46 protein-coding genes, 11 tRNA genes, 1 rRNA gene and 3 pseudogenes (1 of these 61 only partly in view) are annotated in these 57,671 nt (G+C 50.8%); 48 read left to right on the top strand and 13 right to left on the bottom strand.

Going from position 1 to position 57,671, the window contains the following annotated elements:
* Positions 1-44 precede the first annotated feature (44 nt).
* From ET464_RS17355 to ET464_RS17425, 15 genes are all read left to right on the top strand, one after another.
* Positions 45-3,002: ribosomal RNA gene (locus ET464_RS17355) — 23S ribosomal RNA — on the top strand.
* 72 nt (positions 3,003-3,074) lie between these two features.
* A tRNA-Asn gene (locus ET464_RS17360) sits at positions 3,075-3,150 on the top strand.
* Between the two features lie 3 nt (positions 3,151-3,153).
* A tRNA-Thr gene (locus tag ET464_RS17365) sits at positions 3,154-3,229 on the top strand.
* A gap of 65 nt (positions 3,230-3,294) precedes the next feature.
* Positions 3,295-3,369: transfer RNA gene (locus ET464_RS17370), tRNA-Glu, on the top strand.
* Between the two features lie 18 nt (positions 3,370-3,387).
* Positions 3,388-3,463 (top strand) — tRNA-Val (locus tag ET464_RS17375).
* 12 nt (positions 3,464-3,475) lie between these two features.
* Positions 3,476-3,550 (top strand) — tRNA-Gln (locus tag ET464_RS17380).
* Between the two features lie 5 nt (positions 3,551-3,555).
* Positions 3,556-3,631: transfer RNA gene (locus ET464_RS17385), tRNA-Lys, on the top strand.
* An 8-nt stretch (positions 3,632-3,639) separates the two neighbouring features.
* Positions 3,640-3,719 (top strand) — tRNA-Leu (locus tag ET464_RS17390).
* A gap of 103 nt (positions 3,720-3,822) precedes the next feature.
* The gene (locus ET464_RS17395; RefSeq protein WP_129444537.1) at positions 3,823-5,007 is read left to right on the top strand and encodes an MFS transporter; all 1,185 of its coding nucleotides are present in this window, start codon (positions 3,823-3,825) and stop codon (positions 5,005-5,007) included.
* A gap of 179 nt (positions 5,008-5,186) precedes the next feature.
* Positions 5,187-5,927: an oxygen-insensitive NADPH nitroreductase gene (nfsA, locus tag ET464_RS17400; RefSeq protein WP_129443140.1), complete on the top strand. Its 741-nt coding sequence runs from the start codon at positions 5,187-5,189 to the stop codon at positions 5,925-5,927.
* 267 nt (positions 5,928-6,194) lie between these two features.
* Positions 6,195-7,040, top strand: coding sequence for an ABC transporter ATP-binding protein (locus ET464_RS17405; protein ID WP_129443142.1), 846 nt, complete (start codon positions 6,195-6,197; stop codon positions 7,038-7,040).
* A 274-nt stretch (positions 7,041-7,314) separates the two neighbouring features.
* Positions 7,315-7,389 (top strand) — tRNA-Gly (locus tag ET464_RS17410).
* 1 nt (position 7,390) lies between these two features.
* Positions 7,391-7,467: transfer RNA gene (locus ET464_RS17415), tRNA-Arg, on the top strand.
* A 22-nt stretch (positions 7,468-7,489) separates the two neighbouring features.
* Positions 7,490-7,566, top strand: a tRNA-Pro gene (locus tag ET464_RS17420).
* 6 nt (positions 7,567-7,572) lie between these two features.
* A tRNA-Gly gene (locus ET464_RS17425) sits at positions 7,573-7,646 on the top strand.
* A 291-nt stretch (positions 7,647-7,937) separates the two neighbouring features.
* Here ET464_RS17425 and ET464_RS17430 read toward each other — a convergent pair.
* From ET464_RS17430 to ET464_RS17440, 4 genes are all read right to left on the bottom strand, one after another.
* Positions 7,938-9,278 carry an MFS transporter gene (locus ET464_RS17430; RefSeq protein ID WP_129443144.1) on the bottom strand — a complete coding sequence of 447 codons (1,341 nt, stop codon included), beginning with the start codon at positions 9,276-9,278 and terminating at the stop codon, positions 7,938-7,940.
* A 113-nt stretch (positions 9,279-9,391) separates the two neighbouring features.
* The gene (locus ET464_RS19915) at positions 9,392-9,559 is read right to left on the bottom strand and encodes a hypothetical protein (RefSeq protein ID WP_165280042.1); all 168 of its coding nucleotides are present in this window, start codon (positions 9,557-9,559) and stop codon (positions 9,392-9,394) included.
* A 6-nt stretch (positions 9,560-9,565) separates the two neighbouring features.
* The gene (locus tag ET464_RS17435) at positions 9,566-10,093 is read right to left on the bottom strand and encodes a hypothetical protein (protein WP_129443146.1); all 528 of its coding nucleotides are present in this window, start codon (positions 10,091-10,093) and stop codon (positions 9,566-9,568) included.
* 3 nt (positions 10,094-10,096) lie between these two features.
* On the bottom strand, positions 10,097-10,645 hold the full coding sequence (locus tag ET464_RS17440; RefSeq protein WP_129443148.1) for an NAD(P)H-dependent oxidoreductase: 549 nt from the start codon (positions 10,643-10,645) through the stop codon (positions 10,097-10,099).
* Between the two features lie 151 nt (positions 10,646-10,796).
* On the opposite strand from ET464_RS17440, the gene ET464_RS17445 reads away from it, so the two are divergent.
* The 10 genes from ET464_RS17445 to glmS all read left to right on the top strand — a co-directional run bounded on the left by ET464_RS17445 (position 10,797) and on the right by glmS (position 25,511).
* Positions 10,797-11,432 (top strand): efflux RND transporter periplasmic adaptor subunit, encoded by a 636-nt coding sequence (locus ET464_RS17445; protein ID WP_129443150.1) that lies wholly within the window; start codon positions 10,797-10,799, stop codon positions 11,430-11,432.
* Positions 11,433-11,445: 13 nt separating this feature from the next.
* The gene (locus ET464_RS17450) at positions 11,446-12,960 is read left to right on the top strand and encodes a DHA2 family efflux MFS transporter permease subunit (RefSeq protein ID WP_129443152.1); all 1,515 of its coding nucleotides are present in this window, start codon (positions 11,446-11,448) and stop codon (positions 12,958-12,960) included.
* 214 nt (positions 12,961-13,174) lie between these two features.
* Positions 13,175-15,979, top strand: a complete 2,805-nt coding sequence (gene ppc, locus ET464_RS17455; RefSeq protein ID WP_129443154.1) for a phosphoenolpyruvate carboxylase — start codon at positions 13,175-13,177, stop codon at positions 15,977-15,979.
* Positions 15,980-16,186: 207 nt separating this feature from the next.
* On the top strand, positions 16,187-17,299 hold the full coding sequence (locus tag ET464_RS17460; RefSeq protein ID WP_129443156.1) for a S1C family serine protease: 1,113 nt from the start codon (positions 16,187-16,189) through the stop codon (positions 17,297-17,299).
* A 220-nt stretch (positions 17,300-17,519) separates the two neighbouring features.
* On the top strand, positions 17,520-18,077 hold the full coding sequence (sigW, locus tag ET464_RS17465; protein WP_425271778.1) for an RNA polymerase sigma factor SigW: 558 nt from the start codon (positions 17,520-17,522) through the stop codon (positions 18,075-18,077).
* 113 nt (positions 18,078-18,190) lie between these two features.
* A complete protein-coding gene (locus ET464_RS17470) occupies positions 18,191-18,829 on the top strand; it encodes a zf-HC2 domain-containing protein (protein WP_129443160.1) in 639 nt (212 codons plus the stop codon).
* 226 nt (positions 18,830-19,055) lie between these two features.
* Positions 19,056-19,895, top strand: coding sequence for a diadenylate cyclase CdaA (cdaA, locus tag ET464_RS17475; protein ID WP_129443162.1), 840 nt, complete (start codon positions 19,056-19,058; stop codon positions 19,893-19,895).
* On the top strand, positions 19,888-21,330 hold the full coding sequence (locus tag ET464_RS17480) for a CdaR family protein (RefSeq protein ID WP_129443164.1): 1,443 nt from the start codon (positions 19,888-19,890) through the stop codon (positions 21,328-21,330). The genes cdaA and ET464_RS17480 overlap by 8 nt, the downstream gene beginning before the upstream one ends.
* Positions 21,331-21,525: 195 nt before the next feature.
* Positions 21,526-22,866 carry a phosphoglucosamine mutase gene (gene glmM / locus ET464_RS17485; protein ID WP_129443166.1) on the top strand — a complete coding sequence of 447 codons (1,341 nt, stop codon included), beginning with the start codon at positions 21,526-21,528 and terminating at the stop codon, positions 22,864-22,866.
* An 812-nt stretch (positions 22,867-23,678) separates the two neighbouring features.
* The gene (gene glmS, locus ET464_RS17490) at positions 23,679-25,511 is read left to right on the top strand and encodes a glutamine--fructose-6-phosphate transaminase (isomerizing) (RefSeq protein WP_129443168.1); all 1,833 of its coding nucleotides are present in this window, start codon (positions 23,679-23,681) and stop codon (positions 25,509-25,511) included.
* Positions 25,512-25,743: 232 nt separating this feature from the next.
* On the opposite strand, the pseudogene ET464_RS20925 reads toward glmS, so the two are convergent.
* The 3 genes and pseudogenes from ET464_RS20925 to ET464_RS20795 all read right to left on the bottom strand — a co-directional run.
* Positions 25,744-25,863: pseudogene (locus ET464_RS20925) on the bottom strand (carboxymuconolactone decarboxylase family protein); the annotation flags it as partial.
* Positions 25,815-26,492, bottom strand: a complete 678-nt coding sequence (locus ET464_RS20045) for a carboxymuconolactone decarboxylase family protein (protein ID WP_208543865.1) — start codon at positions 26,490-26,492, stop codon at positions 25,815-25,817. The pseudogene ET464_RS20925 and the gene ET464_RS20045, both read right to left, overlap by 49 nt.
* A gap of 23 nt (positions 26,493-26,515) precedes the next feature.
* The gene (locus ET464_RS20795; RefSeq protein WP_129443170.1) at positions 26,516-26,893 is read right to left on the bottom strand and encodes an MFS transporter; all 378 of its coding nucleotides are present in this window, start codon (positions 26,891-26,893) and stop codon (positions 26,516-26,518) included.
* On the opposite strand from ET464_RS20795, the pseudogene ET464_RS17505 reads away from it, so the two are divergent.
* From ET464_RS17505 to ET464_RS17575, 15 genes and pseudogenes are all read left to right on the top strand, one after another.
* Positions 26,778-27,260, top strand: a pseudogene (locus ET464_RS17505) (ArsB/NhaD family transporter); the annotation flags it as partial. The gene ET464_RS20795 and the pseudogene ET464_RS17505 overlap by 116 nt on opposite strands.
* Positions 27,257-27,672, top strand: a pseudogene (gene arsC / locus ET464_RS17510) (arsenate reductase (thioredoxin)). The pseudogenes ET464_RS17505 and arsC, both read left to right, overlap by 4 nt.
* Before the next feature lie 139 nt (positions 27,673-27,811).
* Positions 27,812-28,255, top strand: a complete 444-nt coding sequence (locus ET464_RS17515; protein WP_129443172.1) for a MarR family winged helix-turn-helix transcriptional regulator — start codon at positions 27,812-27,814, stop codon at positions 28,253-28,255.
* 22 nt (positions 28,256-28,277) lie between these two features.
* A complete protein-coding gene (locus ET464_RS17520; protein WP_129443174.1) occupies positions 28,278-28,631 on the top strand; it encodes a DoxX family protein in 354 nt (117 codons plus the stop codon).
* Between the two features lie 244 nt (positions 28,632-28,875).
* On the top strand, positions 28,876-30,276 hold the full coding sequence (locus ET464_RS17525) for a glycoside-pentoside-hexuronide (GPH):cation symporter (protein ID WP_129443176.1): 1,401 nt from the start codon (positions 28,876-28,878) through the stop codon (positions 30,274-30,276).
* A gap of 133 nt (positions 30,277-30,409) precedes the next feature.
* On the top strand, positions 30,410-31,579 hold the full coding sequence (locus ET464_RS17530) for an ROK family transcriptional regulator (protein ID WP_129443178.1): 1,170 nt from the start codon (positions 30,410-30,412) through the stop codon (positions 31,577-31,579).
* Positions 31,580-32,034: 455 nt separating this feature from the next.
* Positions 32,035-33,231 carry a type 2 periplasmic-binding domain-containing protein gene (locus ET464_RS17535; protein ID WP_244226583.1) on the top strand — a complete coding sequence of 399 codons (1,197 nt, stop codon included), beginning with the start codon at positions 32,035-32,037 and terminating at the stop codon, positions 33,229-33,231.
* A 59-nt stretch (positions 33,232-33,290) separates the two neighbouring features.
* Positions 33,291-34,265, top strand: a complete 975-nt coding sequence (locus tag ET464_RS17540; RefSeq protein WP_129443182.1) for a carbohydrate ABC transporter permease — start codon at positions 33,291-33,293, stop codon at positions 34,263-34,265.
* A 2-nt stretch (positions 34,266-34,267) separates the two neighbouring features.
* Positions 34,268-35,116, top strand: coding sequence for a carbohydrate ABC transporter permease (locus ET464_RS17545; protein ID WP_129443185.1), 849 nt, complete (start codon positions 34,268-34,270; stop codon positions 35,114-35,116).
* A gap of 220 nt (positions 35,117-35,336) precedes the next feature.
* The gene (locus ET464_RS17550) at positions 35,337-35,969 is read left to right on the top strand and encodes a DUF1349 domain-containing protein (protein ID WP_129443187.1); all 633 of its coding nucleotides are present in this window, start codon (positions 35,337-35,339) and stop codon (positions 35,967-35,969) included.
* 175 nt (positions 35,970-36,144) lie between these two features.
* Positions 36,145-36,570 carry a MaoC family dehydratase gene (locus ET464_RS17555; protein WP_129444539.1) on the top strand — a complete coding sequence of 142 codons (426 nt, stop codon included), beginning with the start codon at positions 36,145-36,147 and terminating at the stop codon, positions 36,568-36,570.
* 443 nt (positions 36,571-37,013) lie between these two features.
* Positions 37,014-38,888 carry a rhamnogalacturonan lyase gene (locus tag ET464_RS17560; RefSeq protein ID WP_482811943.1) on the top strand — a complete coding sequence of 625 codons (1,875 nt, stop codon included), beginning with the start codon at positions 37,014-37,016 and terminating at the stop codon, positions 38,886-38,888.
* 249 nt (positions 38,889-39,137) lie between these two features.
* Positions 39,138-39,938, top strand: a complete 801-nt coding sequence (locus tag ET464_RS17565) for a class I SAM-dependent methyltransferase (protein WP_165280044.1) — start codon at positions 39,138-39,140, stop codon at positions 39,936-39,938.
* A complete protein-coding gene (locus ET464_RS17570) occupies positions 39,935-40,486 on the top strand; it encodes an ATP-binding protein (RefSeq protein ID WP_129443191.1) in 552 nt (183 codons plus the stop codon). Before ET464_RS17565 ends, ET464_RS17570 begins: the two co-directional genes overlap by 4 nt.
* A gap of 58 nt (positions 40,487-40,544) precedes the next feature.
* Positions 40,545-41,351, top strand: coding sequence for a polysaccharide deacetylase family protein (locus tag ET464_RS17575; protein WP_129443193.1), 807 nt, complete (start codon positions 40,545-40,547; stop codon positions 41,349-41,351).
* A gap of 77 nt (positions 41,352-41,428) precedes the next feature.
* Here ET464_RS17575 and ET464_RS17580 read toward each other — a convergent pair whose 3' ends face one another.
* From ET464_RS17580 to ET464_RS17590, 3 genes are all read right to left on the bottom strand, one after another.
* A complete protein-coding gene (locus ET464_RS17580; RefSeq protein WP_129443195.1) occupies positions 41,429-41,860 on the bottom strand; it encodes a hypothetical protein in 432 nt (143 codons plus the stop codon).
* Complete coding sequence (locus ET464_RS17585) at positions 41,857-42,060, bottom strand: hypothetical protein (RefSeq protein ID WP_129443197.1); 204 nt, start codon at positions 42,058-42,060, stop codon at positions 41,857-41,859. The genes ET464_RS17580 and ET464_RS17585 overlap by 4 nt, the downstream gene beginning before the upstream one ends.
* Positions 42,061-42,244: 184 nt before the next feature.
* Entirely contained in the window at positions 42,245-43,282 is a 1,038-nt protein-coding gene (locus ET464_RS17590) for a Gfo/Idh/MocA family protein (RefSeq protein WP_129443199.1), read from the bottom strand.
* 183 nt (positions 43,283-43,465) lie between these two features.
* Between ET464_RS17590 and ET464_RS17595 the strand changes: the two genes are divergently transcribed.
* Positions 43,466-44,359: an AraC family transcriptional regulator gene (locus tag ET464_RS17595; protein WP_129443201.1), complete on the top strand. Its 894-nt coding sequence runs from the start codon at positions 43,466-43,468 to the stop codon at positions 44,357-44,359.
* A gap of 76 nt (positions 44,360-44,435) precedes the next feature.
* Here the strand turns inward: ET464_RS17595 and ET464_RS17600 are convergent, their stop codons facing one another.
* Positions 44,436-45,449, bottom strand: coding sequence for an ABC transporter substrate-binding protein (locus tag ET464_RS17600; protein ID WP_341869712.1), 1,014 nt, complete (start codon positions 45,447-45,449; stop codon positions 44,436-44,438).
* A 174-nt stretch (positions 45,450-45,623) separates the two neighbouring features.
* Between ET464_RS17600 and ET464_RS17605 the strand changes: the two genes are divergently transcribed.
* Positions 45,624-46,592 carry a diaminopimelate dehydrogenase gene (locus ET464_RS17605; RefSeq protein ID WP_129443203.1) on the top strand — a complete coding sequence of 323 codons (969 nt, stop codon included), beginning with the start codon at positions 45,624-45,626 and terminating at the stop codon, positions 46,590-46,592.
* Between the two features lie 126 nt (positions 46,593-46,718).
* Here ET464_RS17605 and ET464_RS17610 read toward each other — a convergent pair whose 3' ends face one another.
* Positions 46,719-47,543, bottom strand: a complete 825-nt coding sequence (locus tag ET464_RS17610; RefSeq protein WP_129443205.1) for a helix-turn-helix transcriptional regulator — start codon at positions 47,541-47,543, stop codon at positions 46,719-46,721.
* Positions 47,544-47,699: 156 nt separating this feature from the next.
* Between ET464_RS17610 and ET464_RS17615 the strand changes: the two genes are divergently transcribed.
* The 6 genes from ET464_RS17615 (at position 47,700) to ET464_RS17640 (ending at position 55,890) form a co-directional block, all read left to right on the top strand.
* Positions 47,700-48,455, top strand: a complete 756-nt coding sequence (locus tag ET464_RS17615; RefSeq protein WP_129443207.1) for a sugar phosphate isomerase/epimerase family protein — start codon at positions 47,700-47,702, stop codon at positions 48,453-48,455.
* An 18-nt stretch (positions 48,456-48,473) separates the two neighbouring features.
* On the top strand, positions 48,474-49,634 hold the full coding sequence (locus tag ET464_RS17620) for a Gfo/Idh/MocA family protein (protein WP_129443209.1): 1,161 nt from the start codon (positions 48,474-48,476) through the stop codon (positions 49,632-49,634).
* 223 nt (positions 49,635-49,857) lie between these two features.
* Positions 49,858-52,197 carry an AraC family transcriptional regulator gene (locus ET464_RS17625; RefSeq protein WP_165280045.1) on the top strand — a complete coding sequence of 780 codons (2,340 nt, stop codon included), beginning with the start codon at positions 49,858-49,860 and terminating at the stop codon, positions 52,195-52,197.
* Between the two features lie 144 nt (positions 52,198-52,341).
* Complete coding sequence (locus ET464_RS17630) at positions 52,342-53,985, top strand: type 2 periplasmic-binding domain-containing protein (RefSeq protein WP_129443213.1); 1,644 nt, start codon at positions 52,342-52,344, stop codon at positions 53,983-53,985.
* A gap of 143 nt (positions 53,986-54,128) precedes the next feature.
* A complete protein-coding gene (locus tag ET464_RS17635) occupies positions 54,129-54,986 on the top strand; it encodes an ABC transporter permease (protein WP_129444545.1) in 858 nt (285 codons plus the stop codon).
* 79 nt (positions 54,987-55,065) lie between these two features.
* Positions 55,066-55,890 carry a carbohydrate ABC transporter permease gene (locus tag ET464_RS17640; protein ID WP_129444547.1) on the top strand — a complete coding sequence of 275 codons (825 nt, stop codon included), beginning with the start codon at positions 55,066-55,068 and terminating at the stop codon, positions 55,888-55,890.
* A 183-nt stretch (positions 55,891-56,073) separates the two neighbouring features.
* Here ET464_RS17640 and ET464_RS17645 read toward each other — a convergent pair whose 3' ends face one another.
* Positions 56,074-57,671, bottom strand: partial view of a response regulator transcription factor gene (locus ET464_RS17645; protein WP_129443215.1) — the 3' portion only. It continues 4 nt past the right edge of the window; the window shows 1,598 of its 1,602 coding nt (coding positions 5-1,602); the start codon falls outside the window, past its right edge; it ends in the stop codon at positions 56,074-56,076.

Here is a 57,671-nt window from a genome sequence, read left to right on the forward strand (position 1 = left end):
TTGGAGAAACGCAAACGATGCACTTTTCCACTGGAAAAATGCAAGGTTAAGCTAATAAGAGCGCACGGAGGATGCCTAGGCACTAGGAGCCGAAGAAGGACGTGGCGAACAACGAAACTGCCTCGGGGAGCTGTAAGCAAGCTTTGATCCGGGGGTGTCCGAATGGGGAAACCCGGCTGTCGTAATGGGCAGTCACCACTGACTGAATACATAGGTCAGAGGGAGGCATACCAGGGGAACTGAAACATCTAAGTACCCTGAGGAAGAGAAAACAAAAGTGATTCCGTCAGTAGCGGCGAGCGAAAGCGGAACAGCCCAAACCAAGGAGCTTGCTTCTTGGGGTTGTAGGACGTCTCACATGGAGTTACAAAGGTGTTGGGTAGGCGAAGAGGTCTGGAAAGGCCCGCAAGATGAGGTAAAAGCCCTGTAACCGAAAGTCAGCACCCTCCGAGACGGATCCTGAGTACCGCGGGACACGAGGAACCCCGTGGGAATCCGGCAGGACCATCTGCCAAGGCTAAATACTCCCTAGTGACCGATAGTGAAGCAGTACCGTGAGGGAAAGGTGAAAAGCACCGCGGGAGCGGAGTGAAAAAGAACCTGAAACCGTGCGCTTACAAGAAGTCAGAGCCCATGTGCGTCTTTTCCTTTGGAAAAACGCCGGGTGATGGCGTGCCTTTTGTAGAATGAACCGGCGAGTTACGATCCCATGCGAGGTTAAGCCGAAGAGGTGGAGCCGCAGCGAAAGCGAGTCTGAATAGGGCGAATGAGTATGTGGTCGTAGACCCGAAACCGTGTGATCTACCCCTGTCCAGGGTGAAGGTGCGGTAACACGCACTGGAGGCCCGAACCCACGAATGTTGAAAAATTCGGGGATGAGGTGGGGGTAGCGGAGAAATTCCAATCGAACTCGGAGATAGCTGGTTCTCCCCGAAATAGCTTTAGGGCTAGCCTCGGTATAGAGTATCATGGAGGTAGAGCACTGATTGGATGCGGGGCCCGCCAAGGGTTACCAAGTCTAGTCAAACTCCGAATGCCATAGATATGTTTACCGGGAGTCAGACAGTGAGTGCTAAGATCCATTGTCAAAAGGGAAACAGCCCAGATCATCAGCTAAGGTCCCCAAGTGTGTGTTAAGTGGGAAAGGATGTGGAGTTGCAAAGACAACCAGGATGTTGGCTTAGAAGCAGCCACCATTTAAAGAGTGCGTAATAGCTCACTGGTCGAGTGACTCTGCGCCGAAAATGTAACGGGGCTAAACACACCACCGAAGCTATGGCTTACACTTTAAGAAGTGTTAGGGGTAGGGGAGCGTTGTATATAGGTTGAAGTCAGACCGTAAGGACTGGTGGACAGTATACAAGTGAGAATGCCGGTATGAGTAACGAAAAGACAAGTGAGAATCTTGTCCGCCGAAAGCCTAAGGTTTCCTGAGGAAGGCTCGTCCGCTCAGGGTAAGTCGGGACCTAACGCGAGGCCGAAAGGCGTAGTGGAAGGACAACAGGTTGAAATTCCTGTACCACCGTAAACCGTTATGAGCAATGGGGTGACGCAGAAGGGTAGTGACGCGGACTGATGGAATAGTCCGTCCAAGCAGTGAGGCTGATGTGTAGGCAAATCCGCACATCATAAGGCTGGGCTGTGATGGGGAGGGAAATTTAGAGTACCGAAGGTCATGATCTCCGGCTGCCGAGAAAAGCCTCTAGCCAGGTGAAGGTGCCCGTACCGCAAACCGACACAGGTAGGCGAGCAGAGCATGCTAAGGCGCGCGGAGTAACTCTCGTTAAGGAACTCGGCAAAATGACCCCGTAACTTCGGGAGAAGGGGTGCCTCGGTAGGGTGAATAGCCCGAGGGGGCCGCAGTGAAAAGGCCCAAGCGACTGTTTAGCAAAAACACAGGTCTGTGCGAAGCCGCAAGGCGAAGTATACGGGCTGACGCCTGCCCGGTGCTGGAAGGTTAAGGGGAGCGGTTAGGGAGCAATCCCGAAGCTGTGAACCGAAGCCCCAGTAAACGGCGGCCGTAACTATAACGGTCCTAAGGTAGCGAAATTCCTTGTCAGGTAAATTCTGACCCGCACGAATGGCGTAACGACTTGGGCGCTGTCTCAACGAGAGATCCGGTGAAATTTTAATACCTGTGAAGATGCAGGTTACCCGCGACAAGACGGAAAGACCCCATGGAGCTTTACTGCAGCTTGATATTGGACTTTGGTACGATCTGTACAGGATAGGTGGGAGCCTGGGAAGCATGAGCGCCAGCTTGTGTGGAGGCGACGTTGGGATACCACCCTGATCGTATCGGAGTTCTAACCCGCTACCGTGAATCCGGTAGGGGGACCGTGTCAGGCGGGCAGTTTGACTGGGGCGGTCGCCTCCTAAAAAGTAACGGAGGCGCCCAAAGGTTCCCTCAGAATGGTTGGAAATCATTCGGAGAGTGCAAAGGCATAAGGGAGCTTGACTGCGAGACCAACAAGTCGAGCAGGGACGAAAGTCGGGCTTAGTGATCCGGTGGTACCGCATGGAAGGGCCATCGCTCAACGGATAAAAGCTACCCTGGGGATAACAGGCTTATCTCCCCCAAGAGTCCACATCGACGGGGAGGTTTGGCACCTCGATGTCGGCTCATCGCATCCTGGGGCTGAAGTAGGTCCCAAGGGTTGGGCTGTTCGCCCATTAAAGCGGTACGCGAGCTGGGTTCAGAACGTCGTGAGACAGTTCGGTCCCTATCTGTCGTGGGCGTAGGAAATTTGAGAGGAGCTGTCCTTAGTACGAGAGGACCGGGATGGACGTACCGCTGGTGTACCAGTTGTTCCGCCAGGAGCACCGCTGGGTAGCTATGTACGGACGGGATAAGCGCTGAAAGCATCTAAGCGTGAAGCCCCCTCAAGATGAGATTTCCCAGTATGTAAGACCCCTTGTAGACGACGAGGTGGATAGGTTCGGGGTGGAAGCGCAGCAATGCGTGCAGCTGACGAATACTAATCGGTCGAGGGCTTATCCTAAATCAAGCTAAAGATTCATTGCATCACCTTTCGCATCCAGTTTTCAAGGCGCAAAACCTTGGTTTGAAATGTTCCCTGATAGCTCAGTTGGTAGAGCACTCGACTGTTAATCGAGTTGTCACAGGTTCGAGTCCTGTTCGGGGAGCCATTTGCTCTCATAGCTCAGTAGGTAGAGTGCATCCATGGTAAGGATGAGGTCACCGGTTCGATCCCGGTTGAGAGCTCCATTTTGCAAAACGTTGCAATAGGATTTGCTTCGGTACTTATACATATCGAGGCGCACGAGGAGTGCGGCCCGTTGGTCAAGGGGTTAAGACACCTCCCTTTCACGGAGGTAACAGGGGTTCGAATCCCCTACGGGTCACCATTAACTTTATATTCGTGTGGAGGGTTAGCTCAGCTGGGAGAGCATCTGCCTTACAAGCAGAGGGTCGGGGGTTCGATCCCCTCACCCTCCACCATTTAACTGATATTGGGGATTAGCCAAGCGGTAAGGCAACGGACTTTGACTCCGTCACTCCAAGGTTCGAATCCTTGATCCCCAGCCATGTTAGAGCCATTAGCTCAGTTGGTAGAGCACCTGACTTTTAATCAGGGTGTCGAAGGTTCGAGTCCTTCATGGCTCACCATTTATTTTGCGCGTATGGCGGAATTGGCAGACGCACTAGACTTAGGATCTAGCGGGAGACCGTGGGGGTTCAAGTCCCTCTACGCGCATACTGAGCCCGAGAGCCCTTAATAAGGTTCTCGGGTTTTTTCATTTTTACTTTTCTTAATCATCTATGCCATATTAGACAAAGGAGGACATGGCGTGAGCGAAATGGTCCAGGCTAATGAATCTAGGCTGCCGAGAAGCCTTCTAATGTTGCTGGCCACTGCATCCGGTGTATGTGTCGCCAATCTGTACTACAACCAGCCGTTGCTTACTCAAATGCAGGAAGCTTTTCATGTCAGCTCGGATTCCATCGGATATGTATCGACTGCAACTCAAATCGGGTATGCTTCAGGGTTGTTTTTATTTGTCCCTTTAGGCGATATTGTCAATCGGCGGAAGCTGATCCGTTACTTAATGCTTGCTGCTATTGTTGCGCTGCTTGCTACAAGCCTTGTACCCAGCTTGTTGTGGATGTATGTCGCCAGCTTTATCGTAGGGCTGGCATCTGTTGTTCCGCAAGTGATCATTCCATGGGTAGCTCAAATTGCCCAAGGGCATCAGCAAGGAAAAGCGGTAGGTACGGTTGTAGGAGGGCTGCTGACCGGTATTTTGCTGGCTAGGACGGTTGCCGGAGCGGTTGGCGGTTTATGGGGCTGGCGATTAATGTACGGCTTGGCTGCAGCCATAATGTTCGTTTTTTTACTGCTGCTGAAAGATAAGTTGCCGAATTCAAAACCTTCAGGCGTTTTGCCGTATGGTAAGCTGCTGTTTTCGATGGGCAGCTTAATCCGGAAACACCGGACATTGCGGGAAGGCACTTTAATTGGCGCCATCAATTTTGCAACATTCAGCTTGTTTTGGACGGTTCTTGGATTTCATCTTGGAGCAGAGCCCTATCATTATACAAGCGAAGTGATTGGATTGTTTGGTCTTGTTGGGGCGGTAGGCGCTTTTTGTGCGCCATTTGTAGGGCGTTTGGCAGACCGAATCAAACCAGGCACTGTTGTTGGTATCATGATTATTTTTATATTGGCTGCGTTCCTACTGCTCCGGTCATTTTCGGGCATTATTTGGATTGTTGCAGCAATTATTTTGCTGGACCTTGGTATCCAAGGGGCCCAGGTCGCTAACCAATCACGGATATCCAGCTTGGATAATGATGCAAGAAGCCGGCTCAACACGATTTATATGGTGTCTACTTTTGTAGGCGGAGCGTTTGGTTCTTTTGTCGGCAGCTTAATCTGGGAGAAAAACGGCTGGGCCGGTATTACTTGGGCAGGTTTAGGTTTGGGAGCCGCCTCGATTGCAGTTTGGCTATGGCATCGTTTAGTGCCGGGGAAGGCGAAGTAGATGTGATGCTTGAACATAAAAGCGGGAGCTCTTGGTCAGCAGGGGGCTTCTGCTTTTTGCTGTGGATGCAAAAAAAGAGCTTTTTGTGCAGCGCGCTGGATGAGATTTGGATTTTTCCTTCGAGTTAGGTAATCTTTAAGAAGACTAAGCCCATGAATGATAAGGAGAGTGGATAATTGATGAACGAAACGATTAACCTGCTTAAACAGCATCGTTCCATACGCAAATTTACAAATGAGCTTGTCTCTCCCGAGCAGCTGCGCGATATTGTGGAGGCGGCGCAAAGCGCCTCAACCTCAAGCAATATGCAAGCTTATTCCATTATCGGTATAACGGATAAGGAGCTTCGCAGTAAGCTGGCTGAGTTAAGCGGCCATCAGGTTTATGTAGCGGAAGCACCGGTTTTTCTTGTCTGGTGTGCAGACTTGTACCGTTATGATCAGGCGATTAAGCTGCATAAAGACGAGGAGACAGAGCCCGCCGGCATGACGGAGAACTTCATTGTCGCTACGGTAGATGCGGCGCTTGCGGCACAAAATGCTGCGATTGCGGCTGAGTCGTTAGGGCTTGGCATTGTCTATATCGGGGGAATCCGCAATGATCCTGCTGAGGTTGCACGGCTGCTGGAGCTGCCGAAAGGCGTGTATCCTGTGTTTGGCATGTGCATCGGCGTACCGGATCAGGAGCCGCTGAGACGTCCAAGATTGCCGCTGGAAGGGGTATATGCGGAGAATCGGTATAGACCCGATAAAGTGTTGGAGGCGGTACATACTTACGACCATGCCCATAGAAGCTATATGATCAGCCGTTCGCAGGGGAAATCGGGCATTACCTGGTCCGAGGCGATGGAAGCGAAGGCTTCCCGCAACCGTACGCATATGCGCGAGTTTTTGAGCCGGCAAGGCTTCCATTTGAAATAAACGGTCAGCGGCGAATATCCACATGTGAATAAATGCGGACATAATCGCGATTATCCACACTATTTTGTTGCAAATAAAAGGCTAAAGCATTGACTTTCCTGCTGAGAACTATTATCATTGGATTTAATTGATAATGGTTCTCATAATTGGAACGATTCTAATTTAGGCATTAGCCATTTGAACTTCAAATGCGGTCTTTTTAATTTGAATTTTTGAATGATAAAAACAACAACACCATGGCGTGGTTGGAAAAGGAGTGTGTACGCATTGATTCGGCTGACTACCTCGAAACTTGATATTGCTTATGATGATCGGCTAATCGTTCAAGACTTAAATATTGCGATTCCTCAGGGGAAAATTACGGCGCTTGTTGGTTCCAACGGATCCGGCAAGTCCACTATCCTGAAAACGATGGCACGCCTTATGCAGCCTGCAAACGGAAGTGTGCTTCTGGACGGGAAGTCCATCCATAAGCAGTCTACGAAGGAAGTGGCGAAACAGCTGGCTATTCTCCCGCAAAATCCAACCGCGCCTGACGGCCTTACCGTATCTGAGCTAGTCTCCTACGGTCGTTTCCCTTATCAGAAAGGATTCGGAACGGTAACGAAGGAAGACCGGGAGGTTGTGAAATGGGCGATTGAAGCAACGGGCATGAGCGAATTCTCCGACCGTCCCGTCGACCAGCTGTCCGGCGGTCAAAGACAACGCGCCTGGATTGCGATGGCGCTTGCTCAAGAGACGGACATTCTTTTCCTCGATGAGCCAACAACTTTTTTGGATATGGCCCATCAGCTCGAAGTGCTGCAGTTGCTGCAAAAGCTGAACGAGATGAACAATCGGACGATTGTTATGGTTGTGCATGATTTGAATCATGCATCGCGTTATGCGCACCATATGATTGCGATCAAAAAAGGTACTGTATCCGGAGAAGGCTCTCCGGAAGAAGTAATGACACATGAAATTTTACGGGAAGTGTTTAACATCGAAGCGGATATCATTCCAGATCCGCGCACAGGCGTTCCGCTTTGCTTGCCTTATTCGCTGGCTGGCGAACCTATTGCAAACAAAGTTGCTTTTGGCCATGAAAAGGTACTGCAGGCTGCAGGCGCTTAAGCGAAGTTATAAAATGACGGAGGCAGGCTGTCCGATTCCATTCGGAACAACCTGCCTTTTTAATTACAGGGACTTTGGAACGGCGGAAAATAAGGTTCGATGGCGACGGAAATGCAGCCCAAAATCGCATAAATTTATTTTGTATGAGGAAAATAAATGCATAAAAAATTTTACAAAAGGTTTTTCAAAAAACAGTTGCATTTCATTTGAAGAGATGATATATTATATCTTGTCGCCGCGATAAACGGCGAAGAACGAAGAAGGCAGCAATCCTGCGGACGTGGCTCAGTGGTAGAGCATCGCCTTGCCAAGGCGAGGGTCGCGAGTTCGAATCTCGTCGTCCGCTCCATGTGCCCTTAGCTCAGCTGGATAGAGCGTTTGACTACGAATCAAAAGGCCGGGAGTTCGAATCTCTCAGGGCACGCCATTCTTCAACCACATATGTTTAACGGGATGTAGCTCAGCTTGGTAGAGCACCTGGTTTGGGACCAGGGGGTCGCATGTTCGAATCGTGTCATCCCGACCATGATTTGCGGGTGTAGTTCAATGGTAGAACTTTAGCCTTCCAAGCTAATAGCGTGGGTTCGATTCCCATCACCCGCTCCATATGCAAATAACCAAAACCTTGAGGACTCAAGGTTTTTTTTTGTTGTTTATGCGGTTAAAACACCCAAGCGGTGGAATCCGGTTGAATAGCAAGCGGGGATTCGCCTGTAGTTAAGCCGGCAGCTCCGCGCCAGAGTGTTCTCTTATTGCAGACGATAATGCCTGTATCCGCACTCCGGACACAGGCATTATCATTTTATCCACAATATTATTCACATTATCAACCGAATAATAAACGGCATTAATAAAAGATAAATGAGATGTTGTACACATATCCACAGAACAAGTTGTTCACATCTTGGATACAGCTTCAGCCGCTGTGGGGGACCTGTGCATGCCCGGGCTGTTTGCTATACGTCTGCTGAACAGGAGGAGCAAAATCCCGATACCGGCCATAATGCTGCCGGACAGCAGGAATGCTGTTGTTACGCCGTAGGCGGTTACGAGCAGGCCGCCGAGCAAGGGGCCGAGCAGCACAGCGGAGGATGTAACGCTGGATACCGTTCCGAACACGCGCCCGGTTAGTGATTCCGGCGTATGCTGCTGCACGGTAATTTGGAACGGTAAAAAAGTCATTCCTGCGCCAAAGCCGGCCACCATAAAACAAGCGGCGAGAAGGAAATAGCCAACCCCATTATACGGTCCATGAGCAGCCAGCAAACTGGCGGCGGAAAACACGACTCCCATTATGGCGCCGCCAGCAGCCATTTTGGTCAGCGGAGGCCACTTGAGGAAACGGATGGATAGGGTGGCCAGCAACGTGCCAGCCCCGCTTAAAGCAATGCAGTAACCAAGCAAGCCATGCGGCAGTCCTTCGATGCCGCGGAACAACACAACGACCTGGGAATCAGCGATTTGAAGCACCAGCAGCACAATGCCCAGCACCATCAGACCGTATGCAATAACGGGAATGCCGGCAATGATTCGCAAGCCTTCTGCCAGATCCGCCATAACGGATCTTTTTTTGGCATTGGCCGGCGCCCCATTGTTCACAGCGGCCGGGTTCTGCGCGTTCTGGCTGGGCTTATTCGTGACAAGCTGGTGTTTGCCGGGCACTTTGAGCAAAAACAAAGCCGAAACGGCGAAGCAGACAGCGTTAATCATAAAGCAGGCATTATCACCGAAAGCAGCATACAGGAAACCGCCGATTGCCGGGCCGATAATTTTGCTGCCTTGTTCAATGGTTGCGCTAATGGAAATAGCCTGCTCGAGTTGTTCCTTGGGGACGATCTCCTTCAGCTTGCCGTTTTTGGCGGGAGAAAACAAAGTGTCAAATATTCCTTTTACAAGGAGGAGGGCATAAACTTGCCAAAGCGTGCCGGCGGCCAAAAAGGCAGCCATAATGATAACGCGGGCGAGGTCCGATAAAACCATTAATTTCTTGCGCTCCATCCGGTCGGCTAACACGCCGGACAGCGGGCCGCCCACTAGCACCGGAATAACCATACATAACATCATCAGCGTAACTTCCCATGAGGTAGCATTCCATTTGAAGCCTACAACCGTAAGCAGGGCAATCAGGTACAGCCAGTCGCCCAAATTGGATACAAGCTGCGAAGCCATAAGCGATATATAGTTCCGATTGCGGAAAACAGCGGCGGCCGGCGCAGCGGCGGATAAAGGTGATTTCATAAAACAACGCTCCTTTCTTGGATGATCTAATCGTATCCAATGAAAGGAGCGTCTCCATCGGCCTCCAGCCGGAGATAGCGGGGACTGCAAGAATGATTTTCGCTAGAAGCGGGTCAGGTTAACTGCTCGAAATCATCTTCAGCGGAATGATCAGCTTCCGGATGGGCGAACTGACGCAATGCCTGACGGTAAGCCTCGTCGCTTAAAGAATGATCTCCGTCCGGTACAGGCGTGTCTGCCTCCATGGACATAATTACATCATAAACCTCATGGTCACTCATGTTAGCCTACTCCTTTCGTCTCGACGCGGCCTGGTGGTTTAACGAACGCAAGGCATCGCGGTAAGCGTCGTCGGTCTTCATTTTCTCATGAAGATCCTCGTTTTCTTGGTTGGAAAGCTGACGCAGCGAGCTGCGGAAATCATTATCTCTGACCAGCTTGACGGAAGACGGCGTGCGGTTGCGTTTGGGCGCTTGATAGCCCTGTCCGCCGCTGCCTGTATCCGCGTGGCTCTCGCCGGACGCCGACGCTGCTGAAGGGGCATCTGCCAGGCGGCCGGCGGTTGCCTCCGCTTCATACTGGCCGGCAGAGCCAGCTTCGCGCTGCCCGGCGGAGGCATTATCGCTCCGGAACGCATCGGCATCGGCTGCGGCAGATGCCGCAGGCTGGCCAAGGTTGTCTGATGCGGTATCAGGCGCCTGAACTTCCTCCTTGCCCGCTTTTCCCTTTTTGGCTGCGGGCTTGGACGATCTGGCGTTATACACAATGATAAAGATCAAACCGACGATAACGACAGCAATAAACACCCAAATCATCGTTTAGTACCTGGCCGATTTCAGCCGATGCGCAGTTTCGGTTACTCGTCTGCCAAGCGCTTTGCCCAGAACAAGATCGTCGCCGTGCGGCAAGTTAAGCGGATCATTACGCGATTGTTCAACCGGACATACGATACCAACGCCATAATAAGAGCCGTATAGCGCATTTTCAGGAATATTGCCCGGGAGCCCGACTACGATCATGCCTTGATGAAGCATCGGAACAATGAGGCTGAGCAAGGTCGCTTCAAGTCCGCCGTGCAGCGTTGCAATGGTACAAAAAACGCCTCCGACCTTGCCGACCAGCTTGCCCTGCGCCCATAAGTAACCCAATCTGTCGATAAACTCCTTCAGGCCGGAACTGACGGTGCCGAAATGGCCGGCGCATCCCCATAAGATGGCATCCACATCCGCCAGATCGCGAGGATCGGCTTCATCTACCCGCCGCAATATGACTTCTGCTCCATCCACCGTTCGCGCTCCATCGGCCACCGAACGGGCTAAAGCTTCGGTGTGGCCGCTTTCGCTGTCATAAACCACATATACTTTCATGCGTCATCTTTCCTTTCGCTAGCCTGATGTTCGTACATATTAATGCCCCTCCGGCCTAAATTTATGTCAAAGCGGCGAGAATACTCTCATCCAAATACGGACAAAATCAACACAGACTAAAGCTGAAACAGACAGGGAGGACGAATGGATCATGAATACACGTGCGATATTGATCAATATTATCGTAATTGTTGTGATTTTGGCGGCAGCCGGCGGGGGGATTTATTATTATGTCGAAACCGCCAATTACATTAAAACCGACAATGCGCAAGTAAGCGGAATGCAAGTTTCGATCGCAGCCCCTTCCGCAGGAGAGCTTTCATCATGGAGCGGCGAGGTCGGCAAAAAATATAACCAAGGCGACACCATTGGCACCGTAAAAAGCGGCACTACGACCGTTGATGTGAAAGCGCCGGCAAACGGGACAATTGTCCAGTCGACAGCGGTTAACCATTCGATCGTGGGAGCGGGCACTTCGCTTGCCAAGTCGTACGACTTAAATAACTTGTGGATAACGGCCAATATCGAAGAGACCAAAATTAATGACATCGAGGTTGGCCAAACCGTGGATGTGTACGTAGACGCATTTCCGGATGAGACGCTGACAGGGCGCGTGGAGCAGATCGGATTGGCTACGGCGGGGAGTTTCTCGCTGCTGCCTACTTCCAATACCGATGCCAGCTATACCAAGGTTGTTCAAGTCATTCCGGTGCGGATATCTATCGAGGGGTACAGCAATCTCGGCATCGTTCCTGGTATGAACGCTACAGTCCGAGTGCACATTTAAAGGATGTGTTGATATGGAAAACTTTTCGGTAGGACGCACGATTGGGGTTTTACTGCTGGGGGCATTCGTCTCCATCCTGAATCAAACATTGCTCAACGTAGCCCTTCCGCACATTATGACCGATTTGAATATTACGGCTACAACGGCGCAGTGGCTGTCTACCGCCTATATGCTTGTAAATGGCGTGCTTATTCCGATTACCGCTTATTTGATTGAGAAGTACGGGACCCGTTTTTTGTTTGTGCTGGCGATGTCGCTGTTTACTGTGGGTTCCTTGATATGCGCAATCAGTACAGGCTTCAGCATTTTGCTGGTGGGCCGGGTCGTGCAGGCGGCCGGAGCGGGCATTATTATGCCGGTTGTTATGAACGTATTCCTGACCGTATTTCCGCCGGAGAAGCGGGGCGCCGCCATGGGAACAATGGGGATCGCGATGATGTTTGCGCCGGCGATAGGGCCGACGTTGTCCGGCTGGATCGTGGAGCATTATACATGGAGACTTTTGTTCTTCATGGTTATACCGCTTGCCGTTTTGGATATTATTTTGGCGGGATTATGGCTCCGGAACATCTCCAAGCTTGGCAAACCGCGATTTGACCTGCTGGGCGTCATCTTTTCTACAATCGGCTTCGGCTGCTTACTTTACGGCTTCAGCTCGGCAGGGGATAAAGGCTGGTCAAGCCTGACGGTTATTTTAAATTTGGCGCTGGGTATCGTATTTATTTTGTTTTTTGTATTGCGGGAGCTGGGCATGAAAAAACCGATGCTGGAGTTCCGCGTATTCAAATACGATATTTTCACCATTTCTACATTGGTGGGTTCGGCGGTCAATATGGCAATGTTCGGCGGGATGCTGCTGCTGCCGATTTATTTGCAAAGCATACGGGGGTTTACGCCGCTTCAGTCCGGTCTTATGCTCCTGCCGGGCGCTTTGCTCATGGGGGTTATGTCGCCGATTTCCGGTTCGCTTTATGACCGGTACGGATCGAGACCGCTTGCCATTATCGGGCTGCTCATTACGGTCATCTCTACCTTTGAGTTCAGCAAATTTACCGATTCGACCACCTACGGGCATATTATGCTGCTGTATACGGTGCGAAGCTTTGGGATGTCGCTGCTCATGATGTCTGTCCAGACGGAGGGCCTTAATCAGCTTCCTCCCCATCTAGCCAGCCACGGTACGGCCATGTCGAATACGATCAGACAGATTGCAGCTTCCATCGGCACTGCCTGGCTTATTACAGTCATGTCGTCAAGGACGACCATCCATCTGGCCGATTACAGCAACAATATTACACTTGCCAATGCCGAAATCGCCAACGAACTGAGCGGCCTTGGGCTGGGCATGTCCGCTTTGCTCGGCTTGCCGCCTGAATTCGGCCAGTCACTGGCGGTTCAGACCGTATACGGTTTAGCGGCAACCCACTCGACGATCAAAGGGATTAACGATGCGTTTATTATTGCAACCGGCATAGCGGCCGTAGGGTTGTTTTTCTCCTTCTTTCTGCGGAGAGCCGTCAAACGATAATACGGATGGACCGAATGCCTTCCAATATAAGGTATCGGTCCATTTTTGCTGAGGAAAGAGCCATTATGTCCAGTTGTTGGGCGAATAAGCGCCAAAATGGCTGGTGGAGGCTGAAATTACTTTCATTCGCGGGCTTCTACCGCTTTACGATTTGTAGTATGATTGAAAAAGATTAATTGCGTCAGCACGTTGACGCTTTACAGGAGGATTTACGATGTCGGAACAGGATTCAGCCGCCACAACGGCCAATCGTTCGCAGCCCAGCAATTCGCTGCGCCGGGATGTCCGTTTCCTAGGCAACATACTTGGAGAGGTATTAGAGCATCAAGGCGGGAAGCAACTTCTCGACACGGTTGAGCATATCCGCGAGACAAGCAAATCGCTTCGTGCGGAATTCAATTCTGAATTGTTTGAACAATTCAAATCAACTGTATCTTCGCTCAGCTCGGAGCAGCGCCATAATGTTATTCGTGCATTTGCTATTTATTTCCAGCTTGTAAATACGGCGGAGCAAATTCATCGTATTAGACGCAAACGCGAATATGAACGTTCTTCGGGCGAGAAAGTCCAGAGCGGTTCTATTGAGAGCGCAGTGAAAGAATTAAAAGAACGCGGCATTGCGCCGGAAATTGTTCAGGAGCTGCTGGAAGGCATATCGCTGGAGCTGGTGATGACCGCCCATCCAACAGAAGCTACGAGACGTGTCGTGCTCAATATTCACAAACGAATCGGCGATCTGATGATGGAGTTGGACAACCCTTCCTTAACGCACCGCGAACGCGAAAAGCTGCGCGAGAAGCTGGTTAACGAAGTCTTAATTTTATGGCAAACCGACGAAATTCGCAACCGGAAACCGACGGTAATCGACGAAGTACGCAACGGCCTTTATTATTTCGATGAAACGCTGTTTGAAGCGCTGCCGGATGTTTATGAAGAACTGGAGCGCTGCTTGACCAAATATTATCCGGAGCACCGCTGGCATGCGCCTACATATTTGCGCTTCGGTTCCTGGATTGGCGGCGACCGCGACGGCAATCCTTCCGTCAAAGCGACGATTACATGGCAGACGCTTAGGCTGCACCGGGGGCTTGCTCTTCGCAAATATGAAGAGAAGCTGAAAGATCTGATGCGCATGCTCAGCTTCAGCACGACTATCGTGGATATTACAGACGAGCTGAAGGAATCGATCCGCAAAGACAGCGAGCAGGTCGAAATTAAAAATATCGAGCTGTGGCGCAATACGCAAGAGCCTTACCGCATTAAGCTCGGCTACATGCTGGAGAAGCTGGCGAATGCCCGCGATGAATCGCTGAAAGGTTCGCCGATGCGTTACAATTCGCCTCAAGAGCTGCTGGACGACCTGTTTATCATTGACCGGAGCCTGCGCAGCCACTTTGCGAATTATGTGGCGGATTCAAGCGTGTCCAAGCTTATCCGCCAAGTGGAGCTGTTCGGCTTCTTCCTGGCCAAGCTGGACGTCCGCCAGCACAGCAAAGAGCATGAGAACGCCATGACGGAAATTTTGGCGAAAATGAATATTACAAGCGATTACTCGGCCCTATCCGAAGACGAGAAAATCAGCTTGCTTGAATCGCTGCTCAACGATCCGCGTCCGCTTACGTCGAGCCATCTTGACTACTCGGAATCGACACGCGAATGCCTGGATGTGTTCCAGACGATTTATAAGGCGCAAAAAGAATTTGGCGAGGGCTGCATCGGCAGCTACTTGATCAGCATGACCCAAGGCGCCAGCGATATGCTGGAAGTAATGGTTTTCGCCAAGGAAGTCGGCTTGTTCCGCAAAGAAAAAGACGGCATGGTTACCTGTACGATTCAATCGGTGCCGCTGTTTGAAACGATTGACGACCTGCACGCCGCGTCGGCGATTATGGAGAGGTTGTTTAAGCTGCCGATTTACCGCCAGGCGGTAGAAGCGCGCGGCAATCTGCATGAGATTATGCTGGGTTACTCGGACAGCAACAAAGACGGCGGCGTTGTTCCAGCGAACTGGGAGCTGCGCGTAGCCATGAACGATATTACGTCCGCTGCAGGCGAACACGGCGTGAAGCTGAAGTTCTTCCATGGACGCGGCGGAGCGCTTGGCCGGGGCGGCATGTCGCTGAACCGCAGCATTCTCGCTCAACCGCCGCATACGGTTGGCGGCGGTATCAAAATTACGGAGCAAGGCGAAGTATTGTCTTCCCGTTATTCGATGCAGGGCATTGCTTACCGGAGCCTGGAGCAAGCAACGTGGGCGCTTATAACGGCAGCCCGCCTGGCGAAATATCCGGAAGAAGAGCCGGAAGCGCTGCAGGAATGGGAAAATATTTCGCGCACCATTTCCGAAACGGCGCTGACGAAATATCAGGATCTCATTTTCCGTGATGCCGACTTTATGACTTTCTTCAAAGAATCGACGCCGCTCAGTGAAGTAGGCGAGCTGAATATCGGCTCCCGCCCTTCCAAACGGAAAAACAGCGACCGCTTTGAAGACCTTCGCGCGATTCCTTGGGTATTCGCCTGGACGCAAAGCCGTTATTTGCTGCCGGCATGGTATGCGGCGGGCACTGCGTTCCGCAGCTATATCGGAGAGGATCCTGCGAAGCTGGAAACGTTAAAAACGATGTTTAAAGAGTTTCCGTTCTTCCGCACGCTAATTGACAATCTGCAGATGGCGCTGGCGAAAGCCGATCTTCTCATTGCGAGAGAATACGCCAATATGGTATCGGATCCAGCGATCCGCGACCGCATTTTCGGCTTGATTGAAGATGAATTTAAACTGACGTCCGAGCTGATTTTGAAAATTACGGGACAAGAGGACATTCTGGATAACGTGCCGGTTATTCAGGAATCGATCCGCTTGCGCAACCCGTACGTTGATCCGCTCAGCTACCTGCAGGTACAGCTGCTCAGCGACTTGCGGGCGGTACGCGAGAAAGAAGAAGATGACACCGAGCTGCTTCGCGAAGTGCTTTTGACGATTAACGGCATTGCTGCCGGCCTGCGCAATACAGGCTGATCGGCTGCGAACGTTCTTATACGAGCGAATAGACAAAGAGCCACGCTTTTAAAGCGTGGCTCTTTGTGCTGAACGATAGATATTACCCGCGATTCGCCAGGTTTTAACCTCCTTTTAGGTTTCTTTCAGTTTGGTTTAAGGTGGCTGCTGCATGATAGAGACATAGAAAACAGCTGTTACATCGGCAGCTTACAGGAGGGAAAACAAATGACAGAACATAACGGCAATTATAAGGATGATTATACATCGGCAGCACAACATAACCGAGCGTTTGAAGAGGAGCGCCAGCCGGCGGGATACCGCTATGAAGATGAAAACCGGCATTTCATTACTGCGTACGAAAATGAGCTCAGCCGGTTTAACGGGCAGGCAGAACGCAAGGAGAAGAAACGCCGCCGTCCGGCGCTCGCCATGTTTTCCGCTTTTATGGTCGGGGCTGTTGCGGTTGGCGGCCTGATGTTCGGCTCAGACCGGCTCGGGTTATTTACGGGAGGAGCGGGAAGCGCTCCGGCCGTATCCATGGCGGGACAATCGTCGGGGCTGACGACAGCTTCAGATAAAAGCGTGGAAGCAAATATATCGGATATTTATGAAGCGGCAAGCCCGGCCGTCGTTAAAATCGAAAATTACGGCGAGTCGCAGCAGCAAAGCATGAACGATTATTTCAGCCCGTTTTTTGGCGATGACGGCCGGCACGGCGGCAGCTCCAGAGGCGACGGCCATAACCGGCAGCAAAGCGACAGCTCCCAGGGACAAGATGAAGACAGCTCGAATCTGGTGCTGACGGGGGAAGGAAGCGGCTTTTTCTTTGAAAAATCCGGTTATCTGCTTACGAACGAACATGTCATTGATGGCGCCAAGCAGCTGAAAGTAACCGTACAAGGCTACGACGAGCCGTTTACGGCGAAAGTGGTCGGCAGCGACAAAAATTTGGATCTCGCTGTGCTGAAGGTAGACGGCAGCAAGCCGTTCTCGACATTGGAACTTGGCGATTCAAATACAGCTCCGATCGGCGACTGGGTCATTGCAATCGGCAACCCGTACGGCTTTGACCATACGATGACAGTTGGCGTGCTCAGCGCAAAGGAACGTCCGATTACGGTAACCGGCGAAGACGGCGAAGACCATCAGTACGAGCATTTGCTTCAAACGGATGCGTCCATTAACCCCGGCAACTCGGGCGGCCCGCTGCTCGATGCAAGCGGCAAAGTGATCGGCATCAATACAGCAGTGAATTCGGAAGCGCAGGGCATCGGTTTTGCGATCCCGACCAGCACGATTGAAGGTGCGCTCAAAACGATGATGTCCGGCTCTTTGTAATGCAGAAGAAGTAAAAAGGTAAAACCGGGCATGAAGCGGCCCGGTTTTTTACTGTGCGGCCAGCGAATCGCTGCATTTGCACTTTTTGGCTGGTATTTTTGGGATGCAGCTTGCTTTTTCGTGCCCGGTGCATTACCATTTTTTTTAAAGGCAGCCCTCAGAAGGATGTTAAAGGGTAATTGCAGCGGTATGGAGAGTTGGAGGAGAAGCGGTGAATGTAATGGAAGCCCGCCTCGCCAAGCTTGCATTGAAAGGCGACCAGCGGGCATTTGCTGAGCTAGTGGATCTGTATCAAGACAAGCTGTTCCACATGGCTTATAGAATGTTAAATAACCGCCAGGAGGCGGAAGACGTCGTACAGGATACCTTTCTGCGCGTCTATAAAAACTTGGACAAATATGATGAAGGTTTAAAGTTCTCGACCTGGATCTACCGGATCGCAACGAATCTGTGCATCGACCGTCTTCGCAAACGGAAGCCGTCCTATTCCCTTGATGCGGAGTCTTCCGAGCACGAAGGGCTCGACGGGTATTCGATGATCCCAAGCGATAACCGCACGCCGGAATCGGAAGTGCTGCTGACGGAAACGCAAAAGATTGTCCATCAGGCTATCGAATCGCTTCCTCCAAAGTATAAGACGATTATGATGCTTCGGTACATTCAAGACATGTCTTTGCAGGAAATTGGCGAAGTGCTGGATATGCCGGTAACGACAATTAAGACGAGAGTACACCGCGGCCGGGAGTTTTTGCGCAAAAAGCTGGAGCATAAGCTGTAAGCATTTGGATTTCGAGGTTCGAACTTTTTTTGAAACATCGTACGGGTCGTTACGTACTTTATACAAGAGAAATGAATTTGTATCGAAGCAACTTGAGGAAAGGACTGGCTGCTATGAATTGCAACGTCGCCAACGTTTGGATGCACGATTATTTGGACGGCGAGCTGCCGCGTGACGATATAGCTTTACTGCAGGACCATTTGCGAAGCTGCTCCGGCTGCATGGCGCGATTCGAGCAGCTGGAGCGTACGGAAGCGATGGTGTTTCGGACGATTGAAGCAGCGGTGCCGGATGCCGGATACGACGCAAAGGCTTCCCGCCGGCTGAACGAGCGGATATTGAGCCAGCTTCCGCCTGCACCGCGGCAGGTACGGCCCAAAACGCTCCGGTATTTGTACCGGTATCCGGGACTTGCGGTTGCGGCTGTTTTTGTGCTTGTCATGCTCGGGAGTTTCCTCGCGATGTGGCAGCAGGATACCAAGCTTGTTGTATCGGGCGAAGATTTGGAGCATGTCATTATTCAAGGCAATAATGTTATCGTGCCGGCCGGTACCCGTGTTGACGGCAATTTGATTGTCGAGAACGGAAGCGCCGATGTGCAGGGCGAAGTGAACGGCAATGTGACCGTCATTGACGGCAAGATTAACCTTGCTTCTACCGGTCATATTATCGGACAAAGCCGTACGATCAGCCAAGCGCTCGACTGGTTTTGGTACAAAGTGACCGAGACGTTTAACGATATCGCTTCATAACGATAAACTGCCTCCCTTGCGAGGGGGCAGTTTCTTTTTTTCGGGCTTTTGGAATGAGAGAGCCGCGCTGAAGCAGACTAGAGCAAAGCCGCTTCATTTTTTTCGGTATTTTTTGTGGAATGAAGGATTTCCAATCCCGTTTCTAGAAAACAATAAAGTTGTTGTTTTACTTTTGCTTGTTCACGCAGTAGGGAAAAACGCGCAATTGGCGTTTGGGGGTTGGTTTATGAACTATTTTGCAGATACGACTTGGCATGATTGGGTGAAAGATATTATTGATATCCTGATCGTTAGCTATATAATTTATAAATTGATTCAGCTTGTACGGGGAACGCGTGCGGTTCAACTGATGAAGGGGATATTCGTCCTAGTTGCGACATGGGCAGTCAGCACATGGTTTGATCTGTATACGCTGAAATGGCTGATGAATCAGATGTTCACATTTGGCGTAGTATCCATCCTTATTATTTTCCAGCCGGAGCTAAGGCGGGCGCTGGAGCAGCTCGGGCGCGGCAAGCTGTTTGCGCGTTCCGGCATGAATGACAAAGACACGGTCAACCAGCAGCTGGACGAGATCATGAAGGCGGTCCAGCATATGGCCAAAAGGCGCATCGGAGCGCTGATCGTTTTTGAGCGGAACACCGGGCTGAGCGAAATTATGGAATCCGGCATCCCGTTGGAATCGCGGGTTACTTCTCAGCTGATTATTAACATTTTTACACCTAATACGCCGCTTCATGACGGAGCGGTTATTATTCGGGGCAGCCAAATTGCGGCTGCGGCATGTTATTTGCCGCTGTCCGAAAATCCGTTCATAAGCAAGGAGCTCGGCACAAGGCACCGGGCAGCGATTGGCGTCAGCGAAAACAGCGATGCTTTGGCGGTAGTCGTATCGGAAGAAACCGGACAAGTATCTCTCGCCATGAACGGCATGGTTGTCCGCGATATTAATGAAGAAGCGCTTATTTCCAAGCTGTTTGATGAGCTGACGGTGCCTGAAAGCAGCAAGGAAAAAGAACGGACCGTTGCTTCGTTCTGGAAGCGGATCGGAGGCCGCCATGGATAAATGGTTGAACCATCCGACTGCGCTGAAGATCATTTCGTTTCTTGTAGCGCTCCTGTTATGGGCTGTCGTTCATATTGATCAGGACACGCCGGCGACCGTCGTAACGGCAAGCACCGAAACGAAAGTATTCGAAGCCGTTCCGATTCGTGCAGAAGGCCTTGATGAGACAAGGTATGCGCTCGTCGATATGGAGCCGACCGTCGTGCGGATGGTCGTTGAAGGCAGGAGATCGGAGCTGCTGACTGCGTCGGATTCGGATTACCAAATCAAAGCGGATTTGAGCGGCCTAGGTCCGGGCGAGCATACCATTACGCTGAAGGAAAAGCTGCCGAAGGGCGTCCAGGTGACGGATATGTCGCCGCGTACGGTTAAAGTCGAAATTGTCGAGATTGAGACAAAAGCTTTTGCGCCGCAGGTCATAACCGAAGGAACGCCTGCGAATGGTTATAAAGCGGGAACACCTGTTATAACCCCGGATAAAGTTAACGTGACGCTTCCGAAAGATGAGATGCCGTTTGTCGGCTCCGTACAAGCGAAGGTGAACGTGGACGGCGCTAATAAACCGATCACGAGCAAAAAAGCGGAGATCGTCGTTTACGATACGGAAGGCAAAGAAATGACGGATGCGAAAGTCGAGCCAAGCACGGTGGACATTGATCTGCCGGTGCTGCCTCCTTCTAAATCGCTGCCGCTCAAAATGAGCTTTACAGGTACCGTTCCGGACGGAATCGGCGTTGATTCGGTTTATATTTCAGAAAAATCAGTGCTTGTTTACGCCGAACAAAAAGTGCTGGATTCCCTTGATTCCTACGTCGGCGTCAACGTGGATTTGTCCAAGCTGAAGGAATCAGGGAGCATGAAAGTCAAAGTTAAGCTGGCGGACGGCGTGGTCAAAACCGAGCCGTCGGAAGTGACATTAAATTACCGGGTAAGCAGCTCGCAGACGAATACGATCGCAGGCGTACCGATTGCCTATACCGGCTTAGGCGATGGGTTGACGGCAGCTTGGAAAACGCCGGCATCCGGCTTAATGGACGTAACGGTAAGCGGATCTCCAAATACATTAAACGGCCTGCAGCCAAGCAGCATTAAGCTTACTGCCGATTTGAACGGGCTTGGGCCGGGGACGCATGATATAAATTTGGGTGTAGAGCTGCCTCCTTTTGTTCATTTGGCGGACGGACAGCAGCTGCATGCTACGATTGTCATCTCGGACGGATCGGTGCCAGCAAGCGGAGGCGGCTCGCCTTCGGGTCCTGGCAGCGGTGCAAACGCCGGTCAAGGCGCCGGCACAGGAAGCGGTTCCGGAAGCTCTTCCGATCCGCATGACGGCGCTAATGGCGGCTCGAACAACGCAGGAGCCGGAAGCGGCCAGAATAGCGGCGGCGCCGCAGGAAGCGGGAATGCCGGCGAGAGCGCAGCGGCGGGCGAATAAAAGCAGTACAAGGCTTGACGGAACCGGATGAACTGAAGTGCATCCTCCTGGCGGGCCTGGCTTAAGTCCGGGTAACAAGAACAGCCTATCGTGCTTACTATACACTAGAAGCAGTAGGCCAATGTCCTGTACTGCAGCAGGACGGGTAATGAACATAATGAACTGAACATAATGGATAAAGGGGCATGAATCAATATGGGGAAGTATTTCGGAACTGACGGTGTGCGCGGCGTTGCCAATCAAGAGCTGACACCGGAGCTGGCTTATCAAATCGGACGCTGCGGAGGGTATGTCCTGACCGGGCAAGCCGACAAGCCGAAGGTCGTTATCGGGCTGGATACGCGCATTAGCGGTCCAATGCTGGAAGCGGCGCTTATTGCCGGGCTGTTATCGATTGGGGCAAGCGTTATCCGTCTGGGCGTCGTATCGACACCGGCTGTCGCTTATTTGACGCGGGAGCTTAAGGCTGATGCAGGCGTAATGATTTCGGCTTCCCATAATCCGGTTCAAGATAACGGGATAAAGTTTTTTGGCGGCGACGGCTTCAAGCTGTCGGATGAAACGGAACTGGAGATCGAGCGCCTGATCGACGCGGAGCAGGACACGCTGCCGCGGCCGGTTGGCGGCGATATCGGCACCGTAACGGTGGATGAGGGAGCGAAGCTGCGTTACCTCGAATATTTGAAAACAACGGTGTCGAACCGTTTCGATGGCATGAAAATCGTGCTCGACTGCGCAAACGGCGCTGCCTATGAGCTGGCTCCGCGTATTTTCCGCGAGCTGGGTGCTGAAATTATTACGGTAGGCGCCGAGCCGGACGGCAAAAACATTAACGCAGGCGTTGGCTCCACGCATCCGGAATATTTGCGTGATCAAGTGCTGCAATACGGCGCGCATTTGGGCCTTGCTTTCGACGGCGATGCAGACCGGCTGATTGCAATTGACGATAAAGGCAATGAAGTGGACGGCGACTATATTTTGTGCATTTGCGGCGACCGCATGAAACGCAAAGGCAAGCTTGCGAACGACACCATCGTTACGACGGTAATGGCGAACATCGGCTTTTTTAAAGCGGCGAGCAAGCTGGGGCTGCACACGCAGCAAACGGCAGTAGGCGACCGCTATGTGATGGAGGAGATGCGCAAAGGCGGCTACAACCTGGGCGGCGAGCAGTCCGGACATGTCATTTTCCTCGATTACAATACAACGGGCGACGGCATTCTGACCGCGCTGCAGCTGGTAGACACGCTGGTGGAATCGAGCCAAAGCTTAAGCGAGCTGAAGCAGCTGATGAGCAAATACCCGCAAGTGCTTGTTAATGTGCGTGTTGCAGACAAAGCGCTGTACGCCGGCAATGAAGCTATTGCGGCAGCGGTTGAAGAAGTGGAGCGGGAGATGGGCGACAACGGCCGCGTGCTGGTCCGTCCTTCGGGTACGGAATCGCTCATCCGCGTCATGGCGGAAGCGCCGGATAAGGCGGCGGTAGAAGCGTATGTGGAGCGAATCGCCGCAGTCGTGAAGCAGCAGCTTGGCTAAACGCCAGGCTCCGGCGCGAGCGGAGTTAAGCCGTTTGTTTGCGGCGGCACCTCGTGAAAGCCAGTGCCGCTAGCGGCGGCATGCCCGTTATACCGGATTGTCCCTGCTCTGCAGGGCAGTGCAAGAAGCTTTATAAGATCGGCTGTTTCTGCAAGGCACGCGGATTCGCACGCAGCCGTGCGGGAGACAGCCTTTTTTTTAGCGAATCAATGATTTAAGGCGTAAATAATTGAGCAAGGCAAGGATTAAAGCGGAAAACCTGTCCAATTAGGCAAATTGCCGTTCAAACGGCAGCGGATAAGGTTGCGTTATGGCATGAAAATGAATATGATTAGGTAATATCATTCCGGAAGGAAAGCGAGGACAGAGGTTTTACTGATTTATAAGCGCCAGAGCTTGCGTGATGAATGATGCTTTTGAAGGGACTCGGTTTGTATGGCGTTACGGCGTTAAGCCAACACTATAACCGATCGCAAAGGTACGTTCATACGGGAAGCTGACGAGGTGGAGGTGTTCGAATTGTTCGGCGGGGACCTCCCGGTTATAGCTGCCAACCGAAAGCCGATATGCAAATGGACCAGGGCAACCGGTCCGACAAACGTACGGCAGGCAGAAGGGATTTATTTTATTTATTTGAACGATCAACTTAGCTCCCGTATGTCTGCGATGCCGCCTGAAGGGCTGGGCACGGGCAGAAGGGTTACACATTTTTATTATGATGATGGATATGTGACAACCAAATACAGCCTGTGTCGCGCTAGTGGCGGGCATCCGGAATACGGCAAATTACCGTAACGGAGGTCTATTTCATTATGTGTGGAATTGTAGGATATATTGGCAAGCGCGACTCTCAGGATATTTTGATCGAAGGCTTGAAGAAGCTTGAATACCGGGGATACGATTCGGCAGGCATTGCGGTGTTTACGGATAACGGCCTGGAAGTGTCGAAATCGAAAGGGCGCCTTGCGGTGCTGGAAGATAAACTGCGCGATGAGCCGCTTCACGGCTTTGTCGGCATCGGTCATACCCGCTGGGCAACGCATGGCAAGCCGTCGGATGTGAACTCGCATCCGCATACGGACAATTCGGCGAAATTTTCGGTTGTGCACAACGGCATTATCGAAAACTACCTGGACTTGAAGGAAGAGCTGATCGCGAAAGGCCATGTATTCGTGTCGGAGACGGATACGGAAGTCATCTCGCACCTCGTTGCGGAAGAGTACAAAGGCGACATTGTGGCAGCTGTTCAACGGGCGGTAAGCAAAATGCGCGGCGCGTTTGCGCTTGGCGTATTGACGGAATATGAACCGGAGCGCCTCGTGGCGGTTCGGTTTGCAAGCCCGCTGGTCATCGGCGTTGGAGAAGGCGAGAACTTTATCGGCTCCGACATTCCGGCGATTTTGGAGCATACGCGTAATGTATATATTTTAAACGACGGTGAAATGGCTGTTTTGACACGCGGCGGTGTCGAATTGATGACGACGGACGGCGAAACTATTTCCAAGGAAATATATCATGTCGACTGGGACCTGGTAACGGCAGAGAAAGCCGGATTTGATCATTTTATGATGAAAGAGATTCACGAGCAGCCAAAAGCGTACCGCGACACGATGATGGGCCGCATTGCCGAAGACGGCAAGTCGGTACAGCTTACCGAACTGGGCATGACGGCGGACTATATTAAAGCGATTCGCAAAATACAGATTGTGGCTTGCGGCACCGCCTACCATGCCGGACTTGTCGGCAAAACGGTCATCGAATCGCTGGCGCGTATTCCGGTAGAAACGGATGTAGCTTCGGAATACCGCTATCGTTCGCCGATCATTACCGAAGATACGCTTGTTATTGTGGTCAGCCAATCCGGCGAAACGGCCGATACGCTTGCAGCGCTGCGTGAAGCGAAACGGAACGGCGCGCGCGTGCTCGCGATTACGAACGTAGTGGGCAGCTCGGTTGCCCGCGAAGCGGATGATGTGCTCATCACGTCCGCTGGCCCGGAAATTGCGGTTGCTTCAACGAAAGCGTACACGACGCAATTGATTGCTTTTTACCTGTTTGGCCTGCATCTGGCGCAAACGCTTGGCACGAAAGACCAGGCGTATGTAGCTGAGGTTCTTGCCGCAATGAAGAATTTGCCGGAGCAAGTGGAGCAAGTGCTGGAGCAAAAAACAGTGCTGCGCCAAATTGCAGATAACCTGTCGAAGCACAACAATCTGTTCTTCATCGGACGTGGTGTCGATTATGCCGTATCGCAAGAAGGCTCGCTGAAGCTGAAGGAAATTTCGTATATTCATTCCGAAGCATATGCAGCCGGGGAGCTGAAGCATGGCACGCTGGCACTGATTGAAGACGGCATTCCGGTTGTCGCGCTGATTACGCAGGAAGAGCTGTATGAGAAAACGCTTAGCAACATTAAGGAAGTAAAAGCGCGCGGCGCCTTCGTATTTGCTGTAGTTAATGCAGGAGCGGAAGTGGAAGCGGCGAAGTCGGTCGACGAGCTGTTTGCGATTCCGAAGACGCTGCCGCTGCTGGCGCCGGCCGTAGCGGTTATCCCGCTGCAGCTGATCTCCTATTATGCATCGCTTGCCCGCGGCAACGATGTCGACAAACCGCGCAATCTCGCGAAGAGTGTGACGGTGGAGTAAGAGGAAGAGTCCTTGGACGTCCTTTGTGTACAGTGAAAATAACGTATTAGACTGAAAATGATCAAGACCTAAACTTAAGAAGATCAAAATAACATAAAGGGTTCCGCATATTAGTCATGACTAATATGTGGAACCCTTTATGTTTAACTATCGTACCGGTTAATTGAGAATTGTACCGCCACTTGGTCGCCTAATGCGATAAGAAGAACTCTTTTCGCAACTTTTATAGCATTCAACACTTTAGGGAATCCCGTGTAAGGGAGCATTGTAGTAGTGCCTCAATCGCTTCTTGTCTCGTAAGACCTACACGAATTGCGGCATTGAGATGAACATGCAACTGTGGCTCGCACCCGCCTCGCCTTGAGCAGTTAAGGCTCCTAACGTGACGAGTTTTTGTAGTAGCTCGTCCGCGATGTTTACTTCGATATTTTGTTCAGCAAAAAGTTGTTTTGCGACGCCAACGGCATTTAAAGCACGAGGAAAGCCGCAAAACGGAATGCAATGGGTGGCGATTTCTGTAATTTCGTTCGGCGTGATCCCAACTTTTAAGCCGAAGTTCATATGCCATTTGAGTTGATTTGGAGTATCGCCCAATGACTCCCTCGATACCAGCTTCATCAGTTTCTTGAAACCGTTTTTTTTTTCGATTTCATATGATGATTTCATTGTTTTAGGAACGATTTGGGCGGTCTTGGTAAATGACATCGGGAAAAACAAGCCTTGAGCAAAACCGATGGCAACGACTGCAATGGCTATCGTCCAGTGAGCGAGGCTTTCCAGCAGGAAGCCGAAACCGTAAAGAACAATCCCGAGAGGGACCAGATAACGATTCAATTTTTTGGTCAGAGCAGAGAACACAAGTCCCGCCAGAAAAATGACCAGCATGGAGGCGGCGGAAAAATAGCCGACGGTCGAAGCCGTACCGATGCCGATCTCCGCCAAATATAAGGACATGTCGGTTAGAATGATAAAGTACAACATGATGTGTAGACCGCTGAGCAATGCTATCCAATAAAATGCGATAGGGATTGTTGTGCAGACGTACGGTTCGAACGCTGAGCTTGAGAGGGCTGGAACTTGGGCAAGAAAAGTACAACAAGAACGAGCAGAACAATAGCGTAAGCGTAACTGAGGAATACACTTCTCCAGCCAAAGGAAGCGGCAAAACCGCCAATCGACAAAAAGATAGCGCCACCGATCCCGTTAACTGCAGTGACCCAGCCGTTCATCTTCGTGCGTCCCTCTCCCAGAAAGCTTTCAGCAATAATGGGCTTCCTCGCTGCTTTTTTATCCTCCATTATGAACAATATGCCGACGGTTATGATTGACGCTTTAGCCATAAAAGGAACAGAGACGTCAGGCGGGGTCCGGGAGGCGCTCATTTATGCCAATGTTATCGGCAGTGACTTGGGTCCAAAAATTACGCCGATCGGGCTTGCTACTCTTTTGTGGCTGCACGTATTGTCGCGCAAGGATATTAAAATTACATGGGGCAGTTACTTGAAAACGGGTATTGCGCTGACTGTCCCGACATTGTTTATGACATTAACAGGCTTATCTATCTGGCTATACGTGATTGATGCAATAAGCCTCCATGTTTGGGTTTTAATTGCTGCTGTAACGATAGTGCTTGCCGTAATCGCCTGGCTAGTCAAAGCACTCGTTAGCTCGAAAATGGACAATGCAGCATTCCAACAAGAAACAGTAAAAATTAGCCATCTTAAAGATAGGAGAGAAAGTTCAAAATGAACAACAAACCGCTTGTTTATTTTTTATGTACCGGAAACTCTTGCAGAAGCCAAATCGCTGACGGATTTTTAAAGGCGATCGATATGAAGTGAAAAGCGCAGGTCTTGAAGCGCACGGCTTAAATCCACGCGCCGTTCAAACAATGAAAGAAGCGGGAATTGATATTTCCAATCATATCTCGGATGTCATTGACCCGGAAATACTAAGACAAGCAGACTACATTATTACGTTGTGCGGTCATGCCAATGATAACTGTCCTGTCGTACGTAACGACAAAGCCGAAAGATGGCATTGGGGCTTCGACGATCCGGCAAAGGCGACCGGTACGGAAGAAGCAATCGCAGCGGCATTTGCCGAAGTCCGTGATTCAATAAGAAACAGGATTGAGCTGTTCCTGAAAGAGGGCAAATAATAGGATTGCCGGTTGACAGGAAACTATCCTAATGATAGGATATATTTATCCTATCATTAGGATAGTTTGAATGAGGATAAAATCATGATATCCTTTAAGGGAGGCGTTCAGATCAGAAATTAATGACGAGGTGAATGGAATGAATCAGCAGGAACGGAATGAGCTCGATTTAAAATTATTTCGGACATGGGTGAAAGCATCGAAGTCCGTTTTCGTAAATATTCGCAAGGACATTGAAAATTACAATATTACACCGGAAAACTTTATGATTTTAGAATTGCTTTACAGCAAAGGGCCGCATCCTGTTCAAAAAATTAGCGACACGTTATCCATTCCAAGCGGAAGTATAACGTATGTCGTCGACAAGTTAGAGAAAAAGGGACTTGTTGAGAGGCAGGCCAGCCCAACAGACCGCAGAGGATCCAATGTCGTGTTGACGGAAGAAGGAACCGCATTATTTAACGATATATTCCCTAGACATGTCTCAACGATTTCGCGAAATTTATCATTTATTTCCGATGAAGAAAAGGAGCAGATGATTGTCTTGCTCAAAAAAATCGGATTAGGTGCGCAACATTTATAATTATTCAGGAGGGGGGCAAATCATGAATATTGCAGTGTGGATTATTCAAGGACTTCTGGCCTTTATGTTTATAATGGCCGGCATGATGAAAACCGTTCAATATGAGAAAGCAAAGGCGTCTCAGCCATGGATGAAGGAATCGTCCAAAGGACTGGTTAACTTTATAGGAGCAGTTGAACTTTTAGGCGGAATCGGCTTAATTTTACCGCAGGCTACGGGAGTGATCCCTTCCTTGACGCCGATTGCAGCTATCGGGATAGCGGCCATTATGCTGCTGGCTGCTGTTTTCCATGCGCGCCGCGCGGAATACAGCGGGATAATGATGAATATCATTTTGCTGGCATTAGCCGTATTCGTAGCGGTTTACCGTTTCTAATCATGGTATTCAAGCTCATGCTTTCACACAGAATTTCGATACCCCCGATGATTGCATACACATCATCAGGGGGTATTTCTGTTGACTTCTATCAAGCGCAAAACGACGTTGTATACGCAGAACATTTTGTGTATAAAAAAGTGACAAGTTACCAGTCGACAATTAATTGCTTCGTCGAACTAACCATGATATACTGGGTAAGCACAAATCTGATATCATCACGAGTTAAGGAGGCCAACTTAAAATGGAAGCGAGTTTGGCGAGAAATCATGAGAGGGGATTTTATAAATTATCCGGATTGCAGCGCATTGGATTTGGGTCCGGCGATTTAGCGCAAAATCTCATTTATAATACGGTTTCCACGTATTTATTGTTTTTTTATACTAATGTATTTGGCATAAATCCTGCAGCTGCAGCTACCATGTTTCTGGTCGTGCGGATTATTGATGCCATTTGGGATCCGGTTGTAGGCACAATTGTCGATAAGCATTCTACGCGCTTTGGTAAATATAGAGGTTATCTCGTATTCGCAGGGCTCCCATTATCCGTGTTGGCCATACTTATATTTTGGAACGGTTTCTCCGGCAGCCTGCTTTATGCGTACATCACCTATGTAGGTTTGTCTATGCTTTACACGTTCTTAAATGTGCCTTATGGCGCGCTTAATGCTTCGTTAACCCGTGACAATGATGAAATTACGAAACTGACGACCACACGTATGTTTCTGGCTAACCTGGGCGGCCTTGCGGTTGCGTACGGCGTTCCGGTGCTTGTAAAGCTGTTTTCTAGCGATGGCACGTGGGATACGAAATCAAGCGCTTCCGGCTGGCTTATCACAATGGCGATTTATGCTGGCGTAGGTTTTCTGATTTTGCTGTTTTGCTTCAGCCAGACGAAAGAAAAAGTTGTCATGGACGACGCGAAACAGGAAGAAGTCAAAGTTTCGGACCTGGTCACCGAATTCAAACGGAATAAACCGCTGCGGATTTTAGCTTTCTTCTTTATTACTGCATTTGCCATGATGTCGATTGGTAATGCCGGCGGTTCTTATTATATGCAATATGTTGTACAAGCATCGGATGATGTTCAATGGTTTAATGCTTTAGGTTCAATACCTGCATTTATCTTTTTGCCTTTAGTTCCTAAAATCAAAAAAATGATCGGCAAAAAAGGCATGTTTCTCGTATTTTTAGGTATCGCGATTTTAGGGATGCTCTTTATTTATCTCATACCGAATCCGCAAAACCATATTACGCTGGTACTTATAGCTCAATTCATCAAATCGACAGGTATCATTGTAGCAACCGGATACATGTGGGCGTTAGTTCCTGAAGTCATCTCCTACGGAGAGCTCCAATCCGGCAAACGCATCTCCGGCGTTGTTAATGCTTTGACAGGGTTCTTTTTCAAATTTGGCATGGCGCTCGGCGGCGTTGTACCGGGATTTGTTCTGAGCATGACCGGTTATGTAGCTGGAGACGAACATCAATCCGCATTTGCGCAGCAAGGTATTTTGTGGCTGGTTGCGGTACTGCCGGCGATTCTGCTGATCGTAGCCATGATTATTATTTCCAAATATGATTTAACTGATGAAAAAATTTATGAAATTAATAAGCAAATCGAAAGCCGCAGCAGCAGCATTTAACACGAATTAAACTGAATCCTGACGTCAAGAAAGAGTTGGAAGGGAATGCCTTCCAACTCTTTCTTAGTAGTAGTAATGTTATTTAATATGCTATACTTCTTAGTACGATAACATTTGAAAGGGATTACAACAAATGATTATGAAAACTGATCAGGATGTTATGAGAGAAAATAACAAAAAATTGGTATTAAAAACTCTATTTAATACTGATCAGACGTCAAGAAGTTCAATAGCTGACCAAATTAATCTGCAAAAGTCGACGGTTTCTTCCATCATTCGTGAGCTTCAAGACGAAGGCTTGATCGAAGAGCTGGGAATTGGCGAAGCTTCCAACATCGGCGGGCGCAGACCAAACTTAATACGTTTTAACCACAAATTCGGATTTGTATTGGCGTTTGATTTGGGTGTTAAACATCTCAGGTATTCGATCAATTATATTAATGGCGAGCTCATTCGCCATGTTTCCACCAGATTGTATACGAATAAAGTAAAAGATATTTTTGAGATGATGAAGGAAATTATTTTAGATGTGAAAAAAAATGACGATACCCCAAACGGACTGGTTGGGATCGCCATTGCGCTTCATGCGCCGGTATCCAATAATCGCATATTGTACAGCCCTTTCCTGGACTTTCAAACCTTTAACTTAATTGATGCACTAAAGGAATTGATTGATGTTCCCGTCATTATTGAGAATGAAGCTAATCTTACGGCCATTTATGTCCGGGATTTTTACCGGCATGACCAGAATGTCCAATTCGATAATATTTTAGCGTTAAATATCCATAACGGGATTGGTGTTGGGACCATTATTGAAGGGCGCCTGTACACGGGTCTAAACGGATTATCCGGCGAGATCGGCCGGTCGATTATTATGTCAGCGAACAAAAAGACGCACCGTCTAGAAGAGATCTATTCCGAGAAAGCGGTACTGGACCAGATTGGCCAGCTGAAGAACATCCCGGATTTCACATTGGAAGATTTTATTTCTTTTATGGAGAAAAAGGATGAGCAAATTTTGGCGATCATGGAGCAATGGGTTACAGCTATCGCGCAGCTTACTTATAATTTGATCCAATACAGTGCCCCTGATGCTGTGTTTCTTTCCTCGCGTTTCATCGCTTTTTTTCCGCAATTATTAGACGAGATTATTAAGGAATATACGGCATTTGATCCGCTTGGATCTACACAAATTATATCGATTGACCGCCATATCCACGAATTAACGCTGTTTGGCGGAGCGGCTTTAGTTTCCAGACAAATTTTAGGGTTGGAATCGTATGATTTATTTTTCAAAAAGTAACGGAGCCATTCCGGACCATGATCATTTATCGTAACCATTTTCACCTTGCGGCTAATAGGGTGAGATGGTTATTTTTTTGGCTGCACATAAAAACGCATTCCCTTCTAATCTTGTTATCTAAATCCAATAAAAGTGGAATTTTTCCCAATAATGGACACCTTATGTCCAATAAATGTAAAGCTTATAATTTGAATGCGGTTACAAAAACAAGATAGTTAAAAAAAGGGAGGCAAAGTATGAAACGAATGAAACGTACGCTAGTGGGGATCTCTACAATGCTTGTGATGACGACTGCTCTCGCAGCTTGCGGGAACTCAAACTCGAACTCAAACACAAATTCGAGCTCAAGCCCAGCCCCATCTTCATCTGCCACAGCCACAGCCGACAACACATCAAAAGGCGACGGCAAAAAAGTTACAATCAATCTTTGGAGCTTTACAGACGAAATTCCAAACATGACTCAAAAATATTTGCAAACGCATCCAGATGCTAATGTTGAATTCAAAACGACTGTTATCGCCACGACAGACGGCGCGTATCAGCCTGCGCTTGACCAAGCACTGGCTGGCGGCGGCAAAGATGCTCCGGACCTCTATGCTGCAGAATCGGCGTTTGTACTCAAGTATACACAAGGCGACGCATCTGACTATGCGGCGAACTACTCCGACCTTGGTCTTACTGACCAAATGGTGAAGGACGCAGGCATTGCTCAATATTCCGTTGATATCGGTACGAAAGACGGCCAATTGAAAGCGCTTGGCTATCAAGCGACTGGCGGTGCGTTCATCTATCGTCGTTCGATTGCTAAAGACGTATTCGGTACGGATGACCCGGCTGCAATCAAGAACGAAATCGGCCCAGGCTGGGATAAGTTCTTCGCAGCAGCTGAAAAGCTGAAAGCAAAAGGCGACGCAATTGTTTCCGGTGACGGCGACATCTGGCACCCAATCGAAAACAGCTCTGACAAAGGCTGGATCGTAGACGGCAAGCTGCATATCGACCCTAAGCGTGAACAATTCCTTGATTTCTCCAAAAAGCTGAAAGACAACGGTTACAGCAATGATACGCAAGACTGGCAAGATGCTTGGTTTGCAGATATGTCCGGCTCTGGCCCTAAACCGGTATTTGGCTTCTTCGGCCCGGCATGGCTGATTAACTATACGATGAGCGGTCAAGTGAAAGACACAAACGGCGACTGGGCTGTTACGGAACCAACAACCGGCTTCTTCTGGGGCGGTACTTGGCTGCTGGCTAACAAAGCAGTAGAGCAAGACGATGCTAAAAAACAAGCTGTTGCCGATTTCATCAAATGGGTAACACTGGATACTTCCGACACTGGCCTCCAATACTACTGGGCTAACGGAACGATGAAAGACGGCGAGCAAGGCACGAAAGACAGCGTTGCATCCTCCGTTGTTATGGCGAAATCCAACGGCGAAGTGCCGCTGCTCGGCGGTCAAAACATGTTTGACGCATTCGTTCCGGCTAACGCTAATGCAACAGGTAAAAACCTGACGCAATATGACGAAACGATCAACCAAATCTGGCGTGACCAAGTACGTGCATATACTTCGGGCAGCAAGAGCCGCGATCAAGCTCTCGCAGATTTCAAACAAACAGTTAAAGATCAGCTCGGCATCGATAGCGAATAATTTGGCGCCGAAGGGGCGGATAAGTTCCGCCCCTTTATATCAATTGATGGGGTGAGAGCATGCGCCGCAAAGGAGTCAGTTACTCGAAATACGGCTATATATTCAGTCTTCCGTTTATATTAGTGTTTCTCGTTTTTTCGTTGTATCCGATTTTATATACCGCCTTCATCGGGTTTACGGATATGAAAGGGGTAATCCCGAAACCGATTCATATTTTGGACAATCCGTTCCAAAACTTTAAAGAACTTATTGTCGATAACGTTTCGTTTAGACAATCTCTCATTAATACATTTATTTTGTGGATTGCCAATTTTATTCCTCAAATCGCGCTGGCGCTTTTGCTTACCGCCTGGTTTACCAACCGGCGTCTCAACATTAAAGGACAAGGCGCTTTCAAAGTTTTACTTTACATGCCGAATATTATCACGGCGAGTACGATCGCTGTGCTTTTCAGCACCCTGTTCGCTTACCCGATGGGTCCTGTAAACAGCTTGTTCCATGCACTTGGATGGTCTGATGCGCCAATCCAATTCCTGCAGAGCAGAAATACGGCTCGGGGCATCGTTTCATTCATCCAGTTCTGGATGTGGTACGGTAATACCATGATCGTTCTGATTGCGGGCGTAATGGGGATTAACCCGGCTCTCTTCGAGGCAGCTTCCATTGACGGGGCAAGCGGAGTACAAACCTTCTTCCGTGTGACACTGCCTAGCCTGAGAACGATTTTGCTGTATTCACTGATCACTTCAATGATCGGCGGCTTGCAAATGTTCGATATTCCGCAGCTGTTCATTACTCCTGCTGGAGGACCGGACAACGCTACTCTTACCACGTCCGTGTTTATTTACGGGCAAGCGTTCAAGGGAAGCTATATGTATAACAAGGCTGCAGCGGCTAGTATGATTATGTTCATTATTGCGGCTGTACTGTCTGCCCTGCTGTTCTATCTGATGCGCGACCGCGGCGAAGCTAAAATCAGAAAACAGCATAAAAAGATCGAAAAAGCTGCAAAAGCAGCGGCAAGGGGGATGTAATCATGGCGAGAACCGAGAGCATTACAGCACGCAGAATTAACAAAACGATCATTTACGTCGTCTGCATCGTCCTGGCGCTGCTCAGCATCCTTCCATTCTGGATCATGTTCGTGAACGCTACGCGTTCGACACCTGAAATCCAAAGGGGTCTCTCGTTGCTGCCGTCCTCTCATTTGATGACCAACTGGCATGTCCTGACCAGCAAAAGCTTCGATCCGCTGAAAGGGTTTCTGAACTCGTTAATCGTTTCCGGCTTTTCAACGATTTGTGCCGTTTATTTCTCGTCTTTGACGGCATACGGGCTCGTGGTATACAACTGGAAATTGCGTCAGCCGTTCTTTACCTTTATCATGTGCGTTATGATGATTCCGGCACAAGCAAGCGCCATCGGTTTCTACCAGTTCATGTACCATATGCACTGGACGAACAACTTCCTGCCGCTTATTTTGCCAGCGATTGCATCTCCGGCGATTGTGTTCTTTATGCGCCAATATTTGCTGGCGACGCTGTCGCTTGAAATTGTAGAGGCATCACGTATCGACGGTTCGGGCGAGTTCGCTACGTTCAACCGGATCATCCTGCCGATTATGATGCCGGCTATCGCAACACAAGCGATTTTTGCGTTTGTAGCGAGCTGGAACAACTTGTTTATGCCGCTGATCCTGCTGACGGATAAAGCAAAGTATACACTGCCAATTATGGTAAGCCTGCTTCGCGGTGATATTTACAAGACCGAGTTCGGCTCGATTTACATGGGGCTGTCTCTGACAGCATTGCCGCTGTTTGTGATCTACTTCTTGTTATCCCGCTATATTATCGCGGGCGTAGCGCTTGGCGGCGTTAAAGAATAACGCGGTTAATATCCGATTCGTTCGTGTAGTGACATAATCGTTGCAAGGAGACAAAGGGCAGCCTGTACAGGCTGTCCTTTGTTTTATTTTGCTAGCCGATGATAGCATGGTTTTCCACTGGCTGCCCGGATTTGATATGCTATTCGTATCAAATGGGCCAAGCCGGAATGAAAAAGGCGCATAACGCAATGCGGATATGCCATTATTGGAGGGAAGCGCTATGGAGAAGACATGGATTTTGAATGAACAGTTCGACAGCGGCCGTATGGACGAACGGCTGGAATGGTATTGCGAGCCGGGCACATGGAAGTTGTCTTCGTCCGGGCTTATGCTGGAAACGGATGAACAAACCGATTATTGGCAGAGGACCCATTACGGTTTTCAAGTGGATAACGGGCACTTCCTGTTTAAGAGAACGAACCGGAACTTTCGAATGACTGCAAAAGTCGAAGCTTTGCCGCAATCCAAATACGATCAGGCCGGCTTGATGATCCGGTATTCGGAAGAGGTGTGGGTAAAAACATCGCTGGAATACATACCGGACGGCCAAAGCAAGCTGGGAGCCGTTGTGACAAACCGGGGATATTCGGATTGGTCAACCCAGCTCGTAGATTGGGCAGCTGTCCCGCTTTATTTCCGCATATCGAAAATTGGTCAAAATGTTTATGTGGATTATTCATGGAACGGGGAGAGCTGGACTCAGATTCGAATTGCTCACCTGGACGTGCCGGAGCATTCCAGCATTCAGGCCGGGATATACGCATGCAGCCCGCAAGGGAAAGGCATGAAGGTGCATGTTCACAATTTGACGATTGAGGAGTTAGGTTCGGATCCGGAGCAAGCTTATTTATAAAGGAAGCGGCAGGTTCAGGCCAATTAAGCCTGAACCTGCCGCTTCGTTCCGGGAAGAGGGGAAGGCCGTATGGCCGAAGAGAGTTGCGACCTATTTAAGAATATGAGTACAATATACAATATTCTATTCGGTAACTTTAACAGGATTCACCATGAATAACCCGGAGGTGCGCAAGTTGAAATACGATGATTTTGAAATAGGACAAACTTACGAAACAGCACAATATTTGTTTACCAAAGCTGATATTATGGCGTTTGCAAGCGAATATGATCCCCAATATATGCATCTGGATGAAGCGAAAGCGGCGCAGGGGAGATTCGGCGGCATTATTGCCTCCGGCATGCAGACGATGGCAGTAGCGTTTAAGCTGTGGGTGCAGCTGGGCATGTACGGCGACGAGGTTGTAGCCGGAACCGGAATGAACAACGTCCGGTTTATCCGGCCGGTCTATCCGGGCAACCGGATCCGGACGAAAGCGGAAGTGATCGGCAAAACCGATAAAAATAGCGACAACGGTATTGTAACCGTGTTATTAACGGCGGTAAACGAAAAGGATGAACGAGTGTTTACGGCCGAGCTTTCGGCGCTGATCCGCAAATAAAAGATGCAAAAACCGCCTGCCCGGGTTGTCCGGACAGGCGGTTTTTGCGCTGTCAGGGGCTGCTTCGCGGCATGCCGGACAGGCTGCACGGCGCCTTGACAATGGCGCGGCATACGCCTCGCCGTGCAGCGCGACGGGGGATACCGGCTTCGTTTTGGATTCTTTTGCCGTATTTATACTTTATTACGCCTATATTTTGTAACCGCTATCAATAATGTCTTATTGATGGTTAATTTGCGCAGGGGGATAATCGGGTAGATTCCCGATGCGCAGCGTGCGGCGGGCAAATGATTCGGCAATGAAAGGGCTGCCCGGGAACGGCCAGCATCGGCATCTTAACAGCATGTTAACGGCCATCTTGCATGAGGGGGTGATCGGCGTCCTATTGTAAGGCATGAAGCTTGTAGGTTATCACTATATGAGCTTAGGAGGGTATGGAAGACATGTTGAGAATGATGAACGTAAAGCTGATCGCCAAGGCTGCCTGTGCGTGTGCATTATCCGCGCTGCTCGTTACGCCTGTTGTCACCCCGCTGCATCCGGTTCACGCTGCCGGGCCAGCTCGGCAAATGGAAAAACTGGACCGCGGCCTCGTGGCGGTAAAAGTAAGCGGCGGCGTATTTGTCAGCTGGAGGCTGCTGGGCACGGAGCCTTCCGGCATCTCGTTTAACCTTTACCGCAACGGAACGAAGGTGAATGCATCGCCGATTACCAGCAGCACCAACTATTTGGACCCGTCCGGGACAATCAGTTCCAGCTATACTGTCAAAGCAGTGCTGAACGGTACGGAGCAAGCAGCTTCTGCAGCGGTTACGCCCTGGGGACAAAACTATTTGACGGTACCGATCCAGAAGCCTGCGGGAGGCACTACACCGGACGGAGTCGCTTACACGTATTCCGCTAATGACGCCAGTGTCGGCGATTTGGACGGGGACGGCAAATATGAAATCGTACTGAAGTGGGACCCTTCCAACTCCAAAGATAATTCACAGGACGGTTATACCGGCAATGTGTACATTGATGCTTACAAGCTCGACGGCACCCGCTTGTGGCGGATTGATATGGGCAAAAATATACGGGCCGGCGCTCATTATACGCAGATGATGGTGTATGATCTGGACGGTGACGGCAAAGCGGAAATCGCTTTGAAAACGGCGGACGGCACCAAGGACGGCACCGGACAGGTGATTGGCAGCTCCACGGCCGACTACCGCAATTCTGCCGGACGGATATTAACCGGTCCGGAATATTTAACGATTTTCGCCGGGGCAACCGGAAAAATATTAACCACCGTTAATTACGATCCGCCGCGCGGCAACGTCAACGACTGGGGCGATAATTACGGCAACCGGGTCGACCGCTTCCTGGCGACAATTGCTTACCTGGACGGCGAACGGCCAAGCCTTGTGATGGCCCGCGGCTATTATACCCGTACCGTGCTTGTCGCGTACAACTGGCGCGGCGGCTCGCTGACGAAGCTGTGGACATTTGACACGAACAGCTCGGGCAATTCGGCTTATGCCGGACAAGGAAACCACAACTTGACCGCTGCCGATGTGGATGGCGACGGCAAGGATGAAATTGTATACGGCGCAATGACGGTGAATGACAACGGACAAAGCTTGTATAATACAGGCCTTGGGCACGGCGATGCTTTGCATGTAGGCGACCTTGATCCGAGCAAGGCAGGGCTGGAAGTGTTTAAGGTAATGGAAAATACGGGAGCAACCTATGGCGCGGCTGTGTGGAAAGCTTCCAACGGGGCAATCCAGTGGGGCGTGCATACCGGCTCCGATACCGGCAGAGGGATGGCTGCGGATATCGACCCGCGTTATCCGGGCGAAGAAGTATGGGCTTCCTCCGGTGTAGGCTTGTACCAAATTAACGGTACCAAAATTACGAGCACGGTTCCGTCCATTAACTTTGGCATTTGGTGGGACGGCGATTTGTCGCGCGAGCTGCTTGATGATAACCATATCGACAAATGGAATTATACCAACAGCACAACAACGAATCTGCTGACCGCCAGCGGAACGGCTTCCAACAACGGCACCAAAGCAAATCCGGCGCTCCAGGCCGATCTGCTGGGCGACTGGCGCGAAGAAGCGGTATGGCGCACAACGGACAGCACGGCATTGCGGATTTATACCACGACCGATGTAACGAGCACAAGGCTGTATACGCTCATGCATGACCCGTTATACCGGCTGGATATTGCTTGGCAGAACGTGGCTTACAACCAGCCGCCGCATACGAGCTTTTATCTCGGCACCGGCATGTCGACGCCAGCAGCTCCCAACATTTATGTGACGCCTTAAAGGGAAACATGCAGCTAAGCGTGTGATAAGCTTGGGCAGGTTTTAACTGCAATCAGGCCAGGACGGGCTGCCGGGAACGGCAGCCCGTCCTGGTTTAAGGCGCTTCATGCTGCGCATACGTGATACGTTATGTTAGTTTGGATGCTTTACAAGCGCTGTTTCCTTTGGATTCTTTTTGCGGCGGGGCTGTCATTTCCGCAAGTACGGTTTTATAATGGGGGTTATTCCCATTTGAAGGAGGCGCAGCGGTTGAATCAAGTAATCGGTTATTACCAGGCAACAGATGAAGATTCCCGTTTTTCGCGGAATTCCCGCAAAATCGAGTTTTTGACGACTACAGACATATTGGATCGTATCGTGCCGCCAGGTTCGGCTATTTTGGATGTAGGAGCGGGTACAGGCGTTTATTCCTTTTATTATGCGGAGAAGGGGCATGATGTGACGGCTGTCGATTTGACGCCCAAGCATATTGACATGATACAGCGCAAGCGGGACAATTACGCATCGGATATTAAGCTGAAGGCGGCAGTGGGCGATGCAACCGATCTGAGCGAATATGAATCGGAAATGTACGATGTCGCGTTGTGCTTTGGCCCGGTTTATCATCTCGTAGAGGAAGAAGCCCGGAACCGCTGCTTCCGTGAATGTTTAAGAGTACTGAAGCCGGGCGGCATACTGGCCGCCGCTTATATTAATAAATTTGACGTTATGCCGATGCTGGCGACAAGGGACGCTTCCTTCTTGAGAGAAAGCGTCGTGGACAAAATGTTAAACGAAGGCGTCATACGCTCGGGAGATGCCGATTGCTTCTGGACGGACGCTTATTTTACAAGCCCGGACGAGATGGAACAGCTGCTGGCCCGGTTTGGCGTACAGGTCATTGACCACGCTGCAACAGACGGGTTAAGCCACACGATCGGCGACCATATCGACCGGCTGACGGACGAGCAGTTTCATGTCTGGGTGAATTATCATAAACGGACATGCCGTGAACGGACGATTATGGGCATCAGCAGCCACGGGCTAATCGCAGGGCGGAAAGCGTTATGAGCAGATTAGCTGTAATGACTGTCGGCAAAACGCATAGCGGCAAAACAACGTTCGCCGAATCGCTTCAGGCGCAGCTGCCGGGCTCGGTCATGATCGACCAGGACAATCATGCCGCGTTCATCAATAAGCATTATCGCGGTTTACGGCCAAAGGAAGGGCCAAATAGGCTTAAATTCGCGATTACGCAAACCATTGCGGATTATGCTGTGCGGGAAACGGACTGCCATTTGATATTAAGCAATTCGAACCGTTACCGAACCGGGCGGTTAAAGCTGCTGGAGCATTACCGGAAGGAAGGTTTTATTTGCGTCCTTGTTTATTTTGATGTTCCGGATGCCGTATTGCAGGAGCGGGTTGCCGCTACTGAACGCAGCGGCGATATTTTCCGGACGGCAGCCAGTTTCAACGAAGTGCTGATCCGGCAGCAAAAGGAAACCGATGACGTATTTCCGCCAACTGCAGAAGAGGCGGACCATTTGTTTACGATCAACACTCCGGACGATGTTCCTGCCGTTATTCAAAGCATTATCGGCCTTCAGTCCCTTTGAGGCAAAGCTTTCTTAAGGCGGACGATCAGCGATCCTAATTATTCAGGGGGTTAACCTTATGAACCGAATTGCGTTATGTTTTCCCGGCGGGCGCCATAAAGCGCTGACGTTCAGCTATGACGACGGCCATGTGGCCGACCGTAAATTAGTGGCGATGATGAATCGCTATGGGCTGCGCGGGACGTTCCATTTGAACGCCGGCTTACTGGGGCAAGGCGATAAAATCGCGGCGGACGAAGTCCGTACACTGTACAGCGGGCATGAAGTGTCGGCGCATACGTTAACGCATCCTACCATTGAACGGTGCCCCAACGAGCAGATTGTGTATGAGGTGATGGAGGACCGCAAAAGGCTGGAGCAGCTGGCCGGGTACCCGGTCCGCGGCATGTCCTACCCGAACGGCTCGTATAATGAGCGGATTAAGAGCCTCCTGCCCGGGCTCGGCATCGAATATGCCCGTACCGTCGGCAGCAGCGGCCAATTTGGCATGCCGAAACATTGGCTGGAGTGGCAGGCAACCTGCCATCATAACAACGGCTTGCTGCAGCATGCGGAAACGTTTGCCGGTCTGCACAAAACGCAATATTTATATTTAATGTACGTATGGGGACACAGCTATGAATTTGACCGCGACGGCAATTGGGAGCTGATGGAGCAGTTCTGCCGTCTGGCAGGCGGCCGCGAAACTATTTGGTATGCAACCAATATTGAAATCGTAGATTACATGAATGCTTTTGACCGGCTTAAATTTGGCGCAGGCATGAACGTGGTATACAATCCTTCGGCAGCAAGCGTCTGGCTGAACGTGAACGGGCAGACGACAGAAGTAAAGGGCGGAACGCAGCTCATACTTGAAAATGATTGACAAACAAGGCAGCCAGCCGGACTTTAAATCCGGCTGGCTGCCTTGTTTGTTCGCCTCATCTTCACTGGCGAAGCGATTCATGATTCCGTTTTGTCCATAGCAATGATCGAAACGAACATATTGATGACGGCGATATACAACGGGTACAAGACGGCTGCGCCAAGGAGCAGAATACCGACTCCGCCAAGCGGCTCCTCTTGTGGATCGGTCATCGGAAATAAAGCGGCAATGACCCAGATCAAACCGCAAAAATAAGGAACCCATAATAAAAGAGAGACGTGCTTGATTTTGCGTTTGCCAAGCAGCTTGGCGGTCAGCCAAAAAACGAGGAGGGTAAACGCCGCAAATAAGAGCAGATTGGTAAACGTCAAATACCGGTCCAAATGCGAGATGCCGGTTACCCGTTCAAGCCGGTATGTATTTACGACAAGTTCACACGGTATCCACAAACAGACTGCGTACAAAAAGCTGATTATATTCACATGCAGCAGCGGACGAAGGAATGTCATGGCCGGCTCCTTCTGACGAGCCAAACCGCTCCGTTCCCGATTGCGGCGCCCAGCAGCAACAGCGCTGCCGATATGATGCCGCTGAGCAGGCTGCTGTCCTTGTCGGTTTTGATAAGATAGGCAATGGACACTGATAAAAGGATAAACAGAATGGTGCAAATGGCAGCGGCAGCCGCCCGGATTCGTGCAGAACGGTTCATCCCGTTATACTCCTTCCTAACGCAAGAGGTAAGTATAATTTTACCATACATAACAGAGGAAGGGAAAGTGATGGTCCGCCACATGGCTTGAGAGCAGCATTGCCATCTTGGCTAGCAATGCTGCTGCCCCGCCCGCCGCTGCTGCCGGTTCACTGCCATACCGACCGGCCGGCCGGTCGGTCGTTTAGCCCTGCATAAACGAAGCTATATTCACTTTGGCGCCGGTACGTGCGCTTTCGAGCGCGGCAAGCACCATCACCATGCTGTATACGTTATCGCTGTTGTCGGTTTCCGGTTTTTGTCCGGCTTTTAACGATTCGAACATATGGGCCAGGCAGCCGTGGTGGAATGTAAGCTCCATTTCGATCGGATCGCCTTCCTTCCGCTCGTATTCGTACAGGAATTTGCCTTCCTGCCCTGCAGCCGGAACGACTTCGGCGTAAGGGAACGACTGGCCGTCCCAGATGGCCGTCCCTTTGTCGCCAACCACCCGCCAGGAAGCTTCCCATGATGTAGGCGCGCCTTCTGCGCACCAGGAGCCCCGGTAATCGAAGACGGAGCCGTCCGACATCTCGAAGATGCACAGTGCCATCGCGTTGCCTGCGTACCACGAGCCTTGCGGATTAAATTCGTGACAGTAAACGGATACCGGATTGGCGCCGGTAATCAGCCTCGCCTGGTCAAACGTATGGATAGCCATATCGAGCAGAAGCGGGCTTTCCATCGTATCGCGGAACCCGCCAAAATGCGGGCCGAGGAAAAAGTCGGCGCCGACATACCCAACAGTGCCGACGGCGCCATCGTCTACAAGCCGGCGCAGCGAGCGGATGCGCGGATCGAACCGGCGGTTTTGCATAACCGCATGCGTCCGTCCGTACTGCTTGGCCAGCTGCACCAGCCCGGTCGCCTGAGCGATCGTTTCCGCCAGCGGCTTTTCGCTGAATACATCGCAGCCGAGCTCCATCGCAGCCGCAGCATTGGAGAAATGGCTGGCCGGAATAGATACGTCAAACACAAGATTGGCGCCGGTGTCCCGGATCGCTTCACGGAGATCGGTAAATACGGGGCAGTCCAGCTGTTTTCTTTCTGCAAGCGCTTTCGCCGCTTCTGGTATAATATCTACAAGTCCAACAATGATGGCGTCCGTGCGGGTTAGCGCATAGTCGACCCATGTATTCGACATGCCTCCGCAGCCTGCCACAACAATTCGAAATTGACTCATATAGGCTCCTCCTTGTGCGCGGAACGGCCAACACCAGATTCCGCATAAGGGTGGTCCAATGGTTGCCCACCCTTCCGATATTGTCATATAGTATTGCTATCACACTTATTATAGGCGAGATGGAATCTGATTGAACGGTTCGATCTTGGCGGAAACTAGCAGTATATTGTGGGGGTTAATCCGATGCGCCATCCGAATGAGTTATGGGAGGATACCCGGCTTGAGCAAAAGTCGTATCCGATTCAGCTGTTCCGCAACGCAAGCGGAAACAGGCAGGCCGGGGACAATATTCTTTATTTGCATTGGCATGAGCATATGGAATGGATTGTGCTGCGGCAGGGCAAGGCTGTTTTTTATATCGACAGCCGCCAGGTGGAAGCAAACGCCGGTGATGTGCTGTTTGTGCCCGGAGGCAGTCTGCATGTCGGTTATGCGCTGGAGGAAGGCGAAGTCGTCTATGACTCGCTTGTTTTTAACGCCGCTTTGTTTAATGAATGGGTGCATGATCCGGTTTACGCGCAGCTGGCGGCCCCTTATGTGGAGGGGAGCCTCCCGTTTCCGGCTGTCTTATCCGCAGCAGATGATTGGGAGGTGCGGTACCAGCCGGCTTTGGAAGATATTGTGGAGGAGCTGACCCGCAAGGAAGCGGGTTACCAGCTCATAGTCAAAGCGAAGCTGTATGCGCTTATCGTAATGCTGGCCCGTTATTGCAGCGGCAGCCAGCCTTCCGCCCGCCAGACGGAAGCCTACTTCATGAACCGCGACCGGTTCAAGCAGCTGATCGGCTGGATCGAGCAGCATTTTGCCGAGAAGCTGACGGTGCGCCAGGCGGCGGAGCTGATGAGGCTGGACCCGTTCCATTTTTGCAAGCAGTTTAAAAAGATGACCGGACGCACCTTTATCGAATACGTCAATGTGTGCCGGGCGAATGAAGCGGAACGGCTGCTGCTTGGCAGCGAAGCGACCGTCGGCGAAATCGCGCTCCGGGTCGGCTGTGATAACGCCAATTATTTTACGAAGCTGTACAAGCAGTACAAAGGCATAACGCCGTCCGCCGCCAGACGCCGCAGCCGGTAGGCATACGGGATATATCCAAATATAAACGTCCCCCGATGGTTAGAGGAAATCCAACTGTCGGGGGGACGTTTGTAATTTATTTTACGGAAAGCAGGCTGTTTGCAATGAAATCAAGCTGCGATTCCAGCGATACCGGATCGTTGTACGTATCGGCTTTCGGATTCAATTGGAACACGTTGCCGGCTTTAACGGCCGGGAGGCTTTTCCAGATCGCACTGTCATAGACAACCTTCGGATCGCTTGTATCGCCCGACCAAGGGCATGTAAATACAATGTCGCCTGCAAACTGCGGAAGCTTCTCCATCGAAATCGTCGCCCAGCCGGTGCCGCTGTCGATTACTTCCTTCTGGAATTCCGCCGGCGCTTTCAGACCGAACTCGCCGTAAATAATTTCCCCGCCCCGTCCGTAGAATGTGCCGAAGGCGTACAGGCCTTTTGCGTAAGGGTTCAGGATCGATACGGTTTTGTCGCCGACTGCGGCTTGCACTTTTGGCTTCAGGTCGTTAATTTTTTGATCCCATTGCGCTACCCAAGCTTTCGCTTCAGCTTCTTTATTCGTCAGCTTGCCGAATTCAAGCAATTGATCCCGATAAGGCCTTTTGCCGTATTCAACGGCAACAACTGGCGCAATTTCCGCAAGTTTGTCCAAGCCTTCCGTGCCGGTATAGGCAATGATCAGGTCAGGCTTCAATGCTAGGACATGCTCCGGCGTAGCATCATCGCTTAACGTCTGAACCCCGTCCAGCTTGCCTTCAAAATAAGGGTTGTCCATGGCGTTTTGCAGCACGCCAACCGGCTTGACGCCAATCGCCAGGAAGAAGCCGGTGTAAAATGCCGTCAGGTCCACAATGCGCTGCGGGTTTTTAGGCACTTGCACATCGCCGTTGTCGGCGTGGTAAGTAACCGTTTCCGCGTCGCCGGCTGTTCCGGCATCGCTGGAAGCGGAAGGAGCCGCAGACGGAGCCGGCGAGGAGGCGTTAGCTCCCGAGTTGTTGTTTGCCGCGTTGTTGCCGCATGCGCTTAACAGCAACGCAAAGGCTGCTATGATCGCAATAAGTACGTGAATTTTTTTAGTTTGGATTAAATGCAAGTTAGTTCACCCCTGAATATTATGATATTGATAATCGTTATCAATATAACACAGAGGGCAACGATTAGCAACCAGGGGGGAGAGAAAAAGCGTAGATTGTCCATTTTCTTTAATAGTTTTAAGAAAATAAACTGGTTATAATGGAATTATAACGACAAGGAGGTTTTTTTAGCTATGATTCGTGTTGGTATTGTCGGTCTTGGGAATTTGGGCAAAGGGGTCGAAATGTCCCTCAAGCAAAATCCGGACATGGAGCTGGTAGGCGTATTTACACGCCGTGACCCTGCAGGCGTTACAGCCGGCGCCCCTGTATACTCTATTTCGCAATTGAATGATTTTGCAGGCAAAATCGATGTTATGATTTTGTGCGGCGGTTCTGCGACGGATCTGCCGGAGCAAGGTCCTGTATTGGCCAAGCTGTTTAATACGGTAGACAGCTTTGATACGCATGCCAAAATCCCTGAATATTACGCTGCGGTTGACGCGGCTGCTGCACAAAGCAATCATGTCAGCATTATTTCGACCGGCTGGGATCCGGGCTTGTTCTCCCTGAACCGCCTGCTTGCCGAAGCGGTATTGCCAGAAGGCAATGAATATACATTTTGGGGACGCGGCGTAAGCCAAGGCCACTCGGATGCGATTCGCCGCGTAGCCGGCGTGAAACGCGGCGTACAATATACGATTCCGGTTGAAGAAGCGGTGAACCGTGTTCGCGGCGGCGAAAATCCGGAGCTGACAACCCGCCAGAAACATCTCCGCGAATGCTTTGTGGTGCTGGAAGACGGCGCCGATGCGGAACTGGTTGCCCAAACGATCCAAAACATGCCGAACTACTTCTCCGACTATGACACAACTGTAAACTTCATTTCGGAAGAAGAGTTTACAAGCACGCATACGACGATGCCGCATGGCGGCATGGTGCTCCGCAGCGGACGCACGGGCGAATCGTCCACGCAAATTATTGAGTTTGGCTTGAAGCTGGACAGCAACCCGGAATTTACGGCTAGCGTGCTTGTTGCTTATGCAAGAGCGGCAGCCCGCCTTGCAGCGAAAGGCGACTTCGGCGCCAAAACGGTATTTGACATTCCGTTTGGCTTGCTTTCCCCGAAAGCGCCGGACGAGCTCCGCAAAAACCTGCTGTAAAACGGCAGCATAAAGAGAGCGCAGCAATGGAGGAACTGCATCCTGTTATGGAAACAGGGTACAGCTTCGGATGCTGCGCTCTTTTTTTGGTTATTACGGCCTGTCCGGCCCGTTCGCCTGCGCTTGTTACTGGAGCCGGATGGGCGATTGCTTCTCGGATGGCGCATGGCCGGCTACTTTCTTGTAGGAACGGAAAAACGACGAGTAGTCCCGGAAGCCGGCAGCCGCTGCCGCGGAACTGGCGGATTGGCCCTGCAGCATCAAATTTTGCGCCATGACGACCCGCTTATGGATCACGTAATTGCCTACGGTCGTGCCGGTCGCTTTCCGGAACAATTTATTTAAGTGATGTTTGCTGATATAGAACCGGCTGGACAGCTCATCCAGTGTAATCGGCTCGGTAATATGTTTATTCAAGTAGGAAATTATGCGGGAGACGGATTGGACGGAACAATCGGCAGCGCCTTGCGACGAATAGCTCATCATTAGAATTTGCGACAGTAATGCTTCAAGCCTGACGCGGAGCGAAAGATCGCGGATAGCCTCGCCGGCATGGCGGGCATCCATCAGCTGTTTGAAGTAGGCGTACATTCCGCTGTCCGCCGCGTCTTCGTAATAAATGCCGGCCGGACTTTGTTCCGCCTGAAACGGCGACAGCAGAACGGACTGATTTTCGGGCGGCAAAAATTCAGGGACAAAATGAAGCGAAATCCGCTCATAAGGGATAGCGCTTTCGATTTTGACGCCGTGAAACACATGCGGCGCGATCAGCAGCAGGCTGTGCGGCTTCGGCACATATTTGGTGCCTTCTACGAGATAACTGACCTCGCCTGCGACAAAATAAAAAACTTCGTAAAAGTTGTGGCAGTGCAGCGCATATTGCGCTGTCGGCTGTCCGGTTACGGTATGATGAAGGATTAATGAATCCGTATGAATGCCTGCGAGCTGCATGGGAGATCGCCTCCTGCTTCATGTAGCTTTAGTCTAGGCGATGATCGCTAGATTTGCAATGTTATTGCGCTTATTCGCAATGGTGCATTCGGGTCTGCGCTCTATAATTAAGGGGTGAAGGGCATATCTGCAAGTATAGAGGAGGAGCCAAATTCCATGATTTTAGGCGCACAATTGTATACCGTTCGAGCTTATCTGCAAACGGAGAAGGATATCCGGCGTACGCTGCAAAAGATTGCAGAAATGGGCTATACATCGGTCCAAGTCTCGGCAATGGGCAGCATTCAGCCTGCGACGCTGCGGGCCATCTGCGATGAGCTGTCGCTGCAAATTGCACTCACGCATACGAATGCCGACCGGATTGTGAACGAGACGGAGAAGGTCATCGAAGAGCATGATATATTGGGCTGCAATTATATTGGCATCGGCGCTATGCCGGATAAATACCGGGGGCTGGACTGGTACGGCTATTTCGCGCACGATTTCCGGGAAGCGGCGGGCAAAATCGCCAAAGCCGGCAAGCTGTTTATGTACCATAACCATAACTTTGAGTTTGAGAAAATCGGCGGCAAACGGCTGATTGAACGGCTGATTGAAGATTTTTCGCCGGAAGAGATGGGCATTACGCTCGACACGTATTGGGTGCAGGCCGCAGGGGCGGATGTATGCGAATGGATCGGCAAGCTGAAGGACCGTCTCCATTGTGTTCACTTGAAGGATATGGAGGTGCGCGGGACGGCGCAGCTGATGGCGCCGGTGATGGAAGGCAACATGAATTTCCCGGCGATTATGAAAGCGCTTGAGCAAACGAATGCCAAATATGCGCTTGTCGAGCAGGATGTATGCCAAACTAGCCCGTTTGAATGCCTGCAAACCAGCTACAACAATCTGGCCGCGCTCGGTTACCGTTAACAAAGGAGGAGAAAGAGAATGGCAGTATTGCGTATGGGCATTATCGGGATGGGCAATATGGGCTCTGATCATGCCAAAAAACTGATTCGCGGCATTGTACCGGAGGTAGAGCTGACGGCTGTATCAGAAATGGACGAGACCCGGCTGGAAGCTTCCAAAGCGTATTTGCCGGAATCCGTCGGTTTGTTCGCCAGTGCCGAGTCACTGATGGACAGCGGCTTGTGTGATGCGGTCCTGATCGCAACCCCGCATTACGATCATCCGCGTCTGGCTATGCTGGCGTTTGACAAAGGGCTGCATGTGCTGTGCGAGAAACCGGCCGGCGTCTATACGAAGCAGGTCCGGGAAATGAACGAGAAAGCGCAGGACAGCGGCGTTGTGTTCGGCATGATGTTTAACCAGCGGACCAACCCGATCTACCGCAAAATGCATGAGCTTGTGCACAGCGGAGAGCTGGGTGCGGTCAAACGGGTCAACTGGATCATTACGGACTGGTACCGGACGCAAGCCTATTACGATTCGGGCAGCTGGCGCGCCACCTGGGCAGGCGAAGGCGGCGGCGTACTCATTAACCAGTGCCCGCATAATATTGATCTGCTCCAGTGGATATGCGGCATGCCGGCGCAGGTCCGTGCCTTCTGCCATGAAGGGAAATGGCATCACATCGAAGTGGAAGACGATGTAACGGCCTACATGGAATTCCCGAACGGGGCAACAGGCGTATTCATTACTACGACCGGCGATCTGCCGGGCACGAACCGCTTCGAAATTACGCTGGAAATGGGCAAGCTCGTCTGCGAGAACAATACGTTAACGCTGCACAAGCTGAGCCAGAATGAACGCGAATATTGCTTTACGTCCAAGGACGGGTTTGCCAAACCGGAAGTGGACGTATCCGCCGTGCCGGCGGAAGGGGATAACAGCCAGCATATGGGCGTGATCGCCTCGTTTGCGAAAGCCGTCTTAAACGGTGAGCCGCTTATTGCAGGCGGAGAGGAGGGCATTCGCAGTCTGGAGCTGTCGAACGCCATGCATTTGTCGAGCTGGCTCGGCGAAACGGTGGAGCTGCCGATCGACGAGGAGCTGTACTTGCAGGAGCTGAATAAACGGATTGCAGGTTCCAATCGGAAAGAAACCGAAGCGGTACTGTTCGACACAGAAGGCAGTTTTGGTTCTTAACCGCGGAGGGAAGTCTGAAGCGTTCGCTTGCAGCAGCCTGCAGCAAAGGAAAAAGCGTACACCGGTGTACGCTTTTTTTTATGTTTTTTAGCCGAATCTTATAAATGAATGGTTTACCCAACGAAACGATAACACTTATCCGAATGTATTCTTGGTATACTGGAAATCCCCCCTCCCGCGGGGATGAAGCGAACAATAAAGCAGAGGTGGCGGCATGAGTAACATGGCAAGCAGTAGACGGTATCAATGGCTTCAATTTAAAGGCGCATGGTCTGCTTTATTTTGGTCGTACATGGCCATTTTGCTGCTGCTCATTGTCATTGGAAGCTTGCTGTATTGGCGGGCTAACGATGTCGTAGAGCATTCCGTGGAGCAGACCAATTCGGCGATGCTTGGACAGCTGCGCGAGATTGCGGACGGCCAATTTCAAATGATTGAGCAGCTGGAGCAGCAAATTGCCAACCACCCGAAGCTATTTCAAATGATGAGTACGACGTCGCCGGTTTCCGACATGGAGCAATACGGCATGATCGAGATGGCGGACGATTTGGAAAGATATAAATTGTTAACGCCGTTTATTTACGATTTTTATATTTATTTGCCGAAATCCGGTACGATGCTGGGGCCGGGAGTCAAAACAACGCCGCAGTTTCTGTTCGATGAGGTTGACCGGTTTGACGGCATGACCTCGCAGGACTGGGTCCGCCAGTTCGACAGCGGTTACCATTACCGTTCTTTCGAGCCGGGCATGCAGGTAAGCGGCACCTGGAGCGAAACCACGGACATTATTGCCTACATGCAGACGCTGCCGATGGTGGACCGTTCGAAGCGGATGGCTACCTTATTTATTATGATTAACGATGAGCAGCTGCGCCGAATGCTGGACACCCTTGCCGAAGCAGGCAAAGGCGAAATCTACATATTGGACTCATCCGACCGGATCATCAGCTCGACATCAGGCAAGCCGGAGACGCTGCCTTTCAAGTATGCGGATATGCAAGGCGACGAAGGCAAACTGGACGCCAAGCTGGGCGTCGGGGATACGGTTGTTTCGTATGCGGCTTCAGGAGTGTACGGATGGAAATATGTGCTGCAGGTGCCGCGCGGCGTTTTTCTGAAGGAAGTTAATGAAGTCAGAAACTGGGCATTGGTTTTGTTTTTACTGGCAGCGTTTTCAGGGGCGGTCGTTTCAGTGTATCTCGCGTTCCGCAACTATCGGCCGATCCGCGATCTGGTGTCCGCCGTGACCGGCAGCGGGACTGCGCTGCGCAGCAAGCAAAGCCCTATCGAATATGAAATGATCCGGACGTCCATTCAGTCGGCCCGCTTGACGGAGTCGGAACTGCGTTCCAAGCTGTCGCAGCAGGCGCCGATTATCCGCCTTCATTTTTTAAGCCGGCTTATTCGCGGACATGCCGATCCGCATGAGCTGGGCCAGGAATCTTTGCAGTTTATGGGCATCCAATTTGTATCGGATGCTTTTGCCGTTATGCTGGTGAACGCAGAGGAGATGAACGTTTTCCAGCCGGGGCAGGACGATAAAGAATGGCTGTTTGTAAATTTCGTCATCTCCAATATTGCATCCGAACTTGCTAACGAGCGGCATGTCGCGTTTACATCCGAGCTGGATCAAGGCAGCATCGGGCTGCTGGTCAATCTCCAAGGGACGGATGAAGCGGAATGGCAGCAGGACCTGGCTTCCATCGAGACGCGGCTTGGCCAAATTTTGTGCGAACGGTTCCGGATGAAGCTGGCGATCGGCACAAGTTTTGTCGTGCATGATGTTCAGGCGATCGGCGAGGCGTTCCGGGACGCGCTGAAGCGGCTGGATGAAAGCCGCAAGCATCAGGCGGCGGACAGCGGCGCCCCCAGGGTGCCGGAGACGGCTCCGGTTTATTATTATCCGCTCGATATTGAACAGCAGCTGACCAATTACGTCAAATCGGGTGAAGAAGAGAAAACGGCGCAGCTTCTTGAAGCGCTTTATGCCGACCATGCGGATGAAAGCGGGACAGGCACGCCGATCAGCTCTTATTTTGTGATGCATCTGGCTTCTACACTGTTCCGCATCGTGCAAAATACGCCTAAAGCGGACGCCAGTCTTGCAAACCGGCTGTTGATCTTATATCCGGATGGTATCCGCGACCAGCATGAGGCGTTTCGCCAGCTGAAGGAAGATTTTCTTGGCGTGTGCCTGTTATGGAAGGAAGGGCGCAGCGACCAAGGCAGCCGGATGCTGGAGACGATCAAGCGTATCGTGCAGGAGCGTTACAGCCAGAACATGCTGAGCGTGGGGCTTATCGCCGATGAGCTGGGCATTACGCAGCCGTATTTATCCTCTTTTTTCAAGAAAGCAACCGGGCAGACCATTATTGAATATATCGCCAAAGTCCGGCTGCGGGAAGCCAAACGGCTGCTCGCCGAAACGGACTGCACAGTAGCGCATATCGCCGGAGCCGTCGGGTATTCCAACGATATCGGCTTTATCCGGTTTTTTAAAAAATACGAAGGCATTACGCCCGGACAATACCGGGCAAACATACAAACGGAACATCAATCTTAAATAGGGGATACCGGTTATATTTCATCCGGCATATTCATCGCACATTCAGGCGATACCCGGCAGGCCGGCCGGAAGGCTACGATAAAGGCGAGGAGGCGGTAAACCGAATTCTCATTATAAAAAACGGACGAGGGGGTTATTCATTTGAAGTACACCAGTAAACGAACACGGTCAGCTTTAGTCGCAGCTGCGGCGCTGACGGTCGTATTGTCCGCTTGCTCAAGCGGCAGCAATGGAAACGGCGGCGAAGCGCCGGCTTCCCCGCAGCAATCAGCGGCAGCCGAAACGCCGGCAGACGGCAAAATCGTATCCGCACCGCTTACACTTACCGATTTTGTCCAAATGTCGGGCAACCCGGCGCCGGGCATGAAAACATTTAACGATATGGCCGCTTATCAGGAAACGGAGAAGTTAACGGGCATCCATATCGACTTTCAGCATCCGACCGTCGGGCAGGAAAAAAATCAGTTCAACCTGCTGATGAGCTCCGGCGAGTACCCGGACATTATCGAATGGGGCTGGAACGATTATCCGGGCGGCGGCGTAGGCGCAATGAACGCAGGCGTTATTATTCCGCTAAATGATTACATCGACAAATATGCGCCTAACTTGTCCAAGCTGCTTGCGGACAATCCGGACATCCGGAAAGAAATTTCAACGGACGACGGGCGCATTTACGCGTTCCCGTTCTTGAGAAGCGACCCTTACTTGCGGACGTATCAGGGTATCGGTATCCGCAAGGATTGGCTCGATGCCGTGGGACTTCCTGTGCCTTCAACAATTGATGAATGGCATACCGTGCTTCAGGCGTTTAAGGATAAGGACCCGAACGGAAACGGCAAAGCCGATGAAATTCCGCTGCTTATTGCCAAAGATACGCTGCTCAACTTCAGCAACGTCTTTCTGAATGCATGGGGCATTACCGGCCGCTTTAATTTGCAGGACGGCAAAGTGGTGTTTGGTCCGACCCAGCCGCAATATAAACAGTTTTTGCAGACGATGCACAGCTGGTATGAAGAAGGGCTGATCGACCGTGATTATGCGGGTACCGACGCCAAGCAGAAAGACGCCAAATGGACCAGCGACGTGCTGGGCGCATCCGAGCTTGCGGTTGGCGGCGGCATCGGCAAATATACGACGGCCATGACGGCCAAAAATCCGAATTTCAATCTGGTAGGGGCTCCATATCCGACGTTAAACAAAGGCGACAAGCCGGTGCTTGGCCAGCGCGAGCCAATCTTTAACGGCGTAGGAGCTGCTATTACGAAAGACAACAAGCATGTAGTGGAAACGGTCAAATGGCTGGATTTCAAATACGGGGAACAGGGCCATATGCTGTTCAACTTCGGGATCGAAGGCAAAAGCTATGAAATGGTCGACGGCTATCCGAAATATACCGACGAAGTAATGAAAAATCCGGATGGCTTGGCATTCGCGACAGCAGTAGGCAAATATGCGGTGCCGTTTGGCGGGCCGTTCGTACAGGACAAGCGCTATCAGGAACAAAATGCATCGCTGCCGCAGCAAAAAGATGCGCTGAACACATGGATGGATGTAAACAACGATGATCTGCTGCCGCCGCTTACGCTTACGAATGAAGAATCGGCGCGGCTTGCGGCGATTATGACAGACGTCAATACGTACCGCGATGAAATGTTCGACAAGTTCGTAATGGGAGCCGAACCGCTCGATAACTTCGATAAATTCGTCAAGACGATTCAAGGCATGGGCATCCAGGAAGCGCTGGACATTGAACAAACCGCTTATGACCGCTATTTGAAACGGTAATGCCGGCTGTGGCGGGCTTGCAGGCGAAGCGCGGACCGCCGCTTTGTCCCGAAAGCCCGCTTAATTTCCGCCTTGCATGCTGAAGGAGGGTACGCCACTTGAAACTATTACGGGGCTGGTCCCGCAATAAATATATTTATTTGATGCTGCTTCCGGTCATCCTCTATTACGTTATATTTATGTACTTGCCGATGTACGGCCTGCAAATTGCGTTCAAAGATTTTTCGCCTGCCAAAGGCATATGGGGAAGCGCCTGGGTTGGATTCGGCCATTTCACATCCTTTTATGAAAGCTACTATTTTTGGCGGCTCATCCGCAATACCGTTCTGATCAGCGTGTATGAGCTTATTTTCGGCTTTCCTGCGCCGATTCTGCTGGCGCTGCTGCTGAACGAAATCCGGGTGCGCTTGTTCAAAAATGTTGTGCAGTCCATTACGTATTTGCCCCACTTTATTTCCGTCGTGGTAGTGTCGGGGATGATGATCGACTTCTTGTCCAGCGACGGCATTGTGAATCAGCTGACCGGCTTGTTTGGCATTCCGTCCGAATCGTTTCTGATCATGCCGGAATGGTTCCGGTCGATCTATGTCGCTTCGGGAATATGGCAAGGCGTCGGCTGGGGGTCGATCATCTATTTGGCCGCGATCGCCGGCATTGACCCCAGCCTGTATGAAGTGGCCAAGTCAGACGGAGCGGGCCGGTTCAGGCAAATTTGGCATATTACGATCCCAGGCATTATGCCGACCATTATGATCATGCTTATTTTACGGTTTGGCACACTGATGGCGGGAGGAAGCATGGAGAAAATTTTGCTGCTGTACAACTCCACGACTTACGAGACGGCTGACGTTATTTCCACATTTGTATACCGGCGCGGCTTGCTGCAGATGGATTACGGCTTCTCCGCAGCAATCGGCCTGTTCAACAATGTGCTGAACTTTATACTGCTGGTCTCCGCGAACAAATTCAGCAGAAAAATAAACAATACCAGCTTGTGGTAGTTTCATTCCGGGAGGTGCAGCCTTGAAGCCTCGAGTCCAGATAGGCGAGCGGGTATTCGATATTTCGAATACGGTGCTTATGCTTGTATTAGTTGTCATCACGTTATATCCGTTTTTGTATGTGCTGTTCGCTTCGTTCAGCAACCCGGCCGATTTGATCCAGCACCGGAGCCTGCTGCTGGCGCCGACGGGCTTCAGCCTGGAGTCGTATAAGCTTGTATTCGAAAATCCGATGATTTCGATCGGTTATGTCAATACGCTTATTTACGTGCTGGCCGGCACCGCCCTGAATTTGGCGATGACCAGCTTTGCGGCTTATGCGTTATCCCGCAAAGGCGTCAAGTTCGTCGGGCCGGTAATGTTCGGCATCGTATTTACGATGTTTTTCTCCGGCGGGCTTATTCCGACGTATTTGAATATGAAAAACTTAGGGCTGCTTGATTCCCGGTGGGCGATGATATTGCCGTCGGCGATCAGCACCTGGAATCTGCTGGTTATGCGCACATCGTTTGCCGGCATTCCGGTGGCGCTGGAAGAGTCGGCGCGTATCGACGGAGCTAACGATTTCCGCATATTATTCCGTATCTTTATACCGGTCTCACTGCCGATTATGGCGGTTATGACGCTTTTTTACGGCGTTGGCCACTGGAACTCTTATATGGATGCGTTAATTTATTTGCGCAACCGCGATTTGTATCCGCTGCAGCTTGTGCTGCAGGAAATATTGATTACAAACAGCACGGATTCGATGATGTCGACCGTTGCTGACGTGGATAAAGGCTTGATCCAGGAAACGATCAAATATGCGACTATCATCGTAGCAACGGTGCCGATTTTGCTGCTGTATCCGTTTCTGCAGCGTTATTTCGTGAAGGGCGTTATGCTTGGCTCGATCAAGGAGTAATGAAGCAAAGGGGCGGCTGAGGGAGCAGCGGGCAGCTGCATTAGCGAGAACGCAAGAGGGAAGCCGGAACGGTTCAGGTTCCAGCTTCCCTTCTTGTACGCTGACAGCCGATGGATCGACAATAAAAAGGAAGCCGGAACGGCTCAACGTTCCGGCTTCCTTTTGGTTGCTGCGGGGGCAAGTTCATTTGGCTTTAACATGTTTTTTATAGTCATTTGGCGTGACGCCAACTTCCTGCTTGAACAGCTTGGAAAAGTAGGAGTAGTTGGAGTAGCCGACCTTGCCGGATATGGTGTAGACGGACAAATTCGTTGTCTCGAGCAGCTGCTTGGCGGCTTCGATCCGCACTTGAATGATATAGCTGCCCAGCGGAATGCCGGTTTCCTTCTTAAACAGCCTGCCGAGATAATCCTGGTTCAAATAAACCACTTCCGCGAGGCCGTTCCGCGTCAGGTCATCGCCGTAATGGGCGTGAATATACTGTTTGATCTCCTCCACAACTGATTTCGGCTGCGCGGCGAAATCACGGTATTCCACTGCGGTATAAACGAGATAGCGGAGATACCGCTCCATATCTTCAATTGAATACAGCGAGCAGATCGACAGCTGGTCGTTTATTTTGCCGGTGTAAAGCTTATGGGCCTGAATATCCTTGAGCTTCAGGAAGGAATAAACCAGCTGCACCATATCCAGCCGGAACAGCCGCAATACGGAGCGGCTGAGCGCTTTTTGATTCGGGCGGCTCCGCAAATAACGCGATGTCTCCTCCAGGAATACAGCCGGCTTATTCAAGTTCAGCAGCTCCTCCAGACGGGATAAATCCGGCGGAATATAATCCTCATCCTTTTGCCGCTGGTATTCCTCCACATAAAAAATTTGATTGCGCTGCATCGTCATTTCCTCGTTCATATCAAGCAGCTGTTTAATGGTAAGGCCCAGCTGCTCCAGGCTGTCGGCCAGCGAAATCATGCAGCACGCGTCGCATTTCAGGATCGGATTCGCCTGCTGGATAAAAGAGCGGGCAAGCTGCTCGATCAGTTCAGGATCGGGGCTGCTGTTCCAGCGGATCACGGCGGCCAGGCTGTTGTCTTTATATTCCACAATCGTTTCGACCGTAAACCGGTCGCTTTGAAACAGCTCGCAGATGACATTTTGGAATGCAAAATCAAACAGGTTTTTTTCTTCGGCTCCCATGCTTCCGTCATACGGGAACAAATTAAAGAGCAGCAGCTGAAAAACATCCCGTTTCTGGTAGGACAGGTTTTGTTCTTCCACGGAATGCGAGATGGCGGCAGGCTTAACCGGGTTGGATGCGCTGCTTGTAATGAGCTTATGCCAAAAATGCTCGATAATTTTTGAGCGGTTCTTTTGCCAGTAACGGCCTTCGAGAATCGCTTTTTCGTTTTTCTGCTGCTCTTTCGCCCGGACGGCGGCTTTCTGAATAATGAGCATCAGCTTGTCGAACTCGATTGGTTTCAGAAAGTATTCAAAGCTTTGCAGCTCTATCGCCTTTTGCGCATAGTTGAAGTCGGCATAGTTGGTCAGGAAGATCGTCTGCACATTGTATTTTTCCTCGCGGATACGGGAGAGCAGCTCCAGGCCGCTGCCTTGCGGCATTTCAATATCGGAAATCAAAATTTGAATCGGGTGTTTCTCGAGAATGTCCCACGCTTGGGCGACATTGTTGGCAGTATAGACGGTTTCGATATGCAAAGCTTTCCAATCAATTTTTTTCTCTAGCGCGGTGACTACAAAATAATCATCATCAACCAGCAGTGCAT

The sequence above is a fragment of the Paenibacillus protaetiae genome (genome assembly GCF_004135365.1).
In the GTDB taxonomy this organism is placed as follows: domain Bacteria; phylum Bacillota; class Bacilli; order Paenibacillales; family Paenibacillaceae; genus Paenibacillus_AP; species Paenibacillus_AP protaetiae.

What these genes read in the sequence shown, in the direction of transcription:
- ET464_RS17470 (WP_129443160.1), top strand. Translation starts at nt 18,191, where the DNA reads ATGAATTGCAACGTCGCCAACGTTTGGATGCACGATTATTTGGACGGC.
- ET464_RS17430 (WP_129443144.1), bottom strand. Translation starts at nt 9,278, where the DNA reads ATGAAATCACCTTTATCCGCCGCTGCGCCGGCCGCCGCTGTTTTCCGC.
- glmM (WP_129443166.1), top strand. Translation starts at nt 21,526, where the DNA reads ATGGGGAAGTATTTCGGAACTGACGGTGTGCGCGGCGTTGCCAATCAA.
- ET464_RS17540 (WP_129443182.1), top strand. Translation starts at nt 33,291, where the DNA reads ATGCGCCGCAAAGGAGTCAGTTACTCGAAATACGGCTATATATTCAGT.
- ET464_RS17515 (WP_129443172.1), top strand. Translation starts at nt 27,812, where the DNA reads ATGAATCAGCAGGAACGGAATGAGCTCGATTTAAAATTATTTCGGACA.
- ET464_RS17440 (WP_129443148.1), bottom strand. Translation starts at nt 10,645, where the DNA reads ATGAAAGTATATGTGGTTTATGACAGCGAAAGCGGCCACACCGAAGCT.
- ET464_RS17550 (WP_129443187.1), top strand. Translation starts at nt 35,337, where the DNA reads ATGGAGAAGACATGGATTTTGAATGAACAGTTCGACAGCGGCCGTATG.
- ET464_RS17635 (WP_129444545.1), top strand. Translation starts at nt 54,129, where the DNA reads ATGCTGCTTCCGGTCATCCTCTATTACGTTATATTTATGTACTTGCCG.
- ET464_RS17605 (WP_129443203.1), top strand. Translation starts at nt 45,624, where the DNA reads ATGATTCGTGTTGGTATTGTCGGTCTTGGGAATTTGGGCAAAGGGGTC.
- ET464_RS17395 (WP_129444537.1), top strand. Translation starts at nt 3,823, where the DNA reads ATGGTCCAGGCTAATGAATCTAGGCTGCCGAGAAGCCTTCTAATGTTG.
- ET464_RS20045 (WP_208543865.1), bottom strand. Translation starts at nt 26,492, where the DNA reads ATGTTGTACTTTATCATTCTAACCGACATGTCCTTATATTTGGCGGAG.
- ET464_RS17575 (WP_129443193.1), top strand. Translation starts at nt 40,545, where the DNA reads ATGAACCGAATTGCGTTATGTTTTCCCGGCGGGCGCCATAAAGCGCTG.
- glmS (WP_129443168.1), top strand. Translation starts at nt 23,679, where the DNA reads ATGTGTGGAATTGTAGGATATATTGGCAAGCGCGACTCTCAGGATATT.
- ET464_RS17610 (WP_129443205.1), bottom strand. Translation starts at nt 47,543, where the DNA reads ATGCAGCTCGCAGGCATTCATACGGATTCATTAATCCTTCATCATACC.
- ET464_RS17570 (WP_129443191.1), top strand. Translation starts at nt 39,935, where the DNA reads ATGAGCAGATTAGCTGTAATGACTGTCGGCAAAACGCATAGCGGCAAA.
- nfsA (WP_129443140.1), top strand. Translation starts at nt 5,187, where the DNA reads ATGAACGAAACGATTAACCTGCTTAAACAGCATCGTTCCATACGCAAA.
- ET464_RS17480 (WP_129443164.1), top strand. Translation starts at nt 19,888, where the DNA reads ATGGATAAATGGTTGAACCATCCGACTGCGCTGAAGATCATTTCGTTT.
- ET464_RS17640 (WP_129444547.1), top strand. Translation starts at nt 55,066, where the DNA reads ATGCTTGTATTAGTTGTCATCACGTTATATCCGTTTTTGTATGTGCTG.
- ET464_RS17450 (WP_129443152.1), top strand. Translation starts at nt 11,446, where the DNA reads ATGGAAAACTTTTCGGTAGGACGCACGATTGGGGTTTTACTGCTGGGG.
- ET464_RS17545 (WP_129443185.1), top strand. Translation starts at nt 34,268, where the DNA reads ATGGCGAGAACCGAGAGCATTACAGCACGCAGAATTAACAAAACGATC.
- ET464_RS17525 (WP_129443176.1), top strand. Translation starts at nt 28,876, where the DNA reads ATGGAAGCGAGTTTGGCGAGAAATCATGAGAGGGGATTTTATAAATTA.
- ET464_RS17435 (WP_129443146.1), bottom strand. Translation starts at nt 10,093, where the DNA reads ATGATTTGGGTGTTTATTGCTGTCGTTATCGTCGGTTTGATCTTTATC.
- ET464_RS17625 (WP_165280045.1), top strand. Translation starts at nt 49,858, where the DNA reads ATGGCAAGCAGTAGACGGTATCAATGGCTTCAATTTAAAGGCGCATGG.
- ET464_RS17580 (WP_129443195.1), bottom strand. Translation starts at nt 41,860, where the DNA reads ATGACATTCCTTCGTCCGCTGCTGCATGTGAATATAATCAGCTTTTTG.
- ET464_RS17615 (WP_129443207.1), top strand. Translation starts at nt 47,700, where the DNA reads ATGATTTTAGGCGCACAATTGTATACCGTTCGAGCTTATCTGCAAACG.
- ET464_RS17590 (WP_129443199.1), bottom strand. Translation starts at nt 43,282, where the DNA reads ATGAGTCAATTTCGAATTGTTGTGGCAGGCTGCGGAGGCATGTCGAAT.
- cdaA (WP_129443162.1), top strand. Translation starts at nt 19,056, where the DNA reads ATGAACTATTTTGCAGATACGACTTGGCATGATTGGGTGAAAGATATT.
- ET464_RS17530 (WP_129443178.1), top strand. Translation starts at nt 30,410, where the DNA reads ATGATTATGAAAACTGATCAGGATGTTATGAGAGAAAATAACAAAAAA.
- ET464_RS17520 (WP_129443174.1), top strand. Translation starts at nt 28,278, where the DNA reads ATGAATATTGCAGTGTGGATTATTCAAGGACTTCTGGCCTTTATGTTT.
- ET464_RS17620 (WP_129443209.1), top strand. Translation starts at nt 48,474, where the DNA reads ATGGCAGTATTGCGTATGGGCATTATCGGGATGGGCAATATGGGCTCT.
- sigW (WP_425271778.1), top strand. Translation starts at nt 17,520, where the DNA reads ATGGAAGCCCGCCTCGCCAAGCTTGCATTGAAAGGCGACCAGCGGGCA.
- ET464_RS17535 (WP_244226583.1), top strand. Translation starts at nt 32,035, where the DNA reads ATGACTCAAAAATATTTGCAAACGCATCCAGATGCTAATGTTGAATTC.
- ET464_RS17460 (WP_129443156.1), top strand. Translation starts at nt 16,187, where the DNA reads ATGACAGAACATAACGGCAATTATAAGGATGATTATACATCGGCAGCA.
- ppc (WP_129443154.1), top strand. Translation starts at nt 13,175, where the DNA reads ATGTCGGAACAGGATTCAGCCGCCACAACGGCCAATCGTTCGCAGCCC.
- ET464_RS17560 (WP_482811943.1), top strand. Translation starts at nt 37,014, where the DNA reads ATGTTGAGAATGATGAACGTAAAGCTGATCGCCAAGGCTGCCTGTGCG.
- ET464_RS17445 (WP_129443150.1), top strand. Translation starts at nt 10,797, where the DNA reads ATGAATACACGTGCGATATTGATCAATATTATCGTAATTGTTGTGATT.
- ET464_RS19915 (WP_165280042.1), bottom strand. Translation starts at nt 9,559, where the DNA reads ATGAGTGACCATGAGGTTTATGATGTAATTATGTCCATGGAGGCAGAC.
- ET464_RS17585 (WP_129443197.1), bottom strand. Translation starts at nt 42,060, where the DNA reads ATGAACCGTTCTGCACGAATCCGGGCGGCTGCCGCTGCCATTTGCACC.
- ET464_RS20795 (WP_129443170.1), bottom strand. Translation starts at nt 26,893, where the DNA reads ATGAGCGCCTCCCGGACCCCGCCTGACGTCTCTGTTCCTTTTATGGCT.
- ET464_RS17595 (WP_129443201.1), top strand. Translation starts at nt 43,466, where the DNA reads ATGCGCCATCCGAATGAGTTATGGGAGGATACCCGGCTTGAGCAAAAG.